Genomic DNA, 56,606 nt, shown 5'->3' with positions numbered 1-56,606 from the left:
AAGACCGTGCCGTCCTGCGGATAGGGGTAGGGCCCGCCCTGGTCGATCAGGTCCAGGGTGTCGTGGGCCTGGCTGGGGAGGGCGGAGTAGCAGATGTCGCCGACGGCCGCCACCGGGGCGACTGCCGCCGGGACGCGGGTGGGGAGCGACTGGGCCGTCGCGGGGACGGCCGAGGCGCCGCCGAGCAGGAGTGCGGACATGAGGGCGCCGAGGGCGCCGATCCGAGTGACGCGTGGGGGGATCGTCATGCCCTCAGGATGACGCGCGTAGAGCCGCGTCCGCAACGCCAAGGGGCTGATGTTTCCCATGAGTTCACACCGGCGGCCGGGCGTGCGGCGAGCGCCCCGGCGGCCCGCGCGACGCCGGCCGCACCCCCACGTGCCCGGGGCGCCGCCGGGGCGCGCACGGGCGGCCCGGCGGCGGACACCCCCCGGGGCAGGCGCGGTGGGGGGGTTCCTCAGCCGGCGTGGGTGGAGAACAGGCCGCCCGTCGGGCCCTGCTTGTCGCCCCCCTGTGCCTTCTTCAGCGCGTTGGCCAGCCCCTCGATGGTCAGCGACTGGAGGATGACCCTGCCATTGCCCTCCAGGGTGGCCAGGGACAGCCCCTCGCCGCCGAAGACGGCGTTCATCAGGCCCTGCCGGTTGAGGCCGCCGACCCGCTCCACGCCGTACTGGATGCCCTCCTCGAAGGCGACGACGCAGCCGGTGTCGACCTCGATGCGGCCACCGAAGTCCGCCGGGTTGAGGTCGATGAAGTTGCCCGCCCCGCAGATGATCACGGTGCCGCGGCCGGTGAACTTCTCCAGGACGAAGCCCTCGCCACCGCTCATCCCGGTCCGTCCGCCGGCAAAGGCGATGCCGAACTCGACGCTCGACTCCGCGGCGACGAAGGCGTCCTTCTCGGCGAACCAGGCGCGGTTGCCGTCCAGTTCGAGGGCGCGCATCTCGCCGGGGAGGACACCGGCGAAGCCGACGGTGCCCTCCCCGGCGGTGGCGGTGAAGTACTGGAAGGCGAGCGACTCCCCCGCCAGCGCGCGCTGGCCCACCTGCATGGCGGTGCCCATCGCCTGGCGCAGGAAGCCGCCCATGCCGCCCTGCCCCTGGCCCTGGTCGCGGCCGGCGCCGCCGGGGCCCGTCAGGCGCGTCTCCATCGTCACGTTGGTGGTCTTGAAAAGGAACTTCCCGGCCTCGCAGTAGACCGTCTGGCCTGGTTCGAGGTTGCACACCGCCATCTGCATGGCGTTGCCGACGATCTCCTGGCGCAGGGTCACCTTGTTCTCCCTCGGACGACTTCCACCGGCGGCACGCGACCGCTCCGGCGGGGGCGGCCTCTCCCGACCGGTCCCGGCCGGCCCGGGGCGCGGGCCCGGCCGGTCCCGGACCCGCGAGGCGCCCCGTCCGTCCAGAACGTGGACCTGGACGGGAAGGTTCCGCCGGCCTCACCCGTTGTGCCGCACCTCTCGCCGGGAACACCGCCCCCGCTCCCCGCCCCTCCCGAGACCGCCCGTCCGCGGGGCCGGCCCGCCCTGCCGCACCGAAACGGCGGGCCGGCGCCGCAACCGGTCCGCGCCGCGCCGGCCGCCTTCCCCTTTCGTCCAAGAACCCGTGCGGAGAATCCCTTGCGGGCGGCCTCTGCTACCGCAAGCCTGTCTGCGCCCCCAGCCCGTCGATCATCGAGGAGGCAGGCATGCACCACCCCCGCCCCACAGCGGCGTACGCCGGTCTGACCGCGCTCGCCCTGGCCCTCACCGGCCTCGCCCCGGCAGGAGCCTTCGCCGCCCGGCCCGGCGCCACCACCCCGACATCGTTGTCGGCCACGTCCGGGGCGTCCACGGCCCCGTCCATCACCCCCACCCCGCAGTCGCAGCAGGCCCGCAGGGACCACATCTCCCTCACCCCCTCGGTCACCCTGGTCGCGGCCGAGGACGCCGACGCACCGGCGCTGGAGACCGTGCGGGCGGCGCTGCGGGCGGCAGGTGTCCAGCGGATCGTGCGGCGCACCACACCCGAGGGGGCGCCGCGCGGGAACCTCACGGTCGCCGTGGGCGGTGCCGCCGCCACGGCCGCCCTGGCCCGCCTCGGCGCCCGGTCCGCGGACGGACTGCCGGCCGAGGGGTACGCCCTGGCGCTCGGCGCCCCGTCGGGCACCGGTCCCGGCGAGGTCGTGCTGGCGGGCGTGGACGCCACCGGCACCTACTACGCGGCCCAGTCGCTGCGCCAGCTCCTGCCGCACCGTCAGGCCCCGGGCGCCCGCGTGGCCGGCACCGTCGTGCGGGACTGGCCCGCCACCGCGCTGCGCGGCGTCATCGAGGGCTTCTACGGCACCCCGTGGTCGGACCAGGCGCGCCTGGACCAGCTCGACTTCTACGGCGAGCACAAGATGAACACCTACGTCTACTCGCCGAAGGACGACCCGTACCTGCGCGACAAGTGGCGCGACCCCTACCCCGACGACCAGCTCGCCGCCATCGGCAAGCTGGTGGACCGCGCCCGCGACCGCCACGTGGACTTCACCTACGCCCTCTCCCCCGGCCTGTCGGTCTGCTACTCCTCCGAGGAGGACGTCAAGGCCCTCACCGCCAAGCTGCAGACGCTGTGGGACATCGGGGTGCGCACCTTCGCCGTCCCGCTCGACGACATCAGCTACACCAAGTGGAACTGCGACGCGGACGAGGCGAAGTTCGGCACCGGGGGCGGCGCGGCCGGCGCCGCGCAGGCGTATCTGCTCAACCGAGTCAACCAGGAGTTCATCGCCACCCACCAGGGCGCCAGGCCCCTGGAGATGGTGCCGACGGAGTACTACGACGTGAAGGCGACGCCGTACAAGGCGGCGCTGAAGGAGAAGCTGGACGACAACGTGGTCGTGGAGTGGACGGGCGTGGGCGTCATCGCGCCCACCATGACCGTCGACCAGGCGAAGGCGGCGCGCGAGGTCTTCGGCCACCCGATCCTGACCTGGGACAACTACCCCGTCAACGACTACGTCACCGACCGTCTGCTGCTGGGCCCGTTCACCGGCCGGCAGCAGGGACTGCCGGAGCAGCTGGCCGGCGTCACCGCCAACCCCATGATCCAGCCGGCGGCCTCCAAGATCGCGCTGTCCACGGTGGCCGACTACACCTGGAACGACGGCGCCTACGACGCCGACCGCTCCTGGACCGCGGCGCTCCACGAGATGGCCGGGGGCGACGCCCGCACCGAGCGGGCGCTGCGCGCCTTCGCCGACGTCGAGTACGGCTCGGATCTCAACCCGCAGCAGGCCCCCGAACTGAACGCCGCCATCGAGGAGTTCTGGAAGTCGGGCCGCTCCGCCCCGCTGGACGCCGCCTTCCGCACCCTGCAGCAGGCCCCGGCCGTCCTGCGGGACCGCCTGCCCGACAAGGGTTTCCTCACCGACAGCGCACCGTGGCTGGAGGCCACCGGGCGCTGGGGGACCGCGGCCCGCACCGCGCTGCGGCTGGTGGCCGCCTCCCGCTCCGGTGACGGCGCGAGCGCCTGGCGGCTGCGGCAGGAACTGGCCGAGCAGGTGAGCGCCGCCAAGGCGCCCGTCTACACCGACATGAACGGCAAGAAGATCCCGGTCGTGGTGGGTGACGGGGTGCTGGACACCTTCGTGGCCGACGCGGCCGCCGTCCACGACAAGGCGCTGGGCGTCGCCGGCCACGCCGAGGGCGTGACGAACCTGGGCACCTACCAGGCCCACTCCCCCGCCCTGATGACCGACGGCGACGAGACCACGTACTTCTGGAGCGACGGCGCGGCGGACAAGGACGACCACGTGGGCGTCGACCTCGGGCGGGTGCGCGAGCTGGGGAGGGTGACCGTGGCCATGGGACGGCCGGGGGACACCGGCGACCACCTGAAGCAGGGCGTGCTGGAGTACTCCGCCGACGGCAGGGACTGGCACACGCTGGAGACCTTCACGGACCAGGCCGAGGTCAGCGCCGACCCGCCGGCCGGGACCACCGCGCGCTACGTGCGGGCGCGCGCCACCGCGGCCCAGGACGAGTGGGTCGCGGTCCGCGAGTTCCAGGTGGCCGACCCGGGAGCCGCGAAGGTCACCGGCGGTCCCGGGGCGAGCGCCGGCGGCTCGCTCGCCGAGGCTGCGGACGGTGACCCCGCCACCCGCTGGACCGCCGCCCGCGCCGCCCAGCCGGGTGAGTACCTCCAGGTCACCCCGGGGGCGGGCGCCCGTCCCCACACGGTGACGGTGCTGCGGCCCAGTGGCGCCAAGGGCGCGTCCGCCACCGTGGAGGTCTCGCAGGGCGGCCGGTGGCATGCGGTCGGGCGTCTGACGGGCGACTACACCCGCATCCGTCCGGCAGGTGGCGCACTGGGCGCGGTCCGCCTGGTCTGGTCCGCCGGCGGACCGGCGCCGCAGATCGCCGAGGTGGTCCTGGACTGACGTCCTGCCCCCTCCGACGGGCGGGCCCCGCACCCCGGCCCGCCCGTCCCTCCTGACGAGCACCGCTGCGCGGGCAACCGGACGGCCCGCGTCACGCATCTCTCCTTTCACCGGCGCCACCCGGCGCCGGGCACCGCAACCCGCCTACGTGAAAGTGGAGAACAGCCGTGGCGCAGCACGAACGCGACCAGAGCGACGAACACCCCCAGGCCCCGTGGTGGTGGGGCCTGGGACCGGTCGGGGCCGCCCTCCTCGTCCTCGCCGGGATCGCCTGGGCGCTGTGGGAGTTCCTCGGGCCCGGCGCCGCGGACGACCCGGCGGCCGGCTACCGGGGGAGCAGAGTCGTCGCCATCGGGCTGGTGCTGCTCGGCACGGCCCTCCTGCAGCGCTTCCGCAGCCGCCGTTCGCCCGCGGACGAGGAGGCGGACGGGCAGCGCGACTGAGGGCTGCGGCCTGCTCCCCGGCGGTTTCGCGGCGGGCCTTGGTGCGGCCGGCCTCCTGGCGAAGGCCCGCTCCGGACATCTCAGGTGCCGGGGCGGGCCCGGGACCGCGGCCCTCAGGCGCCCTGCCGCCCCACCGCCGTGTGGGCGTCGCCGGTGACGGTGACCTGGCGTCCCTTGGCGGTGGTGGTCGAGGACGTGCTGAGGCAGCTGCCGGACGCGGGGTCGGCGACGGTCGGCAGGTCGCCGGTCCAGTCCGTGCCGCCCTCGGTGCCGACCGGCTTGCCGTAGGTGACGGTGACCTGCTGGGAACAGCCGTCGGTGAGGTAGGGCTCGATGAAACCGCCGTCGGAGGCCCGGAACCGGCCCGAGCCGGAGGGGAGGGAGAAGCTGCCGATGTGCGCCACGGTCGCGCCCGTGGAGCCGTTGACGACGTCGCCGGTCATGAGCTGGGTGGCGCCCGAGACGCTCGCGCGCTTCAGGACGAGGTCGTAGGTCGTGCCCTTGGTGTAGGGGAACTGGACCGCGCAGCTCACGCCTGCTCCGCCGTCCGCCCCGGGTGAGCAGTGGTCGTCGGTGGTGGTGGCCTCGGCGTTGAAGGAGCTGAAGATCGCCTGGAGGCGTGACCTGCCGTCGGAGCCGGCCGGTTTGGGCTGGAGGCCGGCGTAGGGCCGGGTGCCGCTCTCCAGCGTCGTGTAGAAGGCGAAGTAGATGCCGGAGGCGTCGGGGGCCGACTCGACCGCCAGGGGCAGCGTCAGCCGGCTGACCGCGCCGGGGGCCCCGGTGGTCCAGTGGGTGGTGGGGGTGGCGGCGAAGGACTCGCCGGTCATGGCCACCCCGAGGAGCACCGCCGCCGCCACGACGGTCGCGGCGCGAGCGGTGGCGCGGCGCCGGGGGGCGGAGGTGGTGCGGCGGGTGCGCGAGCTGCGGAACGGTTCCATTGCGGTCTCCTGACCTGGGTGGGGAAGGACGAGCCGATGAGCCGTGCGTCTGCTGCGGGTGGTGTCGGGCGAGGTGCGGGATGCGGGCGGTGCGGAAGTGCGTGGTGCGGGCGCTTCGGGCGGGAACCCGGCGCGCGGGGGCACGGCCGGGTCGGCTGCGAGCGGGCGCCGTTCGGGAGCACCGCGGGGCGGTCCGGGGGCGGGGTCCCGCGGTGTGCGCGGGCGGGTGCCGGGCGTCCGGGGCCGTGTGCGGCGGCCCCGGACGGTGGTGCACCCGGTGGTTCGGGCTGGTGGGTCAGCGCATCTGGCCCTTCTCGAAGTAGGTCAGGAGCTCCTCCGGCAGGGCGGGGACCGCACGTGGGGTGCCGCCGTCGCGGAGTGACGCGGTGGCGCTGACCCCTGCGGCGACGGCCATGCGGGCGGCGACCGGTGAGGTGTCCGTGGGACCGCCCTCGCGGGCGAAGCGCACGAACTCCGCGACCAGGAGCGGGTCCGCGCCGCCGTGCCCCGCCTCGTCCTCGGCAGCGGGGACGGCGTACTCGGCGTCGGCCTGCGCACGGTGGCCGGAGCGGCGGCTGTTCCAGACCTTGACCACCGCGCCCGGGCCGTCGCCGAAGTTCTCCAGCCGGCCCTCGTCGCCGATGACGGTGTAGTTGCGCCAGTAGTCGGGGGTGAAGTGGCACTGCTGGTAGGCGGCGAGGACGCCGTTGTCCAGGCGCATGTTGACCAGGGAGACGTCTTCGACGTCGATGACGGGGTTCAGCCCGCGCTGGGTGTGCGGCGGCCAGTGGCCGTCCTCGGTGTACCAGTCCTCGTGCTTGGGCTCTCCCGGTGCGCGGCGGTGCGGGAGGTCGCCGTAGACCATGAGGTCGCCGAGTGCCTGCACCGTCTCGGTGTGGCCGCCGGCCAGCCAGTGCACGACGTCGATGTCGTGTGCCGCCTTCTGGAGCAGCAGCCCGGTGGTGTGGCGGCGCTCGGCGTGCCAGTCCTTGAAGTACCAGTCGCCGCCGTAGCCGACGAAGTGCCGCACCCACACGGTGCGGACCTGGCCGATCTCGCCGCGCGCCACCACCTCCCGCATCAGGCGGATGACGGGCATGTGGCGCATGTTGTGCCCCACGTAGAGCCGGGTCCCGGTCTGGTGCGCGGTGCGCAGGATGCGGTCACAGCCCTCGACCGTGATCTCCAGCGGTTTCTCGACCAGGGTGGGAAGCCCCGCGTGGAGGGTCTGGCAGGCCAGTTCGGCGTGGGTGTGGTCGGGGGTGAGGACGAGGACGGCGTCGACCTCGGGGTCGTCCAGGACCCGGCGGTGGTCCTCGGTGGTGCGCAGGCCCGGCATGTCCCGCTCGGCACGGGCGCGGCAGGCCGGGTCGGGGTCGGCGAGGACGGTGACGCGGGAGCCGGCGCCCGGCCGGTGGGCGGTGCGGGCGAGGGAGCCCCGCAGTCCGTAACCGAGAACGCCCAGGCGGAGGTCGGGGGTGGTCATGTGCGGAAGCCCTTCGTACGTCGGAGGCGGGGGCGGTGGGTCTCCCCCGCCGACAGCCTCACGGGTGGACGCGGACGGTGGCCAGCCCCACGCGTCCGGAGCCGGTCGCGGTGACCCGCAGGTAACGGGCGCGGGTGTGCAGACCGGTCAGTTCGGTGGGACTGCGGAGCGTGCCGTCGAGGTGGTGGACGGTGGCGTCGGCCATGTCGGGGCGGGTGGCGAGCGCGAGGTCGACGTCGGCGGTGGCGGCGGAGCCGTCGTTCCACAGCTCGACGGTGCCGACGCGGCGGACGGTGCCGAGGTCGAGCTGCCACCAGGCGCCGGGGCCGGCGCCGGTGGCGGTCCAGGTGTTGTTGTCGCCGTCGACGGCGAGGTCGGCGGTGGCGGTGCCCGCTGTGGTGGCCTGGGTGGCGGTGGCAGTGCGGGCCCAGTCCGTGGCGAGTTGGTCCACCGGGCCGCCGTGGGCGCCGGCCCGGGCGGCGACCGCCACGGCCGCGGCGGGCAGTTCGGTGAGGCGGGTGTGGTCGTGGAGCGAGGAGCCGGCCCCGGCGGGGGCGGGTGCGTCGGAGTCGGTCCAGTTGCCGGTGCCGGTGTTCTGGATGCCGTAGTCGGCCCAGTTGGAGATGTACTTGCCGGGGACGCGGGTGATGACGTTGGCCTCGACGCGGATGTAGGAGGACTGTTCGTCGAGGTAGACGCCGTTGCCGTCGTGCTGGGCGCTGCCGTAGCCGACGCGGTCCACGTAGTTGCCGGAGATCACGGTGCCGGGCTGGGCTCCTTGGGTGTAGATGCCGCCGCCGTCGTGCTGGGCGGCGTCGGCCTGCATGGCGTCGGTGATCCGGTTGGCGGTGATGCGGTTGTCGCGCAGCACCGACTGCCGTGCCTCGGGCTGGTTCCAGCCCCAGCCGACGGAGATGCCGGAGTAGGGCAGGTCGGTGAGGGTGTTGTGGTCGACGCGCAGTCCCGCCTCGTAGCCGGCCCAGATGCCGACGGCGTCGCTGTACTCGACGCCGGTGTGCGTGATCGTGTTGCGCGCGACCGTGTTGCGCTGCCCGGCCAGTTCGGGGGCGGGGTCGGGTTCGGTGTCGCCGACGTAGAGGGCGCCGGAGGAGAGGTCGGTGAAGGTGGAGTCGGTGACGGCGGTGTCCTTGGTGCCGGCCTCCAGGACCGCCCCGGCACCGCCGAGGTGGCTGAAGGCGGCGTGGTCGACGGTGACGCGGCTGCCGCCGCGGACGGTGAGGGCGGCGGCCGGCTTGGTGTAGTGGCGGCCGGCGTGGTCGACGGGGCCGGTGGTGCCGGTGAGGGTGAGTCCGGCCTGAGTACCGGCGTAGCCCTGAGTCGTGGACGGCTGGCGGTAGGCGGCGTAGGCCAGGCCGGTGCCACTGATGCGCAGGTCGTGGGCGCCGTCGAGGGTGAGGAGGTGTTCGGTGGCGGGGGTGAGCGCGGTGGTGTGGCGCATGTCCTGACCGGGGAGCGGCAGGTAGGTGAGGGTGCCGGTGCCGGACTCGAAGGAGAACTCACCTGGTTCGTCCAGGAGTTCGCGTGCGTTCTGGAACCAGGCGACGCCGTCGTAGCGGCTGGAGTCGACGGTCGTGGTGTCCCAGGCGGGGCCTGTGCGGCCGGTACCGGAGGAGGAGTTGGCCCAGCAGGGCTGGACGAAGGTGAGGGTGTCGCCGTGCACGCCGGCGATCCGGCAGTGGTAGTTGCGCCAGCGGACCTTGATGACGGCCTCGGCGTCGGTGGGGTGGGCCCAGTGGTCGATGCCGGTGGCCCGGGCGCCGCTCATGCCGCTCGCCGTGGCGTCGCAGACGGCGGCGGGGCAGGCCTCGCCGCGCGCCGGGACGGCCCGCCGGCCGCCCACGAACAGCTGCCGTGCGGTGGTGCCGTCAGGCACGTGGGTGGTCCAGGTGCCGTCGGCCCGTGGCGTCCAGTGGTCGAGGACCTGGCCGCCGGAGAGCACGGGACGGGCGCCGGGGGCGGCGGTCCAGGTGACGGGGTGCGCGGGGGTTCCGGAGTCGCGCGGGCCGAGTGCGAGCGGCGCGGTCATCCGGTAGGTGCCGCCCCGGAGTTCGACGCGGACGCCGCGGTCGGCGTCGGCGGCGAGGGCGGCGCGGGCCGCGTCCCGGGCCCCCGTCAGCGAGCAGGGACGGGCCGCCTCGCAGTGGTCGCCGCTGCCGTGCGGGGCGGCGTGCAGGACGAGGGGGGCAGGGGCCGCGGTGGCTGCGGGGGCCGGGGTGAGGAGTGCGGCGGCGAGGACGGCCGCGAGGGCGAGGAGGCTGCGGGCGCGGTGGGTCACGGGGTCACCGTCCAGTCGGGGTGGCCGGGCATGGGCGGGTTGACGGGGCCGAAGAGCCAGTCGCGCAGGAAGGGGGCCAGCAAGCGGTCGCCGGTGACGCGGACGGTGTGGGCGAGGAAGTCCTCGCTGGTGACGACGGTGTCCCGGTGGCGTTCGGGCCACAGCCGCATCACCCGGTCGAAGCTCCGTTTGCCGATCTGCCGGCGCAGGGCGTAGAGGACGAGGGCGCCGCCGTCGTAGATGTTGGTGCCGCCCAGCGCCTTGGGCAGGCCTGGAGGTCCGTCGGCGGCGCGCACCGCGTCCAGGGCGGCGTAGGTCGCCTTCATCTTGTCGGCCAGCACCGACCAGCCCCGCTCCTCGCTGTGGACGGCGGCGTAGTAGGTGGCGGGCCCCTCGTTGAGCCAGGCCTGCTGCCAGTCCCGCGGGGTGACGCTGTCGCCCCACCACTGGTGCGTGAGCTCGTGCACCATGGTGTTCTCCCAGGTGGGGTTACCGTGTGCGTCGGGCTTGAACCAGTTGGTGCCCATCAGGGTGAGGGTCTGGTTCTCCAGGGCGTCGCCGTAGCCGTCGTAGATGTGGACGCCGTAGACGGAGAACGGGTAGCGGCCGAACCGGGCCTCGGTCCAGGCAAGGTGGTCGGCGGTGCGGGCGACGACCGGGGCGTAGCGGTCCTCTTGCCCGGCGGGGACGAGGTGGCGCAGCGGCAGGCCGGTGTGGCTGCTGCCGCACAGGTAGGTGCCCTTGACGACGGCGATGCCGCACAGCTCGGTGGCCATGCGCTCGCGCAGCGCGAAGTGCCAGACGGTGGAGCCGTCGGGGCGGTGCGTGCGGTGCGTCAACTCGCCGTTGGCTGCGGCGACGTAGCCCTCGGGTGCGCTGAGGTGGAAGGTCCAGGTGGCCTTGTCGGAGGGTGTGTCGTTGCAGGGGAGGAAGGTGTCGGCGCGGGAGGACTGGGCGGCGCAGGCGAAGCCGCCGTCGCTGCCGAACCGCCAGCCGGTGAGGCCGGTGCGCGCGCCCTTGCCGTTGCCGTGGTACCGCACGGTGACGGTGAACGGCTGCCCGTCGCGCAGCGGGGTGGCGGGGGTGAGCGTCAGTTCCTGGCCGCTGCGTCCGGCGGTCAGTCCCCAGCGGGCCGGGCGCCCGTCGACGGTGGCGGCGTCGACGGTGTGCCCGTCGGAGTCGAGGTTGAACGCGGAGAGGTCCTGGGTGGCGGTGGCCAGCAGGGTGACGGTGCCGGTGTAGTCGTAGGTGACGGGGGTGAAGTCGAAGGTCAGGTCGTAGTGGGTGACCTGGTAGCCGCCGTTGCCGAGGGTGGGGAAGAGCGGGTCGCCGACGCCGGGCGCACCCGGGGTGGGGGTGGGCCGGCGGGCCGCGGCGGGGGTGGCGAGTACCGGGGTGGCGGCCGCGGCGCCGGCGAGGGTGAGGGCCGCCCGGCGGCTGAGGGCGGGCCTCACCGCTTGCCGCCCTGCTGCGCGGCCTCTTCGAACTCGTGGCGGGCGCTCTCGCCGCCCTGCGCAAGGTAGTCGCGGGTGAGTTGCTTCCAGTACGAGAGGGGGCGGCGGCCGGTGACGATGTCCTTCACGCCGTCCTGCTCGAAGGTGTAGAGGCTGCCGTAGCCCTTGGAGTCCCAGGTGGGTGAGGAGTAGCCGAGGGTGGGGTCGGGGGCGACCATGGGGATCATCGCGCGGAACGCCTCGTGTTCGCGCTCCACGCCCTTGCGGCTGGTGGAGGAGTAGACGGCGGGGACGGCGGAGGCGAGCTTGCCCCAGGGGACGCTGACGTCGGCGACGCCCTGCTTGGTCAGGACGGGGTTGCCCTTGGCGTCGCGGTGGAAGTCGGTGCCCTCGACGCCGTAGGTGACCAGCGTGTACTCCTGGCTGCCGAAGGGGGCGGCGGCGAAGTCCAGGAGGCGCAGCACCTGCCGGACGCGGTCGGCGGAGGCCTTGCGCAGGTGGACGTTGGACAGGGCGATGTTGTCCTGCCAGACCAGGGCGTCCTTCCCCACCGGGCGCATGGGGCGGACGTCGAAGCTCCTGTCGATCGCGGCCATCGTGTCGACGTAGCCGGAGGAGCCGAGGGCCAGGTAGGCGGGCATGCCGTCGTAGACGTAGGCGGCCTTGCCGTTCTTGAACATGTCGGTGTACTTGACCCTCTGCACCCCGCTCATCCCGACGGTCCCGGGGTAGTAGCAGCCGGCCTTGTACAGGTCGCGCATCACCTCGACGGCGTGGCGGAACTCGGCGGTCTCCAGGCGGTGGGTGAACTTTCCCGTCCGGGTGTCCATCCGCCAGTCCTTCGGGGAGCCGGCCGACATGGCGATGAGGTTCTGGGCGCCGGTCATGATGGCGTACCGGTCCTGCTTCGGCCGGGTCAGCTCCTTGCAGAGTTCGACGAAGCGGTCCAGGTCGGTGATCTGGTCGAGGTCGTCGACGCCGGCCTCGGCGAACAGGTCGTGGCGGTAGAAGCCGGCGCCGCCGGTGCCGCTGCGGGTGATGGGAACGCCGTGGAGCCGGCCGCCGAAGACGGCGTTCTGCCAGGCGCTCTTGGGGATGGCGGCGAGGTTGGGGTAGTCGCGGACCTTGTCGCCGGCGAGGAAGGGGGTGAGGTCGGCGCAGGTGGCGGCGAGGAAGGCGGCCTTGTTGTCGGCGCCGCCGGTCTCGGGGTACATGAAGACGTCGGGCAGGGAGTCGCCGGCGACCATGGTGGAGAACTTCGTCGGGTAGTCGTCGGCGGGCACGGCGGTGATGTCGACCCGGCCGCCGAGCAGGTCCTCGATCGCCCGCCAGGCGGCGTTCCGGCCGCGGGCCGGTGGCGGTGGGGAGAAGGTCTCCAGGGTCGCGGATATCGGCTGGGCGCCCTTGAGCGGCGTGCCCCTGGTCGCCCGCAGCGGTTTGGCGGGGTAGCTGTAGAAGCCCTGGGGGACGCCCGCGGCGGTACCGGGCAGGTCGGGGGTGAGGCCGAAGTTGCGGCGGACGGTGGCCGGCAGCAGCTTGTCGCTCTTGGCCTCGGCCTTCGCCGCGCTCGCCCCGTCCCCGCAGGCGGCGAGGAGGGGCGCGGCGGCCACCCCCAGGCCGAGGCCGGTGCCCAGGCGGAGCAGTGCGCGTCTGTCGATCGGTGTGGAGCCGGGCATCGTTTCTCTCCTTTGCGGAGGGCGGGAGGAGGTGCGGTCGCCGCGGATCATCCCTTGATCGCGCCGGTCAGCACGCCCTTGGTGAAGTACCGCTGCAGGAAGGGGTAGACCAGCAGGATCGGTACGACGGCGATCACCAGGACGGCCATCTGCACGGCCTGTTCCGGGGCGAGGGACTCGCCCGCCGCGGCGCTGCTGAGGCTCTGGCCCTGGAGCACGTAGGTGCGCAGGACCATCGGCAGCGGCCACTTGTCGGAACCGTCCAGGTAGAGCAGTGCGTTGAAGAAGGCGTTCCAGTAGGTGACGGCGTAGAAGAGGCTCACCACGGCGATGACGGCCTTGGACAGCGGCAGCACCAGCCGGAGCAGGATCCGCAGGTCGCCGGCGCCGTCCACGCGCGCCGCGTCGTAGAGCTCCTCGGGCAGGTTCATGAAGAAGGCCCGCAGCACCACCAGGTTGAAGGCGGAGACGAGGGTGGGCGCCACCAGCGAGGCGTAGGTGTCGTACAGGCCGATGCCCTTGACCAGGAGGAAGTTGGGGATGATGCCGGCGTTGAAGAGCATGGTGAACAGCGCGGTCATGAGGATGAGCCGGGAGCCGGTGACCTCGCGGCGGGAGAGTCCGTAGGCCATGCAGACGGTGACGACCAGGCTGGCGCCGGTGCCCAGGACGGTGACGCCGATGCTCACCAGCAGGGCGCGGGTGACGACGCCGCCGGTGAGGATGGTGCGGTAGGCGTCGAGGGTGGGGTGGTCGGGCCAGAGCACCAGCCCGGTGGAGCGGATGATGTCGGACTGCGAGGCGATGCTGGTGCCGAGGACGCCCAGCAGCGGGTAGGCCACGGCGGCGACGACGAGCACCAGCACGGTGGCCTTGACGGCGCGGCCCAGCCGGGTCGGCTGCTCCATCCAGGGCGGGCGGCCGGCCGTGGGGCGGCGTCGCCGGGCCCCGGTGCTCCCCGGTGCGGGCGCGGTGGCCCCCGGGTCGGCGGGTGCGCTCTCGGGCGCGGTCCGGTCAGCGGTCAGCACCGCGGTACACCCCCTCGTGGCCCAGGCGGTGGGCGAACCGGTTGGCGCCGAGGACGAGGGCGGTGCCGACGACGGCCTTCACCAGTCCGACGGCGGCGGCCGTTCCCCAGTCGTTGTCCCGGATGCCGTGGTAGTAGACGTACGTGTCGAGGACCTCGCCCGCGCCGGGACCGACGGCGTCGCGCTGGAGCAGGATCTGCTCGAAGCCGACGGAGAGGATGTTGCCGAGGTTGAGGATGAGCAGCAGCACGATGACCGGGGAGATGCCGGGCAGGGTCACGTGCCACAGCCGCCGCCAGGGCCCGGCGCCGTCGATGGCCGAGGACTCGTAGAGCTGCCGGTCGATGGCGAGCAGGGCGGCGAGGATGATGATGGTGCCCCAGCCGGCGTCCTTCCAGACCAGTTCCAGCGTCAGCAGCCAGGGGAAGGCGTGCGGGTCGGCCATCATGTCGTAGCGCGGCAGGCCCACCTTGTCCAGGAGGTCGGGCAGCAGTCCGGCGCCGCCCAGCACCTGCTGGAAGATCGAGACGATGATGACCCAGCCGATGAAGTGCGGCAGGTAGACGACGCTCTGCACGAACCGCCGGACCCGGTCGCCGGCGATGCTGTTGAGCAGCAGCGCCAGGGCGATGGGGACGGGGAAGAAGAACACCAGCTGGATGAGGGCGATTTCGAGGGTGTTGCCGGTCGCCGACCAGAAGGCGGGCTGGGCGAAGGCCTCGGCAAAGTTGGCGAACCCCACCCAGGCGCTGTGCAGGTAACCGAGGTAGGGCTGGTAGTCCTGGAAGGCCACCACGTAGCCGAGCAGCGGCAGGTAGTGGAAGACCAGGAAGTAGAGCAGTCCGGGCAGGGTGAGCAGCAGCATCACCCGGTCGCGGCGCAGGCGTTGCCACAGTGACAGGCGGTTGTGGGCGGGGCCGGGACGCGCCGGGGATCGCGGCCCGCGTCGCCGGCGGGGCGGCGACGGCGCCGTAGTGGTCTCAGCCATGGCGGGGTTCCTGTTCGGCAGACGGGCTCCGGAGGATGGGCCTTGTTGCGGCGGCAAGCTAGTAACCGGTTACCGCCACCGTCAATACGCTGGGCGGAACCAGTGTGTCCCGCACCACAGAGCCAAACCGGACATTGCAGCGGTCTTCCCAAGTCACCGATACCTGACGCTGGTTGGCGTTGCGTGACGGGTTGACGGCGTGTGCGGCCGATCCCTACCGTCCTCGCAGTCGGCAGTACCCGCTTACTATCCGGAGGCACGGTGCACATCACCGAAGAGGCGCCGGCTCCGCGGGGAGCGGTCGCCGTCCCGCCGGCCGCGCGACGGCCCCGCACGGTCGTCGCCATGAGCCCCGCCCTGCTCGACGAGGTCTTCCCGCCCGCGGTGCGGCACCGTCTGGAGCAGGTCGGTGATCTGCAACCCGGTGTCCCGCTGGCGGAGTTCACCTCGCCACCGGCCGTGGCGGCGCTGGCGGAGGCCGAAGTGCTGCTGACCGGTTGGGGCTGCCCGCCGCTGGACCCGGCGGTGCTCGACCGCGCCCCGAAGCTGCGCGCCGTGCTGCACGCGGCGGGCACCGTCAAGACCTTCCTGGGCGTGGAGGTGTTCGGCCGGGGCGTGGCGGTCTCCTCCGCTGCGGACGCCAACGCCGTACCCGTCGCGGAGTTCACCCTGGCGGCCGTCGTCCTGGGCGCCAAGCGCGCGTTCACCCTGGGCAGCCTCTACCGGGACCGCCGCACCCACCGCACGGCGGCCGACCTGGACCGGCTGCCCTGGCTCGGCACGCACGGCCTGACCGTCGGCGTCGTCGGCGCCTCCCGCACCGGCCGCCGCGTCGTCGAGCTGCTGTCCGCGCTCGACGCGGAGGTCCACCTGCACGACCCGTACCTCCCGGACGCGGAGGTGCGGGCGCTGGGGGCGGTCCCCACCGACCTGGACACCCTCGTGGCCACCTGCGACGTGGTGACCCTGCACGCGCCGCAGACACCGCGGACCCGCCACCTCCTGGACGCCTACCGGCTGGGGCTGATGCGGCCCGGTACCCTCCTGGTCAACACGGCCCGGGGCTCGCTGGTCGACACCGAGGCGCTCACCGGGCACCTGGTGAGCGGCCGGCTGGACGCGGTGCTCGACGTCACCGACCCCGAACCGCTGCCCGCCGACCACCCGTTGTGGGACCTGCCGAACGTCTGGCTGACCCCGCACCTGGCCGGCGCGCAGGGCAACGAGGTCGGCCGGCTCGGCGCCTGCGCGGTGGACGAGCTGGACCGGTACGCCCGGGGCCTGCCGCTCCGCCACGAGGTGCGCGCCGGCGACTGGGAGCGGATCGCATGACACCCTCGGGCCGGACGGCCGCGCCGTGCACGCCGGTCCCGACCCGGGACCGGGGCGGCTGCAGCGACCACGAGGGGGCGTCGATGGGACGGCGGCAGACCACCACCGCTCGGGAACGGGACGGGGACACCACCGCTGCGCAGGGCAGACGACGGGCCACGGTCTCGGACGTGGCGCGGGCCGCGGGTGTCTCCACGGCCACCGTGTCGCGGGTGATGAACCGCAACTACCCGGTGGCCGCGGCCACCAGGGAGCGGGTCGAGGCGGCCGTGCGGGAGCTGGGGTACGTGGTCAACGCGCACGCCAGAGCGTTGGCGGGCGTGTCGGCCAGGACCGTCGGCATCGTCGTCGGTGACGTCGTCGACCCGTTCTACGCCTACATCGCCCGGGGGGTGGAGCGGGAGGCGGCAGCCGGGGACCGGCTCTGCCTGGTCTGTTCCGCCCAGGGCGACCCGCAACGGGAACTGGCCTTCGTCGAGTTGCTGCACGAGCGGCGCGCCGACGCGGTGATCGTGGTGGGCGGCAGCGTGCAGGACCGGGCCTACACCGCCCAACTCGCCGACCGGGCACGGGAGCTGGCGGCGGACGGCTCCCGCCTCGTGCTGTGCGGCCGGCCCGCTCTGGGGCCCGGCGTGCCGACGGCGTCGGTGGAGTACGACAACGAGGGCGGTGCCTTCGCCCTGACCGACCACCTCCTCACCCAGGGCCACGAGCGCATCGTCTACCTCGGCGGCTCGCCCCGGCTGTCCACCACCCGCGACCGGCTGGCGGGGCACCGCAGGGCGCTGCGGTTGCGGGGCGTGGAGCCGGACCCGGAGCTGGAGCACCCGGGCGCCTTCGGCCGTGCCTTCGGCCACCGGCGCATGGGGGAGATCCTGCGCAGCGGCCTGGAGTTCACCGCGGTCTTCGCGGCCAACGACATCGTCGCCGCCGGCGCGGCCCAGGCGCTGGAGGAGGCGGGGGTGCGGGTGCCGCAGGACGTCTCCCTGGTCGGTTACGACGACGTCCCGGTGGCCCAGGAGCTCCGCCCGCGCCTGACCACCGTGCACGTCCCGCTGGAGGAGCTGGGGCGGGCCGCGGTGCGGGTCGCCGTCGGCGACAGCGGGGACGACCAGTGGCGGGAGGCGGCCTCGGGGGTGGTGCGGCTGGGGACGCACATCGTGGTCCGCGACTCCGTCGCCCCCCGCTCCCCCGGCGCCTTACGGCGATGAGGCGCCCTACCGCACCGCCCGTCCCGCATCGCCCGTCCCGCACCGCCCGTCCGATCGGAGGCCCCGTGCCCCATCCCGTCAGCCGCCGCACCCTGCTCGCCGCGACCGGCGCCGCCGCGGCGTCCGCCCCGCTCCTCGCACCTCGGGCCCTCGCGGCCACCACTGCCTCCGCCCCCGCCGCGGACGACCCCTACGGCCCGCCCCTGGCCCGGGCGCGTGCGCTGCTGACCGGCGGCACGGCCGACACCGCCGACCCGGCGTTCGCACCCGCCCTCGCCGCCCTGGACTCCGTCGCCGAACCGCTGTGGGCGCGACTGGACACCTCCGCGGACCGCACCTCGCTCTGGCCCGACCTGTCCCCCGTCACCGACTCCGGCAACCTGGGGCAGAGCCACACCCGGCTGCGGTCGCTCGCCCTGGCCTGGGCCACTCCGGGCACCTCTTTCGCCGGGCGTGCGGAGGTCGCCGACGCGGTCGTCGCCGGGCTCCGCCTCCTCCACGACGCGGCCTACCACAAGGGGGCGGCGGAGAGCGGGAACTGGTGGTTCTGGGAGATCGGCGCCCCGCGCGCCCTGGTGGACTGCCTGGTCCTGCTGGGTGACCGGGTGCCCGCCGCGGACCTGGCCGCGCACCTGGAGAGCGTCGCCGCGTTCGTGCCCGACCCGGACCGCCGCACGGGCAGTCCTTCGCTGCCGGAGACGGGCGCCAACCGGTCCGACAAGGCCGTGATCGTCGCGCTCAGCGGGCTGCTGGGCCGTGACGACGCACGGGTGGCGCTCGCCCGCGACGGTCTCTCCGACCGGCGCGGGAACGGCCGCAACAGCCTCTTCCGCCTGGTGACCTCGGGCGACGGCTTCTACGCCGACGGCTCCTTCGTCCAGCACGGCTGCGTGGCGTACACCGGCACCTACGGTTCGGTGCTGCTGGGCGGCCTCGCCTACCTGCTGGCGCTGCTGGCGCAGTCGCCGTGGGCGGTCACGGACCCGGCGGTGGACGTGGTGTACGACGCGGTGGAGCGCTCCTTCCTCCCGGTGCTGCACGAGGGCGTCGTGACGGACGCGGTGCGCGGCCGGGCGATCTCCCGTCAGGCGGCGCCCGACCACGTGGACGGTGCCGCCGCCCTCTCGGCGGTGCTGCTGCTGGCCGAGACCGCGCCCGCCTCCTACCGGGAGAGCTGGCTGCCGGTGGTCAAGGGCTGGTTGGAGCGCAACCGCACCGTGCCGTTCACCGCCGACGCCGCCGTGCCGGACGTGGCGCGGGCCGTGGCGCTGCTGGCGGACGACGGGGTGCGGGCCATGGCCGCCCCCACCGGGCACGACGTCCTGGCCGACATGGACCGTGTGGTGCACCGCCGCCCGGGCTGGACGTGCGCGCTGGCCCTCTCCTCCCGCCGGATCAGCGCCTACGAGGCGGGCAACGGCGAGAACCTGCACGGCTGGTACACCGGCGACGGCATGACCTACTTCCACACCGCCGACGACCTCGGGCAGTACGGGGACGGTTTCTGGCCGACGGTCGACCCGTACCGGCTGCCCGGCACGACCGTCGACACCCGGCACCGGGCCGACCTGGGCTCGTCCGCGGGGACCAGCACCCACCTGCCGTCGAACGCGGTGGCCGGGGGCGCGGTGCTGGAGGACAGGTTCGGCGCCTCGGCCATGGAACTCGCCGCCGAGGGTTCCTCGTTGCGGGCCCGCAAGGCGTGGTTCCACCTGGACGACGCGGTGCTGGCGTTGGGCGCCGACGTCACCGCGGGCGACGGCCGCACCGTCGAGACAGTCCTGGACAACCGGCGACCGCGCGGGGCCGGTGCGCGCCTGCTGGTCGACGGCCACCCGTGGTCCTCACCGGACGGTTCGCTGCGGCACCTGCGCTGGGCCCACCTGTCGGGCTTCGGCGGTTACGTCCTGCCCGGTGGCGCCCGGCTGCGCGTCCTGCGGGAGCAACGCACCGGCGCCTGGGCCGACATCGACACCGGCGCCGACACCGCCGGCAGCGCCGGCCCGTTGACGCGGGAGTACCTGACCCTCTGGTTCGACCACGGCCGCTCCCCCTCCGGGGCGCGCTACGCCTACGCGGTGCTGCCGGGCGCGAGTGCGGTGCGCACCGCGGCATGGTCGCTCACCTCCGCGGCCCGCGTCGTCGCCAACTCAGCCCAGGTACAGGCCGTCCGGGCTCCGGAGTACGGGCTGTTCGCGGCGCACTTCTGGGCGGCGGGCGAGGTGGCGGGCGTGCGCTGCGACGGGCCCGGCACCGTCCTGGTGCGGCGCGCCGCGGGCCGCGTGAGCGTGGCGGTGGCGGACCCGGGCCGCACGGCGACGACGCTCACCGTGACCCTGCCCCTGGCGGCGCGCCGGGTGCGGCGCGCCGACGACTCGGTGACCGTCACCTGCGGGCCGCACACCACGCTGACCGTGGCGGTCGGCGGCTCCCACGGCCACACCCACCAGGCCGTCCTGACGTACTGACCGCCCAGCACAAGGAGCCGCCGTGCCCGCCCCCCACCTGCCGCTGCCCCCCACCGACCGGGTCCGCTCCCCGCGCACCGGGTGGACCCGTGCGCACTGGGAGGCGGTGGCCGACCACCTCCTGGCGTCCGTTGCGCCCTACGCGACGCCGGGCGCCGCCCAGTACCGGCTGCCGGGGCGCGCCTCCTGGTCGGGTGTGGTCTGCGACGGCCTGGAGGGGTACGCGCGGACGTTCCTGCTGGCCGCGTTCCGTGTCGCCGGGGCCCGGGGCGCGGTCGATCCGCTTCTCCTGGAGAGGTACGCGCGGGGCCTGGACGCCGGCACCGACCCGGCCTCGGGCGAGTCCTGGCCGGCGCTGACGGACTGCTCGCAGCAGATGGTGGAGGCCGCCTCGGTCGCGGTGGGCCTGCACGAGACCCGCCCGTGGATCTGGGACCGGTTGGACGCGCGGGTGCAGGAGCGGGTGGTGGACTGGTTCTCCGGTTTCGTCTCGGCCCGCACCTGGGACAACAACTGGCGTCTGTTCCAGGTGGTCGCGGAGCAGTTCCTCGCCTCGGTCGGCGCGCCGCACAGCCGGGCGGACATCGAGGGCGGCCTGGAGCGGATCGAGGACTGGTACGTCGGCGACGGCTGGTACACCGACGGCGACGGGCGCAACTTCGACTACTACGGCGGCTGGGCCCTGCACCTGTACCCGCTGCTGTGGGCGCGGATCGCGGGCCCGGAGGACGGCGGCAGGGCGCAGGTCTACCGGGAGCGGTTGTCGCTGTTCCTGCGCGACTACCCGCGTTTCTTCGGCGGTGACGGCGCGCCGGTGCACCAGGGGCGGTCGCTGGCCTACCGGTTCGCCGCCCTCGCCCCGGTGTGGCTGGGTGCGCTCGCCGACTGCTCGCCGCTCGCGCCGGGCCTGACCCGCCGGCTGGCCTCGGGGGCGGTGCGGCACTTCATGGAGCGCGGGGTGCCCGACGAGCGGGGCCTGCTGCCGCTCGGCTGGTACGACACCTTCCTGCCCACGACCCAGCCCTACTCCGGGCCGGCCTCCCCGTACTGGGCGAGCAAGGGCTTCCTCGGACTGCTGCTGCCCGCCGACCACCCGGTGTGGACCGAGCGTGAACTCCCGCTCCCCGTCGAGGAGTCGGACAGTTGCACCGCGCTCCCGGCTCCCGGCTGGCTGCTGCACGCCACCCGCCACGACGGCATCGTGCGGCTGGTCAACCACGGCAGCGACCACAACCCGGCCTCCGGCCCGGCCGAGGACGACCCGCACTACGCGAAGTTCGGCTACTCCACGGCCACCGCGCCGGAGGCCGGCGACCTGGCGTGGCGGGCCGGCCTGGACGGCCACTTCGCGGTGGTCGGCGCCGACGGCCGCCCCAGCCGCCGCCGGCGCATCGTCCCGCTGTCCTGCCGGGGCGGCACGGCCTCCTCCCGCTACGAGGCGCAGGTCGGAGCCGGAACCGACGGGTCCGGTCCGGGCGGTGGGGCGGGGGGCGGCGCGGGGGCGGTCTCGGTGAGCACCACCAGTGTGGTGCACGGGCCGTGGGAGGTCCGGGTGCACCGCGTGACCGGGCCGCACACGGCGGTGCGCGAGGGCGGGTACGCGGTGGCCGACGCCGCTCCGCCGCAGGTGGCCACGGGGCCGGACTGGGCGGTGGCACGCACCACCGCGGGCCTGGCCAGCGCTGTGGTGGGGCTGTACGGCTGGGGGCCGGCGGACGCCGACGAGGGCGGTGCCGGGGTGGCGCGGCAGGTCGGGGCCAACGCCTTCGGCTCCCATTCGGCGACCCCGTACCTGAGCGCCACCGGCGCGGGGCGGGAGTTCTCCGTCCACGTGACGCTGGTGGCGCTGACCCGCGACGCCCTCGACCCCGGCGCCCTGCGCACCGCGGTGGACTGCGAGGTGGTGGGCGAGGGGGCCGGGGCGCGGGTGGTGGTGCGCTTCCCGGACGGGGAGAGCGCGGAGTGCTGAGCGGACGGCCCGCCCCGGCCCGGGGGAACCGCTTGGTGGCGGACCGTCCGCTCAGGACCCGCAGCCCGAGTCGGCGATGACGTAGGTGTCGGCGCCGGTCTGCTTGAGGGTGTGGGTGGTGAAGACGTTGTACAGGCCCATGTTCTGGTTGGAGCCGTCGGCGTAGGTGTAGCCGCCGCTGGTGTGGGCCCTTCCGGCGGCGACGTGGGCGTAGTTGGTGGCGGTGAAGCACTGCGCGCTCTGCCCGCCGGTGGTGGTGGCGCTGACGGCGGCCGAGGGGCTGCCGGTCCGGCCGTCGGAGCCGGTGGCGGCGACGGTGTAGGCGTAGGTGGTGCCGGCGGTCAGGCCGGTGTCGGTGAAGGAGGTGGCGGTGGCGGTGCCGGCCTTCGTCCCGTTGCGGTGGACGGTGTAGGAGGACGCGCCGGAGACGGGGTTCCAGGACAGCGAGGCGCCGGTGTCGGTGGTGGCGGTGACCTTCAGCCCGGTGGGGGCGGGCAGGGTGCCGGGGTCGGGCTGACCGCCGCCGTCGCCGTCCAGGCCCCAGAACTTCGCGGTGTAGTAGGAGGAGCAGACGGTGTCGAGGAAGTAGGCGCCCGCGGTGCCGCACTGTTCGTCGCCTGAGCCGGGGTCGACGGGGAGGCCGTGCCCCATGCCGGAGATCTGGAAGAGGGCGACGGCGGGCTTCCCGCTGCTGTCGTCGTAGAGGCTCTCGGTGGTGTTGCCGGGGAGCGTGGCGGTGCTGGACGCGGTCTGGCCGGTGCCCCACACGTCCGTCCACTGGTCGCGCAGTTCGGTGCCGTTGACCGGGTAGACCGTGTAGTCGGCACTGCCCTGCCAGATGGCGACCCGCGGCCACGGACCCGAGTAGCCGGGGTAGGAGGCGCGGACCTTGTCACCCCACTGCCCGGGGCTGAGGTTCTGGTTGTTCATCTGGCAGCCGGAGGCGGCGGTGAGGGTGGTGGCGCACTGCGCGGGCAGCCCGGAGTCGACGGAGCCGCCGGCGAAGACGTCGGGGTAGTCGGCGAGGAGGTCCGCCGCCATGCCGCCGCCCGCGGACAGGCCGGTGACGTAGACCCGCTTCGGGTCGCTGCCGAAGGCCGACTGGGCGTAGGAGACCATCTGCCGGACCGAGGCGGCCTCGCCCTTGTCGCGGGTGTCCTTGGTGGAGTCGAACCAACTGAAGCAGGACTGGATGTTGTTGGCGGAGGTGGTCTGCGGGAAGACCACGGCGAAGTGCCACTTGTCGGCGAACTTGGGCCAACCGGAGTTGCTGTAGTAGGCGTTGGCCGACTGGGTGCAGCCGTGCAGTGCCACGACGAGCGGGGCGTTGGCCGGCAGGCCGGCCGGGACGTAGGCGTACATCTGGAGGTTGCCGGGGTTCGCGCCGAAATTGGTGACCTGCTGGAGGCTGCCGGCCGCGGCTGCGGGCGCCGGGGCGGCCACCCCGAGCACACCGAGCAGTCCGGTGAGGGCGGTGACGAGGGCCGCGGCCAGCAGGTGGCGCAGCGGCCGGCGGGCGGGGGGCCGGCGGCGGGGTGGGGGCGGTGTCATGGCGGCTCCTGGGGGTTGCCGGATGTGCGGGCCTGACGGGGGGTGGTGGCCGCGGACCCGGCGCCGGTCCGGGGCGGCGGGCGCGGGCAGGACGGCGGCGGGGGCGTCCTGCGAAGTCCTCGCGCCGCGGGTGTTCCGCGGGGCGCGACCGGGCGGGCCGGGTGCGAGGGCTTCCGAGGCGGACGGTATTCCCGGCCGCCTCGCCCGCGTATGGGAGCGGCCACCATCCGCGAGCCCCTTCGGTGGTGTTCCCACCCGTTGCCCAAGGGCCCCCTCACCACTTCGGCGCAGTCGGCCGGGGCCCGGCGCCGCGTCCGGGCCGGTGTGCGGGCGGCCGGCGTCCCGCGTTCCCGGGCCGCTCTCACCATGGCCCCGCGCACCACAGGTGACCGGCGGTTTGTGTGGGGGGCTCATGTGCATCGGGGTGCGGGCCGTGCCTACGGTACGGCCATGGACAGCTCCCGTGACCTGCGCCCCGAAGCCCCCTCCCGCACCCCGGCGAACGCCCGGGCCGACGCTCCGCCCGGCTCCCTGGCGGGCCGCACGGCGCTGGTGACGGGCGCGGCCGGCGGGATCGGACGGGCCTGCGCCCTGGCGTTGGCGGCTGCCGGCGCACACGTGCATGTGGTGGACATCGCGGCCGGGAAGGCCGCCGAGGTGGCGGCGCAGGTCGGCGGCCAGGCGCACGTGGCCGACCTCTCCGACCCCGAGGCGGTGGAGGCGCTCCCGGCGGACGTGGACATCGTCGTCAACAACGCCGGGCTCCAGCACGTGGCGCCGGTGCACGAGTTCCCGCCGGAGCGCTTCGCCCTCATCCAGCGGGTGATGGTGGAGGCGCCGTTCCGCATCCTGCGCCGCACCCTGCCGGCGATGTACGAGCGGGGCTGGGGGCGGGTCGTCAACATCTCCTCCGTCCACGGGCTGCGGGCCAGCCTGTACAAGTCCGCCTACGTGAGCGCCAAGCACGGCCTGGAAGGGCTGAGCAAGGTCGTTGCGCTGGAGGGGGCGCCGCACGGGGTCACGAGCAACTGCGTCAACCCCGCGTACGTCCGCACCGCACTGGTGGAGCAGCAGATCGCCACCCAGGCCAGGTCCCACGGCATCCCGGAGGAGGAGGTGGTGCAGCAGGTGATGCTGGAGCGCACCGCCGTCAAGCGGCTGATCGAGCCCGAGGAGGTGGCGGAGGCCGTGCTGTGGCTGTGCGGCCCGCACAGCGGCTACATGACGGGGGCGAGTCTGACGCTGGACGGCGGGTGGACGGCGCACTGAGCCGCTCCGGGCGCGGGGCGCACGGCCGGTGGGGCGCGGGTGCGGGCGGCTCCGGCCCGGGGGCGGCCGTGCGGCGCGCTCCTCGACCGGCGCGCCCGCCCCGCTGAGGCGCGCGTGAGGAGCGCGTGACCGGTGAGGGGCGCGGGGCGTGCGGGGCGCGCAGAAGTAGTGCACACAGGACCGTGTCACCTGAAAAACGGCTTTAGTGGCGTAAGTCGTCCTGGAACGGGTCACAGTGTCAGTGCCCGGGATGTTCCCGGGCGGATTCGATGACGTGGGCACCTGGTGCCACGTCAGGAAAGGGAGCTCCCATGGCTCGTTTTCTGACCCGTCTCTCCGTCGTCGCGGTGGCAGGCGCGGCGGCCCTCGCCGTCGCCCTGCCCGCGACGGCCGCCTCCGCCGCCCCCGCAGCCGCCCCGCAGACGGTGACCGCCGCCGACCCGGGCGACTGGGGACGCCACCACGACGACTGGGGCCACGGCCGCGACCACGGCCGCTGGCACCACGGCCGCCACCACCACGGTGGCTGGCACCACGGCCACCACCACGGTGGCGGGTGGCACCACGGCGGCGGCCACCGCCGCTGACCGGTGTGCGCGGCCGTGAGCGCCGGCCGCGCACACCCTGCGCGGTAATCGGGAACAGGACGACGTGCCGCCTCGACGCTGTCGGGGCGGCACGCCCGTGTCCGGGCGGGTCACACCGCCTGCCGTGCGGTCCCCCCGGGCGCGGGACCGGCCGATACGATCGACGCCGCACCGAGGAGAGGCGGGGACGTGAGCGTGGCGGCGAGGCCGAGGATCAAGGACGTGGCCCGGTACGCGGGCGTCTCGGAGAAGACGGTCTCCAACGTCATCAACGACTACCAGCACGTCTCGGACCGCACCCGGCAGGCCGTGCGCGAGGCCATCGACGCCCTCGGGTACCGCGTCAACCTCGCCGGCCGGCAACTGCGCACCGGACGCACCGGCACGGTCGCGCTGGCCGTGCCCGAGTTGGACGTGGCCTACTTCTCCGAGCTGGCCAAGCACGTGGTCGAGGCGGCCGAGGAGCGCTCCTGGACGGTCCTGGTGCACCAGACGGGGGCCCGGCCGGAGCGCGAGAGCGCCGCCCTGCGGGGCTTCGAGTCGGACTTCGTGGACGGCGTACTGCTCAGCCCCCTCTCGCTGCGCCCCAAAGACCTGGCGGCGGCGGACGTCCGGGTGCCGCTGGTCCTCCTGGGCGAGCAGGAGATCCCGGGGCTGGGCGACCATGTCGGCATCGACAACGTGGCGGCGGCGCGCGAGGCCACCGCGCACCTGCTGGCGGCCGGGCGCCGACGGATCGCGGTGGTGGGCGGCGACACCTCGCCGGAGGCGGCGGCCACCGAGCGGCTCCGCACCGAGGGCTACCAGCAGGCCCTGGCGGCGGCCGGCCTCCCGTTCGACCCCGGACTGCTGGTGCCGGTCGAGGAGTTCCACTGGCGGGACGGGGCCACCGCCACCGCCGCGCTGGTCCGCCGCCGCGAGCGCCCGGACGCGCTGCTGTGCCTCAACGACCACCTGGCGATCGGTGCGCTGCGGGCCCTGCACGAGGCGGGGCTGTCCACGCCCCGGGAGGTGTCGGTGGTCGGCTTCGACGACATCCAGGCCGCCGACTTCACCATCCCGTCCCTCACCACGGTCGCGCCCGACAAGCCGGCCCTCGCCCGCACCGCCGTCGACCTGCTGGCGCACCGCATCGAAGCGGGTGCCGAGCAGGCCGGTCCGCCGGCGCTGCGGCGGGTGGGCCACCGGCTCGTGGTGCGGGAGAGCAGCGTGCCGCCGCCAGGGGGCGACGGCCGGGAGGGCTGACCCCCGCCCCGCGCTCCCGCTCCCCCGACTCACCTGCCACGCAGTCCCCTTCCGCCTATTTACATCGATGTACAAGACGTGGTGGCATGACCCGGCAGCACCTCGCAAGCCCTTACCACCGCAGAGCAATCGGGAGCGCCGTGTCCGACGAGACCCCTTCCATCCCGCGCCCGGAGTACCCCCGGCCCCAGTTCGTCCGCGACCGCTGGCTGTGCCTCAACGGAACGTGGGGGTTCGAGATCGACCAGGCCGACACCGGCCTGGAGCGCGGGCTGCGCGAGACCGAGCCCGCCGGCGAGATCACCGTGCCGTTCTGCCCCGAGTCGCAGTTGTCGGGCGTCGCGCACACCGACTTCCTGGAGGCCGTCTGGTACCGGCGGCGGGTGACCGTCCCCGCCCAGTGGCAGGGATCGCGCGTCCTCCTGCACTTCCAGGCCGTCGACCACGACGCGACCGTCTGGGTCAACGGCGTGGAGGTCGCCCGGCACCGCGGCGGGTTCACGCCGTTCACCGCGGACCTGGCCGGCGTCGCCGAGGCCGGCGAGGAGGCGGTCGTGGTGGTGCGGGCACGGGACAGCCGGCACGGTCCGCAGGCGCGCGGCAAGCAGGCGACCTGGTACGGCAACTCGGGGTGCCACTACACCCGCACCACCGGCATCTGGCAGACGGTGTGGCTGGAGCCGGTGCCGCGCGCGGTCCACCTGCGCCGGCCCCGGATCACCCCCGACCTGGCCGCCGGGGCCTTCCACGTCGAGGTGCCGCTGTCCGCGTGCCTGCCCGGCCACCGGGTGCGGGCGCACCTCTCGGACGGATCGGGAGAGGTCGTCACCGCCGAGGCGCGCGCCGACCTGTCGGCCGCACCGCGCCTGGTGCTTGCCGTGCCCGAGGAACGGCGGCGCACCTGGTCGCCTGCCGACCCGCACCTGTACGACCTGCGGCTCGAACTCCTGGACGCGGGCGGCGAGGTGGTGGACTCGGCGGACTCCTACGCCGGACTGCGCTCGGTCACCGTCCGCGGCCGGGCGGTGCTGCTCAACGGCGAACCGGTCTTCCAGCGCCTGGTGCTGGACCAGGGGTACTACCCGGACGGCCTGATGACGGCACCCGACGACGCGGCGCTGGTCCGCGACATCGAGCTGGCGCAGGCCGCGGGGTTCAACGGGGCGCGACTGCACCAGAAGGTCTTCGAGGAGCGCTTCCTCCACCACTGCGACCGGCTCGGCCACCTCGTCTGGGGCGAGTTCGGGGACTGGGGGTGCGAGACGGGGGCGCGCGGGAACAACCAGCAGCCCGACGCCTCGTACACCACGCAGTGGCTGGAGGCGGTGGAGCGCGACTACTCCCACCCGGCGATCGTCGGCTGGTGCCCGCTCAACGAGACCTACCAGCCCCTGCACGACCGCATCACGGTCCTCGACGACGTCACACGCGGCATGTTCCTGGCGACGAAGGCGGCGGACGGCACCCGTCCGGTGCTGGACGCCTCGGGTTACGCCCACCGGGTGCCGGAGACCGACGTCTACGACGCGCACTGCTACGAGCAGGACCCGGCCGCCTTCGCCACCCTGATGGCGGGGCTCGACAAGGGCACCCCGTACGTCAACACCGGCCCGCAGGGCGAGCCGTGGTCGCAGCCGTACCGCGGACAGCCCTACTTCTGCTCGGAGTTCGGGGGCATCTGGTGGGACCCTGCGGCCGCCGCCGCCCGCGACGAGGAGCGCGAGGTCTCCTGGGGGTACGGTGAACGCCCGCGCACCGCCGAGGAGTTCCACGCGCGCTTCGCCGGGCTCACCGGGGCGCTGCTGGACGACCCGTTGATGTTCGGCTACTGCTACACCCAGCTCACCGACGTCTTCCAGGAGACCAACGGGGTGTACGCCTTCGACCGTTCACCCAAGCTCGACACCGCCCGGCTGGCGGCCGCCCAGCTCCGTCCCGCCGCGTACGAGAGCGCCGGCGGCCCGGCGGTGCTTCCGCTCACGCCGCAGCCGCCGAAGGCCCCGGAGCCCGGGAGCGCCTGAGGTCCGCACGCTCCGCCGGGCCGCCCCGCCCCACGGGCCCGTGGACCGCCCACCGGTCGGGGACGTGGCTCCTTAGAGGTTCTTTCACCCCGCCTCCCCGGGCGGAACAGGTGGCGCCCAGATCTTTACATCGATGTAGAGGCGGCGGTACAAACAGCCTGCAGCACGCCCCACGGCCGGGCCGACACCCTGGCCGCGGGTGTCTCCCGCCCGTTCCCGGAGGGTCCATGCCCGCGCACTTCCCACTCGCCCCGACCGGCAACTCCTCGCCCTCCCGCAGGAGTCTGCTGCGCGGCGCCCTGCTGGGGCTCGGCGGTGCGGTCGCCGGCGGGGCGCTCACCGCCTGTGCCACCGCCGACGCCGCCGAGGGCGCCGGCACGCTCCAGATGTGGGACCTCTTCCAGGGTTCCGACGGGGCGCTGATGTACGAGGTGCTCGACGCGGCCCGCCGGCGGATGCCGGGCCTGTCGGTGAAGCGGACGGTGCTGGAGTGGGGCACGCCCTACTACACCAAGCTGTCGATGGCCTCGGTGGGCGGCCGGGGCCCCGACATGGCGATCAGTCACATGTCGCGGTTGGCGGCGCTGGCCCGCAGCGGCCTGCTCGACCCGTGGGATCTGGACCTCATGGCCCGGTACGGCGTCCACCGGGACGACTACGCCTCCTCGGTGTGGCCGATCACCCAGTACGGCGGACACACCTACGCCATGCCGCTGGACACCCACCCCTTCATCGTCTTCTTCCACCCCGACATCGCCCGCAGGGCCGGCCTGCTGGACGACGACGGGGCCCTGGACCCCGGGGCGTTCTCCTCCCCGGAGCGCTTCCTCAGCTCCTCCCGGGCGCTGGCCCGGGCCTCGGGCCACGAGGGTGTCGCCTTCGGGCACGCCAACGACCCCTCGCAGTGCTGGCGGCTCTTCTACGCCCTGTACCGGCAGACCGGCGAGGCCATGACGCTGACGCCGGGCAGCAGGGCGGGAGTCGACCTGGACCGGATGACGGAGGTCGTCGCCTTCATGAGCCGGCTCCTGGACGGCCGGACCAACCCGCGGCACCTGGACTACAACGCCGGCATCGCCTCGTTCGTCAACCGCCGCACCGGGCTGATCCTCTCCGGTGAGTGGGAGCTGGCCACCTTCCGCACCGCCGACCCGAAGGTGGACGCGGCGCCCTTCCCCACCGTCTTCGACCACCCCGCCGTGTACGCCGACTCGCACTCCTTCGTCCTCCCCCACCACCCCGATCCCGGCCCCGAGCGCCGCCGCCGCGTCCACGAGACCGTCGCGGCGGTCCTGCGGTCGGGCCAGGTGTGGGCGAAGGCCGGTCACATCCCGGCCTACCGGCCGGTGACCCGCACCGCGGCGTACCGGGCGCTGCGCCCGCAGCGCGACTACGTCGCCGCCCAGGCCCACACGGTCTTCGACCCCGTCGCCTGGTTCACGGGGGCGGCCTCCGACTTCCAGAACCAGATGTCGCAGACGCTGCAGACGGCGCTGATCGAGGACGTGCCGCCCGCCCAGGTGGCGCGCACCATGGTGCGCAAGCTGGACGGCTTCCTCACGCAACCCGACCCGTCGGCGCCGTGACCGCCCGCCCGCCGACCCCGCCACTCAAGGGAAGACGTCCGCGATGACCTCCCCCTCCTCTCCGGGGACGACCCCCGTCCCGCGACCGCCGAGCCGGCCGGCACCCCGCCGCCGGCCGCCCTCCTCCGGTTTCCTGTTCGCCCTGCCCTTCCTCGTGCTCTTCGCGGCGTTCCTGCTCTGGCCGCTGGCGCAGGGGGCGTGGACCAGCCTGACCGACACCTCCCTCACCGGCCGCGGCGGGAACTGGGTGGGGCTGGACAACTACGCGCAGGCCCTGACCGACGCGACGATGTGGCAGACGCTGGGCAACACCGTGCTCTTCACGGTGGTCTCCACCGTCCCGCTGGTCGTGGTGGCGCTCGCGATGGCGCTGCTGGTCCACACCGGTCTGCCCGGACAGTGGGTGTGGCGGCTCGCGTTCTTCGCGCCCTACCTGCTGCCGGTCGGCGTCGTCTCGCTGCTCTTCATCTGGCTCTACCAACCCGACCTCGGGCTGTACAACCACCTGCTGGCCGCGGTGGGCGTCGAGGGGCCCGGCTGGCTGACCGACCGCTCGGTGGCGCTCTGGTCGATCGTGCTGACCACGGTGTGGTGGACCGCCGGCTTCAACTTCCTGCTGTACCTGGCGGCGCTCCAGTCCATACCCGACCACCTCTACGAGGCGGCGGCGCTGGACGGTGCGGGCGCCTGGCGGCGACTGTGGTCGGTGACGCTGCCGCAACTGCGGCGCATCACCGGGGTGGTCACCGTGTTGCAGGTCCTCGCCTCGCTGAAGGTCTTCGACCAGGTCTACCTCCTCACCAAGGGCGGGCCCGACGGCTCCACCCGGTCGGTGCTGGAGTACGTCTACGACACCGGCTTCACCGGCTACCGGCTGGGTTACGCCTCGGCGGTCAGCTACGTCTTCTTCGCCCTGGTCATCGGCGCCACGCTGGTGCAGATGGCCGCGTTCCGCCGTAAGGAGAGCTGACCGTGGCCGTCTCCCCCCTCACCGCCCCCGACCGCCGCCGACCGGTCCCCGGGCCCGGCAGCCGCGTCCGGCGCACCCGGCCGGACACCGTGCCGAGCCGCCACCGCCCCACGCTGGGCAGCGGACCCACCGCCCGGGTGGCGGCCGGCTGCGTCCTGGTGCTGCTCGCGGCCACCTGGCTGCTGCCGCTGCTGTGGGGCCTGCTGACCTCGGTGAAGTCCGAGCGGGACGCCAGCGACGGCGAGCACTGGCTGTGGCCGCAGGGCGGTCTCACCCTCGCCGGGTTCCGCACCGTCTGGGAGCGCGGCGAAATCCCGCTGTGGATGTGCAACAGCCTGCTCATCGCCACGGCCGTCACCGTCATCACCGTCCTGACCTCGGCGATGGCGGGGTACGCCTTCTCCCGCACCCTCTTCCGCGGCCGGCGGGGGCTGTACGCGCTGACGGTCGCCGGGATCATCGTGCCCCCGCAGATGCTGATCGTGCCGTGGTTCCAGCAGATGCTGGCCCTGCACCTGCTGGACACCTACGCCGCCGTGATCCTGCCGCAGACGGTCGCGCCGGTCATGGTGTACATCCTCAAACGGCATTTCGACGGGATGCCCCGGGAGTTGGAGGAGGCGGCGCGGCTGGACGGTGCGGGGCTCTGGCGCATCTTCTGGTCGGTGCTGCTGCCGCTGTCCCGGCCGATGCTCGCGGCGGTCGGGATCTTCGTCTTCATCACCGCCTGGAACAACTTCCTGTGGCCGTTCGTCGCCACCAGCGACCCCTCGCTGATGACGCTGCCGGTGGGCATCACCACCGTCAAGGACGCCTACGGGGTGCAGTACGCCCAGACGATGGCCTCCGCAGTCCTCAGCGCACTGCCGCTGCTCGTGGTCTTCCTGCTCTTCCAGCGGCACATCGTGAAGTCGGTGGCGACGGCGGGCCTCGGCGGTCAGTGAGCGCACCGCCGGGCGCCCGCCGCCGACGCCCGCGGCGTCCTCAGGAGCCCTGCTGCCCCTCGTCGTCGGCCTTGGTGGTGTCCCGCGGCCTGACGTAGGGCTCCCGGCCGCGGGGGAAGCCGCCGAGCGCCGCGCGTTCGCGGTGCAGCTCGGCGTCGAACTCCAGGCCCAGCAGGATGGCGGTGTTCGTCAGCCAGAGCCACACCAGGAAGATGATGACGGCTGCCAGGCTGCCGTAGGTCTTGTTGTACGAGCTGAAGTTGGCGACGTACAGGGCGAACAGTGCCGAGGCCACGCCCCAGATGAGCAGCGCCAGCAGGCTCCCGGTGCTGACCCAGGCGAACCCCTTGGTCCGCGCGTTGGGCGCCGCCCAGTACAGCAGACCGATCATGAGGACCACGAGGATCACCAGGACCGGCCACTTGGCGTAGGACCAGGCGGTGAGCGCTCCTCCGCCCAGCCCCACCACGTCGCCGGCCCGCTTCGCGACGGAGCCGCTGAAGACGAGGATGATGCCGCAGGCGCAGGCCATGAGCAGCAGTGCGAGGGTCACGCCGACCCGGATGGGCAGCACCTTCCAGGCCGGGCGCCCCTCGGGGACGTCGTAGACGGCGTTGGCCGCGCGGATGAAGGCCGCCACGTAGCCGGACGCCGACCAGAGCGCGCCGAGCACACCGACCACGGCGAGCACCGAACCGAGGCCGGCGCTGGACTGCACCTGCCCGATCCCCTTCACCAGGACGTCCCGCGCCGCCCCCGGGGCGAGCTGGCGCACACTGTCGATCACGCGCTGGGAGGTGGAGTGCCCGGTCACGCCCAGCAGCGAGACGAAGACCAGCAGGGCGGGGAAGAGCGCGAGGATGCCGTAGTACGTCAGCGCCGCGGCCCGGTCGCCGAGCTCGTCCTTCTTGTACTCGCGCAGCGTGCCGCGCAGCACCCTGCGCCAGGAGTCGCGGGTCAGCCGGGTGGGCGCGTCCGGGGCACGTTCCTCGACCCGGCTGTCCGGTCCCCGCAGGCCCGGCTGCTCACCGGGCTGCCCGGGTGCGGGCTCGTCGCCCGACCGGTGCTGGTCGTCGTCTCCGGAGGGTGTCCACTTGTGTGCCATGAGGGAGGTGTAACCGCCGGGGGCGGAAGAAATCACTCTCCGTGGAAAGCGTCCGGCGCGCAGCCGCCGGGCCGCCGGGGCCGCGGACGCCGGCGGCAGGCCGGGCGGCACGGGCCGGGGGCGGCGGCAGGCGGCCCGCGGCGGCAGCCCGGCCCTTCCCTGCCCTGCCCGCCCGTCCGGGCACCGGGCACCGGGCACCGCCTCAGCCCATCCACTGGTCCTCGTACTTCTGGTAGGTGCCGTCGTGGGTGGCCAGGTGGACGAACTGGTCGACGTAATGGCGGAAGGGCTCGTCACCGCGCGGCAGGGCGTAGGCCTTCTCGGCGAAGGTGAACGGCTGGTCGGGGTGGACGGAGCAGAGCTGCGGGTGGACGGCGGCCTGGTACCTGGTCTCGGAGGCGTCGGTCATCATCACGTCCGCGCGGCCCTGGACGATCTCCTCGAAGATCGTGGTGTTGTCCGGGTGGACGATCAGGGTGGCCTTCTTCAGGTGGGCGCGCGCGAACTGCTCGTTGGTACCGCCCGGGTTGACGACCACCCGCACGCCGGGCCGGTCGATCTGGTCCAGCGTCCGGTACTTGTCCTTGTCCGTGCAGCGGACGATCGGGGTCTTGCCGTCCTCGGCGAGGGGCTCGCTGAAGTACACCGACCGCGCCCGGGCCAGGGTCACCGACACCCCTCCCACCGCGATGTCGCACCGCCCGGCGCCGAGGTCCGCCACCATGTCCGCCCAGGTGGTCGGGGTGAAGACGGCCTTCGCGTCCAGGCTCGCAGCCAGGTCGCGTGCCATGTCGACGTCGACGCCGCTGTAGTGGCCGGCCGCGTCCCGGTAGGTGAAGGGCCGGTAGTCCCCCGTGGTGCAGACCCGGAGGGTGCCTCGGTGGGGCACCGCGTCCAGCAGTGAGCCGTGGTGCGCAGCGGCGGCCCGGTCGGCGGTGGCAGCGGGCTGCGGAACCCCGCTGGAGGGCGCCGCCGTGGTGAGGGCGAGCACGCAGGCGAGGGCGGAGAGGGCGGCGAAACGCTTCATGCTGGCGGCTCCGGTCGGGGGGAGGAGAGGACGGCGCACTGCGCGTGTTCCTGCTCAGTGGCGCGCGCCGATCCTGGCAGAGCCGCGAGGCCCCCGGAAGCGGCTGACCGGAGTACGGACGGCCCGGCTCAGCTCCTCCCGCCCCGCTGCCGGAGTGTCACCGGGGGCCCACCGCGCCGGCGGCGCTCTCCTCGACCTCGCGCAGGAAGCGGCCGAGCACCTCGGCCCCGCGCCGCGGGTCCTGGAGCATCCACCAGTGGCCGAGCCCGTCGAGAACCGCTTCGCGCGCTCCCGCCCGGCCGGCGGCGCGACGGCGCTGGGCCGGCGTCCCGACGTAGGGGTCCTCGGTGGCCACGATGCTCAGGCCCGGCCGGACCGCGGCGGACGGCAGCGCTTCCCCGCGCTCGGCCATGGCGGGCTGCGCGGCGGAGCGGTAGAGGGCCAGGATGCACCGGCCCATCTCGGGGGTCTGGGCGGCGGCCATGGCCTCGGCGACCTCGCGCGGCGCCCCCTGGCGCACCAGCCACTGCGCCCGCCGCTCGGGCGGCGCGTCCGTCATGGCGGCGACCGCTTCGGGGCCGCCCGGCGACTGCCAGGTCAGGGCCCGGTCGTGCCAGACGTACTCGGGGTCGTAGACGCCCAGGATGTCGGTGGTCCAGCTGCGCACCAGGTCGGGGCGGGACATGGCCAGGTTCACCACGTGGCCGCCGCCCCAGTCATGGCCGACCAGGTGGACCGGCCCGCCCAGGGCGCTCACCTCCTCGGCCAGCCAGTCGCGGTAGGCGTCCACCGTCGCAGCGAACCCCTCCGGGACCGGCGCGCCGAACCCGGGCGGGGAGAGGCGCACCACGTCCTCGCGGTCGAGGGCGGCGACGAGCGGGTCCCAGAGTGCGCTGCTCTCCGGGTTGCCGTGTACGAGGACCACCGTCACGGGGTCAGGGCCTTTCTGTCGGGGGCCGGAAGTGCCCGGACGCGCCGGCACCCGCCGGGCGGCGCCGACGGGTACCGGTGTGCGGGGTCGTGCGGTCGGCCACCACCTCGTCCCTCAGAGGTGGCCGTGCGCGGTGTCGGAGGCGCCGCCGAAGAGACGGGCGACCAGGCGGAAGGGGAGGGTGACGACCGTGGCGATCGCGCCGCCGATCGCTCGGAAGACGTCCGCAATGGCTCGGAACATGGCTTTGCACCTTTCTCCTGGTGTCACCGGCCGCTGCTGCGGGCCGGTGGCGATGTGGGTGATGTCGCGGTCACTGTGCCGGTGCCCGACCGCGGACGGCGCAAACGGGGGTCTGACGAGGGCGGCCCTCACAGGCCGGGTCCCGTCCGGTCACGGTCTCCCGCGCGCGCCCGCGTCCGCGTCCGCCGTTGCGGCGGGTACGTCGGCGGGGGTTCCGCGCGGCCCGGCTCGCCGGGTGCGGCCTCCCCTGCCGCCCGGACCGGGGAAGGGTCCGTGGTGGCCTCGTCCCGGCGGACCCCTTGGCGTCAGGAAATAATTCATATTTAATAGGGGGACGTCGTCAGCCGCATCCGCCGGAGCCTTTCGTGAACACTGTGTCCTCGGTCGCACCGATCCTTGCCGCGCGCCGCTTCGAAGGCCGTTGCGCGCTCGTCACCGGCGGGGCCTCCGGCATCGGGGCGGCCACGGCACGCCGGCTGGCCGCCGAAGGGGCGGGCGTGGTCATCGCCGACATCGACGCGGCAGCCGGCGAGGAGACCGCCGCAGCCGTGCGGGCCGAGGGGAACCGAGCGCACTACCACCACTGCGACGTCTCCGACGAGGGCTCCTGGGCTGCGGCCGTGGCCGAGGCACGGCGCCGCTTCGGGCCCGTCTCCCAGTTGGTCAGCAACGCCTACACGGTGCGCGTGGCGCCAGCCGACGCCACCGGGCGCGAGGAGTGGGAACGCCAGATCGGCGTCACGCTCACCGGCTCCTTCCTCGGCGTCCGCGCCTGCCTGGCGGACCTGCGCGAGACCGGCGGCAGCGCGGTCCTGGTCTCCTCGGTGCACGCCCTCGTGGGCCTGCCGGGGCGCCCCGCCTACGCCGCGGCCAAGGCCGGCCTCACCGGCCTGACGCGCCAACTCGCCGTGGAGTACGGCTCGGACATCCGCGTCAACGCCGTCCTCCCCGGCCCCGTCCTCACCCGGGCCTGGGACGAGGTCGACGAGGAGGACCGCCGCGCCAGCGCCCAGCAGACCGCCGCCGGACGGCTCGGCCGCCCCGAGGAGGTGGCCGGCGCCATCGCCTTCCTGCTCTCGGACGACGCCAGCTTCGTCACCGGCGCCTCCCTCGTGGTCGACGGTGGCTGGAGCGTCTACAAGACCTCCTCCTGACCACTGCCCGTCCGCCGTTCCGCCCGCCGCACCGCCCTGAGGAGACCAGCCCCCATGAAGATCACCCGCGTCGAGACGTTCGCCGTGCCGCCCCGGTGGCTGCTGTGCCGCGTCGAGACCGACGAGGGCCACGTCGGCTGGGGTGAACCGGTCGTCGAGGGCCGGACGGCCACCGTGCGGGCTGCCGTGACGGAACTGGCCGACCAGTTCCTGCTCGGCGCCGACCCGCTCAGCGTCGAGGACCTGTGGCAGCGGATGACCAAGGGCTCCTTCTACCGCGGCGGCCCCGTCCTGTCCTCCGCCGTCGCCGGACTCGACCAGGCGCTGTGGGACATCGCCGGCAAGCACTACGGCGTGCCCGTGCACCGGCTGCTCGGCGGCCCGGTGCGCGACCGGGTCCGCGCCTACAGCTGGGTCGGCGGCGACGAGCCCTCCGCACTGCGGGACCAGGTCCAGCAGCAGGTCGAGGCCGGCTTCACCGCGGTGAAGATGAACGCCTGCGGACGCATGAACCGCATGGCCACCGTCGGCGACATCGACGGCATCGTCGCCCGCGCCGGCGTGGCCCGCGAAGTGCTCGGCGCCGAGGGGGACTTCGCCGTCGACTTCCACGGCCGCTTCAGCGCCGGGAACTCCCGCCGGGTCCTGCCCCACCTGGCGCCCCTGAACCCGCTGTTCGCCGAGGAACCGCTGCTGCCCGAGTACCCCCACCTGCTCGCCGACCTCGTCGCCGCCTCCCCGGTCCCGATCGCCACCGGGGAACGGCTCTACTCCCGCACCGACGTCCTGCCCGCCCTCCGGGCCGGGGTCGCCGTGCTGCAACCCGACCTCTCGCACGCCGGCGGCATATCCGAAGTGCGCCGGATCGCCGCCCTGGCCGAGACCTTCGACGTACCCGTGGCCCCGCACTGCCCGCTGGGGCCGGTCTCCCTCGCCGCCAGCCTCCAGATCGCCTTCTGCACCCCCAACTTCCTCATCCAGGAGCAGAGCGTCGGCATCCACTACAACACCGGCGCCGAGGTGCTCGACTACGTCACCGACCCCGAGCCCTTCCGCTTCCACGACGGCCACCTGCTGCGCACCACGCGCCCGGGGCTCGGCGTCGACGTGGACGAGCGGGCCGTACGCGCCGCCGACGGCTTCGAGACCTGGCACAACCCCGTGTGGCGGCACCGGGACGGCTCGTTCGCCGAGTGGTGACCGCTCTCCTCCGCCCGCCCCCCGCCTCCCCCCGACCCCTCTGGAGCATCGCGGCATGACCCCGTCCACCCCGGCATTCCTCTCCCGCCTGCGGCAGGAGCGCCTGGTCGCCATCGTGCGCGGCACCGACCCCGAGGCGGCCCTGCGGACCGTCCTGACGCTGGCCGAGGAGGGTGTGCACCTCCTGGAGGTCTCGCTGACCACCGCGGGAGCCCTCGACGTCATCCGCCGCGCCGCGGACCTGCTCGGACCGGAGGTCCTGCTCGGCGCCGGCACCGTCCTCGACGCGGACGACACGCGGGCCGCCGCTCAGGCCGGCGCCCGCTGGATCGTCACCCCCGTGGTGTCCGAGGCCGTACCGGCCGCGGTCGAGGCGGGGCTGCCCGTGCTGGCCGGGGCGCTCACCCCCACCGAGGCCCACGCCGCGGTGCGCGCCGGGGCGGACGCCGTGAAGCTCTTCCCGGCCTCGGCCGGCGGCCCGGACCTGCTGCGCGCCCTGCGCGACCCGCTGCCGCACATCCCGTTCGTGCCTGTCGGCGGGGTCGACGAGGACGCCGCGCGGGCCTACCTTGCGGCCGGCGCCGTCGCCGTCGGCGTGGGCTCACCGCTGGTCGGCGACGCAGCCCGGGGCGGCGACACCGGCGGACTGCGGGAGCGCGCCCGGGCCTTCCTGGCCGTGTGTCGCGCGGCCGCACCGGGCCGGGACGGGGGCGCTCAGGCGTGACCACTCCGGCTGCCGACGTCCTCACCTTCGGCGAGACCATGCTCGCGGTGCAGGTCCCCGGCCCGCTCACCGCGGGAGGCCGGGCGACCACCACCGTCGCCGGCGCCGAGTCGAACGTGGCCGTGGGCCTCGCCCGGCTCGGTCACCGAGCCGCCTGGGCCGGCCGCCTGGGCGCCGACGAGCCCGGCCGGACGATCCTGCGCGCCCTGCGCGGCGAGGGGGTCGACACCGGCCACGCCACGACCGACGAGGCGGCACCGACTGGCGCCATGCTGCGCGAGCGCCGCGTCGCCGACCTGGCCCGGGTGCACTACTGGCGCACCGGCTCCGCCGCCGCGCAGCTGACGCCCGCGCACCTGGCGCCGGCGCTGGCGGCGGGCGCCTGCGTACTGCACCTGACGGGCATCACCTGCGCGCTCGGCCCCGGCCCCCTCGCCGCCGTGCAGGCCGCCGCCGCACACGCACGGGCGCAGGGCTGGACGGTGTGCCTGGACGTCAACCACCGGGCCAGGCTGTGGGATGCGCAGGCCGCCGCGCGGGCACTGCGTCCGCTGCTGCCGCTGGTGGACGTGGTGGTGGCCTCCGACGACGAGTTGCCGGTGGTGGCGGGCGGGGACGAGGCGGACGAGGAGAGCCGCGTGGCCGCACTGCTGGCGGCGGGCGTCACCGAAGTCGTGGTCAAGCGGGGCGCGTCGGGCGCCGAGGTCCGCACCCGCTCCGGCGGGAGACTGAGCGCGCCGGCCCGCGAGGTGCCCGTGCGGGACACCGTGGGCGCCGGGGACGCCTTCTGCGCCGGTTACCTCTCCGGCCTGCTGGACGGCCTCGACGCCGGCGAGCGGCTGCACCGCGCGACCGTGGCCGGGGCCTTCGCCGTGGCGAGCACCGGTGACTGGGAGGGGCTGCCGCACCGCGACGAGCTCGCGCTGCTCGACGCCGCCCCCGGCAGCGCCGTGCGCTGACCCGCCGCCCCACCGCACCCGTCCCGCACACCTCCGGCCCCGGCGGTCGGGAAAGGAACCCCTGAGCCCATGCACACCGACCCCGCCCTCCGCGTCGACGCCGGCACAGTCCGGGCACTCTCCTGCGAACGTCTGGAACTGGGCGAGGGGATACGACTGCTGGCGGACGGCCAGGTGGTCCTGGTCGACATCCTGGCCGGCCGGCTGCTGCGCCTGGACCCGGGGGCGTCGCCGGAGCAGGAACTGACCGAACTGGCCCGGCTGGAGGAGCCGTTGGGTGCGGTGGCGCCCGTCGGCCCGGCCGGCTCGGGTCGGTGGCTGGCCGCCGCCGGCACGGGCTTCGCGCTGCTGGACACCGGCCCCGGGGCGGACCCGCGGCCCCGCTGGGTGGCCCGGCCGCTACCGGCCACCGGACCCGGACGGCGCATGAACGACGCCGTGTGCGACCCCGCCGGCCGCATGTGGGCCGGTTCCATGGCGTACGACGGGACGGCGGGGGCGGGCAGCCTGTACCGCATCGGCCCCGACGGCACGGTCACCGAGGTCCTGGGCGACCTGACGGTCCCCAACGGCCCCGCCTTCTCCCCGGACGGCAGGACGCTGTACCTCGCCGACAGCGCCCGCGGGCACATCGACGCCTTCACCGTCGACCCGCGCCACGGCACCCTGCACGACCGCCGCCCGTTCGCCCGGGTGGACCCGGCCCAGGGCAGCCCGGACGGCATGGTGACGGACAGCGCCGGCAGGCTGTGGTGCGCCCTGTGGGGCGGCGCCCAGGTCAGGTGCCACGCCCCCGACGGCACCCTGCTCGCGAGCGTGCCGCTGCCGGCCCGGCAACCCACCAGCATCTGCCTCACCGGCCGCCGGATGCTGGTCACCACGGCCTTCTTCGGCCTCACCGACCCGGGCCCGCTGGACGGCGCGGTACTGGAACTCGCCTGCCGGGTGTCCGCGCCGCCCACCCCGGCGGCGGCCTGGGTCGGCTGAGAAGGCGGGCCCCGCGGGCAGTTGAGGCAGCGGGGCCCGCGGTCGGCTGAGTCGGCGGGGCCCGCGGCGGGTCAGTCCGGGACCGTCGCCCTGCCCATGCAGGGGACGTCCGCCTCCGGGCCGAGCAGCACCGCCAGGGTCGTCCCGGCAGGCACCGCCGCGAGTGGCGGCAGGCTCGCCAGGTCCACCGCCTCACCCGCACGCACCGGGACGCCCGTGCGGTGCGCTCGCCCGGTACCGCCCGCCCCGGTGCGCACCACGACCTCCTCGCCCGTCGCGGTGCAGGGCACGAAGCTGCCGCCCAGCCGCACCCCGCCGTCCGGGGTGCGCTCCGCGGTCAGCGGCCGGTTCCACCAGCCGAACGCGCCGGCGTCCGCCACCGCGCCGCCGTGCGGCCCGAGCAGCACAGTGGTGTCCAGCTCCATGGTCCGGCCGGGGTCGAGGGTGACCAGTGGGCCGAGCACCTCGCACTCCACGATGCGGTGGGTGGGCCGCAGGTCCCCCAGGTGCGCCAGCGGCTCGTCCAGCGGGTGCTCCAGCCAGATCTCGGCGCGCGAGCCCCCGTCCGGGTAGGCGGCGCCGGGCGTCACGGGGAAGCGGTGCACCCACGTCCCCGCCGGTCCCACGTGCGCGACCCAGCCGGCGGCGGTGGGGAAGCCGACCTTGCCGACCACGTCCTGCGCCGGTACGTGCGCGGGTGCCCCCGCGGCCGTGCGCACCTGCGGGACGCCGGTGCCGGCGACGAGTTCCCGTACGGCGGGTCCGGGCTCGCCGGCCAGGCCCACCCAGACGCCGTCGCCCTCCTGCGCGGGCGGGTGGCCGGGGAGTTGGGCCACGTTCCACAGCGCCCACCGCACCGGGTGGTCCGCGGTGTTGGTGGCGGACAGCCGCAGGCCGTAGGAGGTGGCGCCGGCGCGCAGGGTGACCTCCCGGCGCAGTTGCAGGCCGGTCCGCGGGTCGGGGGCGCTGGTGAGCGTGGCGCGGACGTGTTCGCCGGCCGGGTCCGTCTCGGTCTGCACCCGGTAGGGCCCGGAGTCGAGCACGGGGTCGGGCGGCCCTGCCCACTGCTCGGGCCCGGACCAGCCCTGCGGCGCCGGCCAGGTCTTGTCGCCGCCCCAGTTGCGCCAGTCGGCCATCCGTCCGTCGTGGGGGCCCACGGTCGAGGCGTCGCGGGCCCCGCACTCCTCGTCCAGCAGTTCGGGCGAGCGGTGCAGGAACTCCCGCCCGTCGCACCGGACGGACAGCAGGCGTCCGCCCAACTGCGGGGCGAGCACCAGGCACAGTCGCCCGTTGGTGAGATCGACGACGGTGTGGCCGCCGGCGTCACGGGTGGCCACCCGTACCCGGTCACTGGTCATGGGGTCTCCTGTAGCGGTGGGGCGGGTGCACGGCGAAGGGGCGGGGGCGGGGGCGCGGCAGCCCCGCCCCCGCCCCGCGGCGGGTGGGGGTGACGGTCAGTCGAAGACGAGGCAGACCTTGCCGGCGGCGCGGCCGGAGGCCGTCTGGTAGGCGCGGCCCGCTTCCTCCTGCGGGAAGCGGTCGGTCACCAGGCGCTCCGGGTGGAGGCCCTGGCGGGCCAGGAGTTCCGCGAGGCGGGTCATGCCGTGGACCGAGGTGACCCAGGAACCGGAGATCGTCACCTGCTTGTGGAGCACGTCGTCGGAGACGTCGAGGGTCATCTGCCCGCCCTCGCCGACCAGTGCGAGGCGCCCGCGCACCCGCAGCGCCTTCAGCGCCAGTGCGCGGGCCGCCGGGTGGCCCGAGCAGTCGACGGCCGCCTCGACGCCGGTGCCGCCGGTGAGGCGGGTGATCTCCTCCAGGGGGGCGTCAGCGGAGTCCAGCACCTCGTCGAAGAGTCCGAGGCTGCGGGCCCATTCGCGGCGCTCGGGCACGACCTCGGCACCGTGGACGGTCTGCACTCCCAGAGCCCTGGCCACCAGGGCCGCCGCCGCACCGACCGGGCCGAGGCCGGTGACCAGCAGCCGATCCGCGCCGCTGACGGCGATCCGGGTCAGCGCCTCGTAGACGGTGCCGATCCCGCAGGCGATGAAGGCGCCGTCGACGAAGGTCAGCGGCTCGGGCAGCGGCACGCAGGTGTTCTCGTCGGCGAGGAGGTACGGCGCGTGGCCGCCGTCGCGCTGCCAGCCGTAGGCGGCGCGCTGCTCGGAGGTGCAGCCGATGAAGTAGCCGCGGGAGCACTCCTCGCACTGGCCGCAGCCGGAGATGTGGTAGACCGCCACCCGGTCGCCCGGGCGCAGGCGGTGGCAGCCGGGGCCGGTCTCGACGACCCCGCCGGCCGGTTCGTGTCCGGCGACGACGCCGCGGTACGCGGCGCCGCCCTCGCCGATGTGGCCGTTGTAGATGTAGTGGATGTCGCTGCCGCAGACGCCGGAGGCGCGGGTGCGCAGCAGGACCTGGCCGGGACCGGGGCGCGGCACCGGCGTCTGGCGCAGGTCGACGGTGCCGTCGCCGGGGAGGAAGACGCCGGTCATGGTGGCGGGCGGCTGCGGGGCGGGGGTGTTCATGTGCGTTCTCCAGCTGGGGGTCGGGCGGCGCGGACTGTTATGGCACCGGGACGGCGGGCGGTTCGGCGCCCTCTACGACGTGCTTGCCGCCCGGGTCCTCGGCGGTCCGCAGACAGGTCCAGGTGAGCAGGGCGCCGAGGGCGTACATGGCCGCGTAGACGAGGACGACTCCGGTGTGGCCGATCAGGGGGTCCAGCAGCGCGTAGGTGAGCGGTCCGACGAAGGTGGACAGGCCCGCGGCGAGGCTGTAGACGCCCATGGCGTTGCCCTTGTCCTCCTCCGGGACGAGTGCGGGCAGCAGGGCGGACAGCGGGATGTAGCCGGCCAGCATGATGCCGTAGAGGACGGTGGCGGCCAGCGCCACGACGTAGTTCCCGGGGGCCAGTTGCGGCGTCCAGTACAGGACGAGGACGCCCAGGGCGCAGCCGACGCCGCCGGCCCAGGCGATGGTGTGGCGCCAGCCGATGCGGTCGCTGAGCCGCCCGAAGACCGGGTCGGCGAGGATTCCGATGACGCCCATGAAGGTCACCAGCGCCAGGTACCGGGACTCGCTGATGCCGATGCGGTCGGTGAAGAAGGAGGGGAGGAAGACGAAGAACCCGAAGTACGGGGTGGTGTTGATCATCCGGACGAGGGCGGCGACGCCGGTGCGCGGGTGGCGGCGCAGCACGCTGACGCCCCGCAGCATCTCGGTGCGGACGCTGTACCCGGGTGCGGAGGTGTCCACCATGGGACGGGTCCCGCGTGACTCGCGTACCGCGAACGAGCCGATCAGGCCGCCGATCGCGACCAGGCCGCAGGAGAGCCAGAACGTCGGGTAGGCGCCCGTCAGGGGGATGCTGACGGCGGCCACCGCCGAGCCGATGGTGGGCAGCCCCGCGCTGTAGGCGAACCAGAACCAGCCGGCGGCCGAGCCGCGGATCTCCGCGGGGCTGGTGAGCTGCACCCACAGCAGGAAGGCGTAGGCGAACAGCGGGTAGGCGACGCCCCGCAGGCCGTAGCAGAGGTAGACCAGGACGGCGCTGTGACTGGGCAGCGCCACCGCGAGGAAGAGCACCTCGAAGACGACCCAGACGACCGCGCCGAGCCGCATCACGCGACGCGGTCCCCAGACGTTCGACAGCACGCCGGAGAACCAGGAGCCGAGGGCGACGAAGGCCCCGTAGACGCTGATGACCAGGCCGGCCGCGTGGGCGCTGAAGCCCCAGTCGGTGAGGTAGGGCTCCAGGTAGTTGGACTCGACGCCGTCACCGATCATGAAGACCAGTACGGCCAGGTAGCCCCAGGCCAGTGGGCGGGGGATGCCGGCCCGCTCCGTCCAGGGGAGCCGCCTGCGCGGCGCGGGCCGTGGGGGGCTTACGGAGGTCGTTCTCATCGTCGAGGTCCTTCTTCCCGTTCCGGGCGCGTCACGGCTGCCGTCTGCTGCACTGCCGGGGCGATCGGGCTGCCACCGTCGAACGGGGATATTAAATATGAATTATCGACGCCCCTCAATAGTGTCCTGCCTCACACCTCGCCGGCGGGGGCGTGAGCCCGCTCCGGGCAGCCGAGCCGGCCGCCGGTGGCGGGATCTTGAGTCCTCTTTTTTTCCGAATTAACATCTCCACTCGTGCCAGGCCCGAGGACGGCCCCGCCGACGCGAGGAGAGAACCACGGATGGTGTCGTACAAGGGGCGGGGGGTGCACGGCCAGGTGGTCGAGACGCTCGGCCACCGCGTGGTGTCGGGCCAGGTCTGTGAGGACGCCACGCTCGACCCCCGGGCCCTGGGCGAGGAACTCGAGGTCAGCCTCACGGTCATCCGGGAGTCGCTGAAGGTGCTCGCCGGCAAGGGGCTGGTCGCCGCCCGGCAGAAGCGCGGCACCTTCGTGCGCCCCCGCTCGGAGTGGAACGTGCTGGACGCGGACGTCATCCGCTGGCGCGTGGCCGGGGGCGAGGCCGACGCCCTCCTGCGCGACCTGGCTGAACTGCGCCTGATCGTCGAGCCGGCGGCGGTGCGGCGGGCGGCGGAGCGTCGTACCGACGCCGACCTGGTGGCGCTGGAGGGCGCCCTCGCCGACATGGGCGCGGCCGGGGAGGACGCCGCAGCCGCGGCCTCGGCGGACACCGCCTTCCACAGCGCGCTGCTCACCGCCTCGGGCAACGAGATGCTCGCCCGGCTCCACGAGCTGATCGAGCCGGCCCTGCACGCCCGCGACAGCATCGTCCACGCACGGCACCACGCCGCCGGTGACCCCGTGCCCAGCCACCGCGCGGTCCTGGACGGCATCCGGGAGCACGACGCGGACCGGGCCGCCGCGGCCATGGTCGACCTGCTGGCCAAGGCCGCCGCGGACCTCGACCTGGCCGTACGCGACAAGACCACCGGGGAGACCGCCACCCACGCCACGCCTTGAGGAGCATCGCGAACGTCCCGCTGCCTGAACTCCGTGGTTCGGACGGGGCAGCCGACACGCTGAGACATGCCTGCCGTCCTCAGCGAGTCGGGCTCAGTTGCCCCGGGTCACCCGAGCATGGTCAGCGAACACGCGCCGGTAAGTGTCGTGTCCGGGGTTCCGACCGGTATGGCGTAGACACCACAGGTGAACGGTGTCTTCGTCCTTCGAGGTGATGAACTCGCCACAGTCATCAGCGATGCAGTGGGCCTCGCGCTTCCAGCCAAGGTCTGGTGCGTGCTTGATGGTGTGAGGGACGAACCGCAGAACGGCACGGGTCATGCGGACGCCTCAGCGGGGGTTGCCCGGTCTTTGTCGTCGTCCTCGGTTGTGTCTGGCGCAGGCAGGCGGAGCCCGCGACTCTCAGCGATTCGCAGCGCGTCAGTCAGGCACTCCGACAGGCGTAGCGCCGTGTACCTGACCTCAGCGTTGGGGGTCATGAGGTCTTCCAACACCTTGCGGGCTCGCTTGAGAACCTTCTCGCCCATGGCAAGCTGCACGGCCTCGAAGTCATCAGCGAGCCGAGACAGGAAACCGCCCTCGTCGCTGGTACTCAAGACGCACCGCTTGCCATCCTCAGTCTGCCATGGCAGCAACCGGGACGTATGGCCCGTCGACACGTCCGCAACGTACTGCCTTCGCCGGTCGCCTTCCGTTCTCTGCATTACTACGGTCCCCTTCGCCGTTGGTCGGTAGGGGCGACCATAAGAGCGAAGGGAGCGTCACACCACGTGTGTGGGAGGGTAGTTCAGCGAAACACCCCGCCGAACTACCACGCTCCGCAGTAGTTACCCGGCAAGCCCAAGATGAGCCGCCATACTGCGCATCTCTTCCGTCAGCGTCCGCTTACGGGTCTTGAGGATGTCACCCATCACGCGTCGCGCCATGGGCTGATGCGTCAGCCACACAGCGGCCGTCTCACGAAGGTTGACCAATTCGTCCATGGCGTCCTGGTGAGAACTCAGCAAGACGTGAGCGCGGGCAACGTCCAGGCGGTGACGGCCCCAGTTGTTCGCACTCAACCGCCCACAGTTCTTCTGGGCTTTGGGACTCAATGGGCCTTCATCGGCTCGACGGAGAACACCGCGTGCATCACCTACAAGGGCAAGGTCCTCAACGGCTTTCGCCTCAGCGGTCACGGGGCCGAATGCGCTCCAGTGTGAAGGGAAGTCCGTATGCTCCCGCTCAAGAGCACCCCCAGCGGTCGCCGCCATTCGACGGGCGTGCTTTGCCACATCCGGCCGGTTGTTCCGCCGCGCAGCAGCGGCGACCCTGAGCCACAACTCACCCCAGACGGCGAGCTGTGCGGGAGTCGCAGAAGACATGCGCGGTTCGATCTCCGCTGCCGTCTGCGCCGCGATCTGTTCACTCTCGTCGAATCGGTCCTGCCGCAACAGAAGCCAGCCCAGTCCTACGATTCCCGTAGCTGTCAGGTGAGCTTGGCCGGCCTCGCGGGCAAGCCTGATCGCCTCAGCGAGCGCGAAGTAAGCCATGTCGTACTGCCGTACCTGAGTGAGGTATTTGCCCGTGAGCATCAGCGCGTGAGCGCGGGCAACCATGGCCTGTTGCCGCTCTTCGCCCTCAAGGAGGGCTACGGCAGCTTCAGAGGACCGCAGCAAGCCGGGCAGCTTCCGCGCTACGGAGGTGTACCGGTCCGCCTGGTAGAGCGCGTGGCCATCATGTACGCCCTGCCGGATGGCGGAGATCTCCCCGGCTTCACCAGGCTCCGACAGGGACGCGGAGAGTCCGATGGGGGGCATGAGGGCACGTCGCAGATCTGCCAGATGACGCCGGTTCGCCTCATCCTCCGTACCGAGCACGGGTTTCGGCGCCTCGCTGGCGAACAGGGCGGACGTGGTGACCCCCAGCGCACGGGCAAGCGCCGCAAGGGTGTCCATGCTGACGTGCCCGCCTTGCTCCGCTTTCCGGACAGTGCTGAGCGACAGGTCAGCGGCTTCCGCCAATCCTTCTTGACTCAGTCCGGACGTGCGCCGGTACTTCTTGACGTTGTCGGCCAGCCCTGTGGACATCGCCATCACCTCACGTCAAGGGTATGCCCCCGCGCTAGCGGAGCAACGCGGGTTGGTCAAGAGCCGTACGGGATCGACAGGAGGTATCCGACGGGCACTTGAGGCCCGCCCGGCTGCGAGATCAACGCTGCGACCCCGCCCGACACCCGGGGCCGGGCGGGGCGGGGTCGCGGGCGACAGCAGGCCGCCGGCCGGGGGGCGCCGTCCCCGGCCGGGGTCCTGGATCACTCAGGGGTCGGACTCCCGGTCAGGGGGCCGGGATCCCGGTCAGGGGCCGGTGTCCCCGGGGTGGGAGCAGAGTCCGCCGCGGTAGTTGCTGTCGTACCAGGCGCCCGTGGCGTCGTAGTCCAGGACGGTCCGCCCCGGGCCGACGCAGCGGTGGTACCTGCCCCGGGCCCAGCGCGTCACCTGGATCCACACGTTGGTGTTGGTGGCGCAGTGTTCGTACCAGGCGTGTTCGCCTGCGCTGCCCTTGTTCCAGCCGCAGGCGGTGGGACGTTCCGGCGCCGCCGCGGTGGCGGTCGCCCCCCGCGCCTCGCTGGCGCCTGCGGTGGCCGGGCCGGAGCAGGTGAGCGCTCCGGCGAGGGCGACGGCAGCCAGGGCCAGGGTCCCGGCTCGGCGCCGGGTGCGGTGGGTGGCTGGGTTCTGCGGTGTCATGCAGTGGTTCCTTTCAGCGTCCGAGCAGGCGGACGACCGGGCGTTTCCCGGGACGCGTACGAGCCCAGGTGTAACGTCCGGATTCCTCCCGTGTTGCTGTCAATCCTGCTGGTTCGACCGCCTCTTGGGGATACCTCGCACGGGTGATTCCTCCGTCCCGGCCGTGACCGCTGCGCCTGCCGGGGACGCCCGCGCCCCTCGCCCTCCCCCTGCGCCTACGGCGTCACGCCCCCGACCTGCCCGGGCCCGGGCCCCGGCCCCGAGGGTGCCGACACCGCCTCCGCCAGACGGTCGCGGAACCAGCGGTGCCCCGGGTCGGCGGCGTTGCGGGGGTGCCAGGCCATCCCGAGGTCGAGGGGGCGAGGTCCAGCGGGAGGGAGAAGGTGCGCAGCCCCAGGGCGGAGACCGTGGCCGGCAGCCAGTCGGCCAGGGTGAGTGCGACGAGGTCGGCCTCCCGGGCGAGCATCATCTGACCTGAAAAGCCCCACCGTCGCCACGGGGGACATCGCCGCGACCGCGGCGCGGCTGCTCCTGGACGACTCGTGGGACGGGTCCGGCCACGTCGCCTGCCTCGGGCCGGAGGACCTCTCGCCGAAGGAGATGGCACGCACCCTCTCCGAAGCCCTCGGGACCGAGGTCGGCTACCGGCAGATCCCGGGGGCGGCGCTCAAGGAGCGTCTCACCGGCTTGGGGGCGACCGACGCGATGGCCCAGGCGATGGTCGACATGTTCGCCGCGAAGAACCAGGGCCTGGACAACGCCGAACCGCGCACGGAGCAGCCGACGACCCCGACGACGTTCCGGCAGTGGTGCGAGGAGGTCCTCAAACCGGCGATCACGGCCTGAGGCCGCGGCCTGACGGCTCCCCCGGGCCGCACCCGGGCCGCGCCCGGGCCACCGCACGCCTGCGCGCCGGCGGCGTCCGCCGACCCGCAGGCGCGTGCGGGCGGGGGGATGCCGGGACGGGACGGGGGGCGTCCGTCCGCCGTGGGGTCATTGCCGGGCCGCCGCGATGCGTGCCAGGGCCTGCGTCAACACCTCCGGGCCGGTCGCGAAGTTCAGCCTCGCCCAGCCCGGGGCCCCGTACTCCTCGCCGTCGCTCAGCAGGACGCCGGCGTGGTGCCGCAGGTGTTCGGCCGCCGTGCCGTCGCTGCGCAGAGCACGCAGGTCGAGCCAGGCCAGGTAGGTGGCGGGAGGCGGGCTGAAGCCGACGTCGGGGAGCAGGTCGGCGAGTCGGGCGGTGAGCAGGTCCCGGTTGGCACGCAGGTGGGTACGGAGGGCGCCGAGCCAGGCGTCCCCGTCGCGGAAGGCGGCCGTTGCGGCGAGGAGGCCGAGCAGCGAGGTCCGGTGCGTGAGCAGCTCCGGCAGGCGTCGCAGGGCGGGGGCGGTCGCCGGTGACGCGGGGAGCAGCAGGGCGCACTTCAGGCCGGGCACGTTGAACGCCTTGGAGGCGGAGGAGAGCACCACGGCGCGGGCGTCGCGGTGGGCGACGGTGGCGTACGGGACGAACCCGTCGGCGGTGTCCTGGAGCACCAGTGGCGCCCAGATCTCGTCGGCGAGGACCGCCACGCCGTGCTCGTGGGCCAGGCGGGCCACCGCCGCCAGCTCGGCGCGGTCGGCCAGGTGACCGGTCGGGTTGTGGGGGTGGCACAGCAGCATGGCGGTGGCACCCGAGGCGAAGGCCTGCCGCAGGCCGTCCAGGTCGCGGTGCCAGCCGTGCTCGTCGCGCAGCAGCGGCACCGGCCACAGGGTCCGGCCGGTCTCGCGCAGGACCTTGAAGTAGGGCCCGTAGGCAGGGGTTTCGACGACGACCGGGTCGCCGGGGCGGGTGAGGACGCGGAGCATCTCGACGATGCCGACCATGACCTCGGGGACGGTGAGGGTGTCGGCGGGGTCGGGGCGCCAGCCCCAGTGGCGGTCGGCGAAGTCGGTGAAGGCCCGGGGAAGGTGCAGGCCGTCGTGGGGCGCGTAGCCGAGGTCGCCGTCGGCCAGGGCCAGCCTGAGCGCTTCGGCGACCGGGGGTGCCGGCGGGAAGTCGGTCTCGGCCACGGACAGGGCGAGGGCGTCGTCGGGGAGTCCGCCCCACTTGGTGTGGTGCAGGCGGCGCAGCCGGGCCAGGTCGGCGTGGAATGCGTCCGGTGGGATCCGGTCGGCCGGGGCGGGTCGGGTCGGGTCGGGGGCGTGGTGGTCGGGAGGAGTGTCCACGGTGGTTCCAGGGGGACGGGAGGGACGTGGTCGACGGCGCGGCTGCGCGGGTGCGAAGGCGGTGGGCCCCGGACGGCGGGCCGGGGCGCTGGGCTCCGGTGACCGCGGCCGGGCCGTTCGGTCAGCCGGCCGGTGGGCCGTCCAGGCCGGCGGGCGTGCCGGCCCGGGCGGTGGTGGCCAGGCGGCGGACCCGGCCGCGGACGCAGAACCAGCCGGCGCTCAGGGCGATCGCGAGGACCGGGATGCCGAGGGTGGTCCAGCGGTCGGTGGCGTCGGGGCTGCAGGCGAGCAGGACGAGCACCGCGAGGAGGAAGGCAAGGGTCAGGTAGCTGGTGAAGGGGGCGCCCATGAGCGGGAACGACGAGGGCGCGGCCGCTCCTCGGTCGACCTTCCGGCGGAAGAGGATCTGGCAGATCATGATGATCGCCCAGGTGGCGATGATGCCCAGGGAGGAGAAGTTCAGCACGATGTCGAACGCCCGGGTGGGCCAGAGGTAGTTGAGCAGCACACCGAGGAGGTTGACTCCGACGGCGAGCGCGATGCCGCCGACGGGTGTGCGGTGCCGGCTCATCCGGGTGGTCAGCCGTGGCGCGGACCCGGCGACCCCCATGGCGCGCAGGACGCGGGCAGAGGTGTAGAGGCCGGAGTTGAGGGAGGAGAGGGCGGCGGTGAGCACCACGAAGTCCATCACGCCGCCGGCCCAGGGCACCCCGAGCCGGGACATGACGGTCACGAAGGGGCTCTCCCCGTCGTGGAAGAGGCCGGAGGGCAGCATCAGGGCGAGGACGGCGACGGAACCGACGTAGAAGACACCGATCCGCCAGAGCATGGAGTTGATCGCCTTCGGTACCACCGCGCGGGCGTCGGCGGTCTCCCCCGCGGCGATGCCGACGGTCTCCAGCCCCGCGTAGGCGAAGACGACGCCCTGCATGCCCATCACCGCCAGCAGCACGCCGTGCGGGAAGAAGCCGCCGTGCCCGGTGATGACCTCCAGTCCTGTGGTGTGGCCGCCCACCGGATGCCGGGAGGCGAGGACGACGACCCCGATGACAAGGAAGGCGGTGAGGGTGGCGACCTTCACCATGGAGAACCAGAACTCCATCTCCCCGAAGACGCGCACGGCGATGAGGTTCACCCCCAGCACCAGCGTGAGCGCGACCAGCGCGAGGAGCCACTGCGGGACGACGTCGAACATGCCCCAGTAGTGCACGTACTGGGCTGCGGCGGTGGAGTCGCCGATGCCGCCGAGTGCGGCGTTCATGAAGTACATCCACCCGCCGACGAACGCCGCCTTCTCCCCGATGAACTCGCGGGCGTAGGAGACGAACGAGCCGGAGGTGGGGCGGTGCAGGACCAGCTCGCCCATGGCCCGCACCACGAAGAAGGCGAAGACCCCGCAGACCGCGTAGACGAGGACCAGCGCGGGGCCCATCGTGTGGAGCCGGCCGGCCGAGCCGAGGAGCAGTCCGGAGCCGATGGCACCCCCGAGGGCGATCATCCGGACCTGTCGCTTGTGGAGCGTCCTGGCGTAGCCGGAGCCCGCCGAGTCGGCGAACTCCCCTGCCGGCGCCTTCGGGACGGCCTCGTCACCGGTCTCGTCGGTATGCAGCATCACGCACTCCCTCAGCGCCCGCCTGTCGTGGATCTCTACAGGCATCGACGCGGGTGGCGGCGTGGCGCCGCCCGGACACTGCCAAGCGCGGAACACGCTAAGCCTCGCCGGGGCGGTTTTCGAGTCTTTGTGGCGCAGCCCACAGCGGGCACCCCGGGCCGGTGACCGGCCCTTTCGGCAGGGCCGGCGGACCTCGCCTTTGGGGCAGCCGGCTCAGGGCCGGTCGAGTGCTTTCACCAGCAGGCCCTGGAGGGTGTGCTGCTGCTCCGGGGTGAGGTTGCCCAGCGGTGAGTCCCGGGCCAGGAGTTCCAGGAGCCGTGCGCGCAGTGCGCTGCCCTCCGGGGTGAGGACGAGTTGCCTGGCGCGGCGGTCGGTGGGGTGCGCCCGGCGCTCGACCAGCCCCTGCTTCTCGAGCTTGTCGACGACGAAGGTGGCGTTGGAGGGCTCGCAGCTCATACGTCCCGCGAGTTCCCGCATCGGCATCGGCCCGGTCATCTCGCGCAGCGCGGTCGCCTGGGGCGCGGTGAGGCCCAACTCAAGGGCGGCCTGCCGCACGTGGTCGGCGATCTGCTGCGCCAGTCCGTTCACCAGACCGCACACCCGTCGCTCGGCGGTGGTCTGCGGATCCGGTGACGTCGTCATGGCCACCACTCTAGCAAGTTCCATCAAGTCGATATATTGAAAGCTTGAACATTCTCAGCTTGATGCTTACTGTGGCGTCGTCGTCGCCCCCGCGGCGCGGTGAGACCCGAACAGGACACCCCGAGAAGGAGAACGAGCATGACTGTCACCGGAGTTGACCAGGGCGGGCGGCTGCGCAGGCCGGCGGGCATCCGCACGCTGCAACTGGGCGAGATGAAGGTGTCCTACGTGCCGGACGGGGCGGTGCAGCTGCCGCCGCGCGGCTGGCTCCCGGCCACCACCGAGGAGGACTGGGCCACTCGCTCCGACTACCTGGACGCGACCGGCCACCTGGTGGCGAGCATCGGCGCCCTGCTGGTGGAACGCGGTGACCGGGCCCTGCTGATCGACGCGGGGTTCGGCCCGCAGTCCCAGCCGCCCGCCGCGGACGTCCCGGCCGGGGCGATACACGGCGGCGGGCTCCTGGTCAGTCTGGCCGCACTCGGCCGCAGGCCGGAGGAGATCGAGGCGATCGCCTTCACCCACCTGCACCCCGACCACGTGGGCTGGGCCTGGCACCCGCTGCCGGGCAGTGACCGGACCGCGTTCCCCCACGCCGAGTACCTGGTGACCGGGGAGGAGTGGGCCCAGCGCGAGGCACTGGCCGCGCGCGGCCTGTCCGAGGTGGTCACCGCCATGGCACCGCAGGTCCGTACGGTCTCGGACGGTCAGGAGATCTTCCCGGGCGTGCACGTCCGGACCGCCGGCGGCCACACCCCGGGCCACGCCGAGTACGTCCTCTCCTCGGGCGGACAGCGGCTGATCGCCTTCGGCGACGCCCTGCACACACCGGTCCAGGTCGACCACCCCGAATGGTCCGCAGCCGTCGACCACGACCCCGACCGGGCCGCCGAGCAGCGCCGCCGACTCCTCGCGGAGCTCGCGGAACCCGACACCGTCGGCTTCGGCGTCCACTTCGCCGACGTGGTCTTCGGACGGGTCCGGCAGGACGGCGACGGCCCCGCCTGGCGCCCGCTGGAGGACTGAGCCGCCGCGGCGCGCGGCGCGCGACCGGTGATGAAGGTTGTGTGACAGGGCCGGCAGGAGCGGGCGGATGCGCCCCCACCGCCCCTGCCACCCCCTGGGCAGTTTCGCAGTCGGTCGTTGGTCCGGGTGTGCCGTTGACTGATGCGCAGTGGGCGCGGATCGAGCCGTTGCTCCCGGACCGGACGCCGAAGCGGGGTGGCCGCTGCAGTGGGTGCACCTGCCGGAGAAGTACGGCAACTGGCGAGGGGGCTACAACCGGCTGCGGATGTGGGCCGTCGACGGAACGTGGGAGCGGGTGTTCACTGCCCTGGTGGCCCTGCCGACGCGGACGAGGACCTCAACTGGGCCGTCTCGGTCGACCCTACGATCGTGCGGGCCCACCAGCACGCGGCCGGAGCCCGCAAAAAGGGGCCCGGCCCCGGCCGGCGAACCCGGCGACCACGCCATCGGCCGCTCCCGCGGCGGACTGACCACAAAGATCCACCTCGCTGCTGGTGCCCGCTGCCGGCCCCTCGCGTTCGTCCTCACCGGGGGCAACCGAGGCGGCAGGCCACCAGCCTTCGACCACGAGACCTACAAGCAGCGCAACACCGTCGAGCGGTGCATCAACCGCCTCAAGCAGTGGCGAGGCATCGCCACCCGCTACGAGAAGACCGCCACCATCTACCTGGCCGGACTCCACATCGCAGGCATCTTCCTCTGGTCCGCCCGTTGATCCAAGGGTCTCAATCGGGCCTCGCTCACGCGAGGCCCAATGACGGGATCAGACCGTGAGCCCGAGCTTGCCCTGGAGGTGCCCGCCGTCGAGCAGCCGGTGTGCCTCGGCGACCCGCTCGAACGGGAACGTCTTCTGCACGTGGACGCGGAGCCTGCCCTGTTCGACGAGTTCGACGAGACCTCGCAGGGCGACCGGATCGGGGTCGACCGCGATGCCGCTGAAGCGCATGCCGGCCGCCTCGTACTTGGCGATGAGCTCCGAATCCTCCTCGGCGACCGCCGTCACCAGGTGACCGCCCGGGCGGAGCACGTCGAGCGACCGCTCGGCGGTGTCGCCGCCGATCGTGTCGAGCACGACGTCGATGTCGCGGACCGCCTCGGTGAAGTCGACCGCCGTGTAGTCGATCACCTCGTCGGCGCCGAACCCCTCGACGAACTTCCGCTTGCTCCCGCTGGCGGTCGCGATCACGTGCGCGCCGAGCGCTTTCGCGATCTGGATCGCGACGTGGCCGACCCCGCCACCACCGCCGTGGACCAGGACGCGGTCGCCCTCGCGCACGCCGCCGAGGTCGACCAGGCCCTGCCACGCCGTCAGCCCGACGACCGGCAGCGCCGACGCCTCGACGTGCGAGAGGGACGCCGGCTTACGTGCCAGGTGCAACGCCGGCGCCGACACGACCTCGGCGTACGCGCTCGCCGCCCGCGGGAACAGCGGCATCCCGAACACCTCGTCGCCGGGCCTGAACCGCCACGTCCCCGGCGCCTCCTCAACCACGCCGCTGATGTCCCAGCCCAGGACGAACGGCGGCCGGCCGATCAGCGGGAACTCGCCGGCGCGTAGACGCGCCTCCAGCGGGTTCAGCCCGATCGCCTTGACGCGGACGAGAACCTCGGTCGGGAGGGGCTGGGGCTCGGGCGCGTCCACGATGGTGAGCACCTCGGGACCGCCGAGCGTCTCCTGGGTGATGACTCGCATGACTCTCCTGGTTTTGGAAGGGGGAGAGAACCCAGGCTAGGTTTCCGACAGGAACCAGCAGGTACCTTTGGGGCCATGAGCTGTCTCGGTCCCGGTGATCTCTTTCTCGCCGACTGCCCGGCGCGTCTGGCGGTCGAGCTCATCGCCGACAAGTGGACGGTGGTCGTACTAGCCGGCCTCAGCAAGGGCCCAGTGCGCCATGGCGAGCTGATCGAGCTGATCGGCGGTATCTCCCGCAAGATGCTCACCCAGACGCTCCGACGGCTCGAGGCGCACGGACTCATCCGCCGCCACGCCTACGCCGAGGTCCCGCCCCGCGTCGAGTACGAGCTCACCGCACTCGGGACGACGCTGATCGAACCGATCCACATGCTGGCCGAGTGGGCGAGGGAGAACGGCGACGCAGTGCTCAAGGCGCTCGACGAGGATCCCAAGCGGGTCGCCCACAACGACTGACACCCCCCGCTAGAGCAGCGACCTGCTGACGGGTCGTAAGCGGGGGCCGGTCGTGGGCGCAGCCGAACACGCAAGCTCTGCCGCCTTGCTTGACATCTCCTCAACCATGCGTCGGGCAAGGCCAACGCCGTCCATGAGCCGGGCTGTCTGTGTCTGGGACATGGTCGCCTCCAGGCGTCGCCGGCCACTCGCCCAGGCTCACGGCATCGACCGATTCGTTGGACCGCTCCGCGGTGGTGCTCCACCGCAGCGCCAGTCTCGGCCCACGCACCACTCTCCAGTGGCACTCTTCCGCTGATCAGGTGCGGGAAGTGGAAAACATCCACTCAGGGCAGTTGGTCGTAAACGGCTTGCACGTAGGCGGCGCTGCGGTCGGAGCCGAGGAGGCCCGGTCCCATCTTGTTCATGACGTAGGAGATGGTCATGCGCCGGTCGAGATCCGCGATGATCACCGAACCGCCCCAACCACCCCAGAACGCGACCCTGCCGTCGGGAATCCAGGGCAGAGTGGCCCTCTTCGGCAATGCGAAGCCGATACCCCAGCGCACCGGCAGTCCGTTGACGAGGTCGACGCCGTCGGACTGCACGTCGAAGACGAAGTCGATCGTCTTCTCACCGAGCAGCCGGACGCCGTCGACCTGGCCGCCGCGGGCGAGCGCGGACAGGATGCGCGCGGCGGAACGGGCGTTGCCATGGCCGTTCGCCGCGCCGATGTCCGCGGCCCGCCACGCCGGGGTGTTCGCGGTTTCCGGCGCCACCGCAGGGCCGGTCAGCGTCTTGTGGGCGGGAGAGACTGTCCCGGCAGGCGGTCTTCTCGTAGCGGGTGGCGATGCCTCGCCACTGCTTCAGGCGGTTGATGCACCGCTCGACGGTGTTGCGCTGCTGTATGCCTCGCGGTCGAAGGCCGGCGGTCTGCCGCCCCCCTGTCCGCGCTGCCGTCGGTTGATCTGCTGGTCGGCTCGTTCCGGGATCACCGCGCGGATGCCGCGTCTGCGCAGGTGGTGGCGGATCGCGCGGGAGGAGTACGCCTTGTCGGCTAGTACTGCAACGGTGCTTACCGTGACGGTTGTTGGGTTCACTCGTTGGACCGTTCATGGGTGGGGATATATCCGAGGTCGATGCTCGTCGCTG

General features: G+C 73.6%; 47 protein-coding genes and 2 pseudogenes (1 of these 49 running past the window's edge). 23 read left to right on the top strand and 26 right to left on the bottom strand.

Annotation, left to right across the window (positions count from 1 at the left end; genetic code table 11):
- Positions 1-248, bottom strand: the 5' portion of a protein-coding gene (locus ACFV3R_RS29705) for a ribonuclease domain-containing protein (protein ID WP_385589563.1). 181 nt of this gene lie to the left of the window's left edge; only the first 248 of its 429 coding nucleotides appear in the window; the start codon lies at positions 246-248; its stop codon lies off the left edge, out of view.
- Between the two features lie 209 nt (positions 249-457).
- Complete coding sequence (locus tag ACFV3R_RS29700) at positions 458-1,270, bottom strand: AIM24 family protein (RefSeq protein WP_385589561.1); 813 nt, start codon at positions 1,268-1,270, stop codon at positions 458-460.
- A 416-nt stretch (positions 1,271-1,686) separates the two neighbouring features.
- Between ACFV3R_RS29700 and ACFV3R_RS29695 the strand changes: the two genes are divergently transcribed.
- Positions 1,687-4,404: a beta-N-acetylglucosaminidase domain-containing protein gene (locus ACFV3R_RS29695; protein ID WP_385589558.1), complete on the top strand. Its 2,718-nt coding sequence runs from the start codon at positions 1,687-1,689 to the stop codon at positions 4,402-4,404.
- 167 nt (positions 4,405-4,571) lie between these two features.
- A complete protein-coding gene (locus ACFV3R_RS29690; protein ID WP_385589556.1) occupies positions 4,572-4,847 on the top strand; it encodes a hypothetical protein in 276 nt (91 codons plus the stop codon).
- A 113-nt stretch (positions 4,848-4,960) separates the two neighbouring features.
- Here ACFV3R_RS29690 and ACFV3R_RS29685 read toward each other — a convergent pair whose 3' ends face one another.
- From ACFV3R_RS29685 to ACFV3R_RS29655, 7 genes are all read right to left on the bottom strand, one after another.
- Positions 4,961-5,785: a DUF3472 domain-containing protein gene (locus ACFV3R_RS29685; protein WP_385589554.1), complete on the bottom strand. Its 825-nt coding sequence runs from the start codon at positions 5,783-5,785 to the stop codon at positions 4,961-4,963.
- A 295-nt stretch (positions 5,786-6,080) separates the two neighbouring features.
- Positions 6,081-7,271, bottom strand: a complete 1,191-nt coding sequence (locus ACFV3R_RS29680; protein WP_385589552.1) for a Gfo/Idh/MocA family protein — start codon at positions 7,269-7,271, stop codon at positions 6,081-6,083.
- A gap of 58 nt (positions 7,272-7,329) precedes the next feature.
- A complete protein-coding gene (locus ACFV3R_RS29675) occupies positions 7,330-9,567 on the bottom strand; it encodes a right-handed parallel beta-helix repeat-containing protein (protein ID WP_385589550.1) in 2,238 nt (745 codons plus the stop codon).
- Entirely contained in the window at positions 9,564-11,021 is a 1,458-nt protein-coding gene (locus tag ACFV3R_RS29670) for a M1 family metallopeptidase (protein WP_385589548.1), read from the bottom strand. Before ACFV3R_RS29670 ends, ACFV3R_RS29675 begins: the two co-directional genes overlap by 4 nt.
- Complete coding sequence (locus ACFV3R_RS29665; protein WP_385589546.1) at positions 11,018-12,697, bottom strand: extracellular solute-binding protein; 1,680 nt, start codon at positions 12,695-12,697, stop codon at positions 11,018-11,020. The genes ACFV3R_RS29670 and ACFV3R_RS29665 overlap by 4 nt, the downstream gene beginning before the upstream one ends.
- Positions 12,698-12,744: 47 nt before the next feature.
- Entirely contained in the window at positions 12,745-13,605 is an 861-nt protein-coding gene (locus ACFV3R_RS29660; protein ID WP_385589575.1) for a carbohydrate ABC transporter permease, read from the bottom strand.
- 106 nt (positions 13,606-13,711) lie between these two features.
- Positions 13,712-14,713 carry an ABC transporter permease gene (locus ACFV3R_RS29655; RefSeq protein ID WP_385589544.1) on the bottom strand — a complete coding sequence of 334 codons (1,002 nt, stop codon included), beginning with the start codon at positions 14,711-14,713 and terminating at the stop codon, positions 13,712-13,714.
- Positions 14,714-15,058: 345 nt separating this feature from the next.
- Here ACFV3R_RS29655 and ACFV3R_RS29650 point away from each other — a divergent pair, with 345 nt between their 5' ends.
- The 4 genes from ACFV3R_RS29650 to ACFV3R_RS29635 all read left to right on the top strand — a co-directional run bounded on the left by ACFV3R_RS29650 (position 15,059) and on the right by ACFV3R_RS29635 (position 21,693).
- On the top strand, positions 15,059-16,045 hold the full coding sequence (locus ACFV3R_RS29650; RefSeq protein ID WP_385589542.1) for a hydroxyacid dehydrogenase: 987 nt from the start codon (positions 15,059-15,061) through the stop codon (positions 16,043-16,045).
- Between the two features lie 83 nt (positions 16,046-16,128).
- Positions 16,129-17,256, top strand: coding sequence for a LacI family DNA-binding transcriptional regulator (locus ACFV3R_RS29645; protein WP_385589540.1), 1,128 nt, complete (start codon positions 16,129-16,131; stop codon positions 17,254-17,256).
- On the top strand, positions 17,253-19,724 hold the full coding sequence (locus ACFV3R_RS29640) for a polysaccharide lyase 8 family protein (protein ID WP_385589538.1): 2,472 nt from the start codon (positions 17,253-17,255) through the stop codon (positions 19,722-19,724). The genes ACFV3R_RS29645 and ACFV3R_RS29640 overlap by 4 nt, the downstream gene beginning before the upstream one ends.
- A gap of 22 nt (positions 19,725-19,746) precedes the next feature.
- Positions 19,747-21,693 (top strand): DUF2264 domain-containing protein, encoded by a 1,947-nt coding sequence (locus ACFV3R_RS29635; protein WP_385589536.1) that lies wholly within the window; start codon positions 19,747-19,749, stop codon positions 21,691-21,693.
- Between the two features lie 51 nt (positions 21,694-21,744).
- On the opposite strand, the gene ACFV3R_RS29630 is transcribed toward ACFV3R_RS29635, so the two are convergent.
- On the bottom strand, positions 21,745-23,244 hold the full coding sequence (locus tag ACFV3R_RS29630) for a PHB depolymerase family esterase (RefSeq protein WP_385589534.1): 1,500 nt from the start codon (positions 23,242-23,244) through the stop codon (positions 21,745-21,747).
- A gap of 450 nt (positions 23,245-23,694) precedes the next feature.
- Between ACFV3R_RS29630 and ACFV3R_RS29625 the strand changes: the two genes are divergently transcribed.
- From ACFV3R_RS29625 to ACFV3R_RS29595, 7 genes are all read left to right on the top strand, one after another.
- The gene (locus ACFV3R_RS29625; RefSeq protein ID WP_385589532.1) at positions 23,695-24,513 is read left to right on the top strand and encodes a 3-hydroxybutyrate dehydrogenase; all 819 of its coding nucleotides are present in this window, start codon (positions 23,695-23,697) and stop codon (positions 24,511-24,513) included.
- A gap of 311 nt (positions 24,514-24,824) precedes the next feature.
- On the top strand, positions 24,825-25,100 hold the full coding sequence (locus tag ACFV3R_RS29620) for a hypothetical protein (protein WP_385589530.1): 276 nt from the start codon (positions 24,825-24,827) through the stop codon (positions 25,098-25,100).
- Positions 25,101-25,295: 195 nt separating this feature from the next.
- The gene (locus tag ACFV3R_RS29615; protein WP_385589573.1) at positions 25,296-26,345 is read left to right on the top strand and encodes a LacI family DNA-binding transcriptional regulator; all 1,050 of its coding nucleotides are present in this window, start codon (positions 25,296-25,298) and stop codon (positions 26,343-26,345) included.
- Between the two features lie 140 nt (positions 26,346-26,485).
- On the top strand, positions 26,486-28,366 hold the full coding sequence (locus ACFV3R_RS29610) for a glycoside hydrolase family 2 protein (protein ID WP_385589528.1): 1,881 nt from the start codon (positions 26,486-26,488) through the stop codon (positions 28,364-28,366).
- A 227-nt stretch (positions 28,367-28,593) separates the two neighbouring features.
- Positions 28,594-29,952 carry an ABC transporter substrate-binding protein gene (locus ACFV3R_RS29605; RefSeq protein WP_385589526.1) on the top strand — a complete coding sequence of 453 codons (1,359 nt, stop codon included), beginning with the start codon at positions 28,594-28,596 and terminating at the stop codon, positions 29,950-29,952.
- 43 nt (positions 29,953-29,995) lie between these two features.
- Complete coding sequence (locus tag ACFV3R_RS29600) at positions 29,996-30,922, top strand: carbohydrate ABC transporter permease (protein WP_385589524.1); 927 nt, start codon at positions 29,996-29,998, stop codon at positions 30,920-30,922.
- Entirely contained in the window at positions 30,919-31,866 is a 948-nt protein-coding gene (locus ACFV3R_RS29595; RefSeq protein WP_385589571.1) for a carbohydrate ABC transporter permease, read from the top strand. Before ACFV3R_RS29600 ends, ACFV3R_RS29595 begins: the two co-directional genes overlap by 4 nt.
- A gap of 40 nt (positions 31,867-31,906) precedes the next feature.
- Here the strand turns inward: ACFV3R_RS29595 and ACFV3R_RS29590 are convergent, their stop codons facing one another.
- The 4 genes from ACFV3R_RS29590 to ACFV3R_RS29575 form a co-directional block, all read right to left on the bottom strand.
- Complete coding sequence (locus ACFV3R_RS29590) at positions 31,907-32,971, bottom strand: YihY/virulence factor BrkB family protein (RefSeq protein WP_385589522.1); 1,065 nt, start codon at positions 32,969-32,971, stop codon at positions 31,907-31,909.
- Positions 32,972-33,173: 202 nt separating this feature from the next.
- A complete protein-coding gene (locus ACFV3R_RS29585) occupies positions 33,174-33,998 on the bottom strand; it encodes a transporter substrate-binding domain-containing protein (protein WP_385589520.1) in 825 nt (274 codons plus the stop codon).
- A gap of 157 nt (positions 33,999-34,155) precedes the next feature.
- Complete coding sequence (locus ACFV3R_RS29580) at positions 34,156-34,923, bottom strand: alpha/beta fold hydrolase (RefSeq protein ID WP_385589518.1); 768 nt, start codon at positions 34,921-34,923, stop codon at positions 34,156-34,158.
- Between the two features lie 120 nt (positions 34,924-35,043).
- Positions 35,044-35,172 (bottom strand): LPFR motif small protein, encoded by a 129-nt coding sequence (locus ACFV3R_RS29575; protein ID WP_385589516.1) that lies wholly within the window; start codon positions 35,170-35,172, stop codon positions 35,044-35,046.
- 374 nt (positions 35,173-35,546) lie between these two features.
- Here ACFV3R_RS29575 and ACFV3R_RS29570 point away from each other — a divergent pair, with 374 nt between their 5' ends.
- From ACFV3R_RS29570 to ACFV3R_RS29550, 5 genes are all read left to right on the top strand, one after another.
- Positions 35,547-36,326, top strand: coding sequence for an SDR family NAD(P)-dependent oxidoreductase (locus ACFV3R_RS29570; protein ID WP_385589569.1), 780 nt, complete (start codon positions 35,547-35,549; stop codon positions 36,324-36,326).
- A 36-nt stretch (positions 36,327-36,362) separates the two neighbouring features.
- A complete protein-coding gene (gene dgoD / locus ACFV3R_RS29565; RefSeq protein ID WP_385589567.1) occupies positions 36,363-37,526 on the top strand; it encodes a galactonate dehydratase in 1,164 nt (387 codons plus the stop codon).
- A 55-nt stretch (positions 37,527-37,581) separates the two neighbouring features.
- Entirely contained in the window at positions 37,582-38,250 is a 669-nt protein-coding gene (locus ACFV3R_RS29560) for a bifunctional 4-hydroxy-2-oxoglutarate aldolase/2-dehydro-3-deoxy-phosphogluconate aldolase (protein ID WP_385589514.1), read from the top strand.
- Positions 38,247-39,209, top strand: a complete 963-nt coding sequence (locus ACFV3R_RS29555; protein WP_385589512.1) for a sugar kinase — start codon at positions 38,247-38,249, stop codon at positions 39,207-39,209. The genes ACFV3R_RS29560 and ACFV3R_RS29555 overlap by 4 nt, the downstream gene beginning before the upstream one ends.
- A 69-nt stretch (positions 39,210-39,278) precedes the next feature.
- Positions 39,279-40,196, top strand: coding sequence for an SMP-30/gluconolactonase/LRE family protein (locus ACFV3R_RS29550; protein WP_385589510.1), 918 nt, complete (start codon positions 39,279-39,281; stop codon positions 40,194-40,196).
- A gap of 71 nt (positions 40,197-40,267) precedes the next feature.
- Here the strand turns inward: ACFV3R_RS29550 and ACFV3R_RS29545 are convergent, their stop codons facing one another.
- From ACFV3R_RS29545 to ACFV3R_RS29535, 3 genes are all read right to left on the bottom strand, one after another.
- Entirely contained in the window at positions 40,268-41,554 is a 1,287-nt protein-coding gene (locus tag ACFV3R_RS29545) for a DUF4380 domain-containing protein (protein WP_385589508.1), read from the bottom strand.
- Positions 41,555-41,650: 96 nt separating this feature from the next.
- Positions 41,651-42,721, bottom strand: a complete 1,071-nt coding sequence (locus tag ACFV3R_RS29540) for a zinc-binding dehydrogenase (RefSeq protein ID WP_385589506.1) — start codon at positions 42,719-42,721, stop codon at positions 41,651-41,653.
- Positions 42,722-42,758: 37 nt separating this feature from the next.
- Positions 42,759-44,096 carry an MFS transporter gene (locus ACFV3R_RS29535; protein WP_385589504.1) on the bottom strand — a complete coding sequence of 446 codons (1,338 nt, stop codon included), beginning with the start codon at positions 44,094-44,096 and terminating at the stop codon, positions 42,759-42,761.
- Between the two features lie 281 nt (positions 44,097-44,377).
- On the opposite strand from ACFV3R_RS29535, the gene ACFV3R_RS29530 reads away from it, so the two are divergent.
- A complete protein-coding gene (locus ACFV3R_RS29530) occupies positions 44,378-45,115 on the top strand; it encodes a FadR/GntR family transcriptional regulator (RefSeq protein ID WP_385589502.1) in 738 nt (245 codons plus the stop codon).
- A 317-nt stretch (positions 45,116-45,432) separates the two neighbouring features.
- Here the strand turns inward: ACFV3R_RS29530 and ACFV3R_RS29525 are convergent, their stop codons facing one another.
- The 3 genes from ACFV3R_RS29525 to ACFV3R_RS29515 all read right to left on the bottom strand — a co-directional run bounded on the left by ACFV3R_RS29525 (position 45,433) and on the right by ACFV3R_RS29515 (position 47,841).
- Positions 45,433-45,711, bottom strand: a complete 279-nt coding sequence (locus tag ACFV3R_RS29525; RefSeq protein WP_385589500.1) for a hypothetical protein — start codon at positions 45,709-45,711, stop codon at positions 45,433-45,435.
- 231 nt (positions 45,712-45,942) lie between these two features.
- A complete protein-coding gene (locus ACFV3R_RS29520) occupies positions 45,943-47,184 on the bottom strand; it encodes a helix-turn-helix domain-containing protein (protein WP_385589498.1) in 1,242 nt (413 codons plus the stop codon).
- Positions 47,185-47,451: 267 nt separating this feature from the next.
- Entirely contained in the window at positions 47,452-47,841 is a 390-nt protein-coding gene (locus ACFV3R_RS29515; RefSeq protein WP_385589496.1) for a DUF6355 family natural product biosynthesis protein, read from the bottom strand.
- A gap of 600 nt (positions 47,842-48,441) precedes the next feature.
- Between ACFV3R_RS29515 and ACFV3R_RS29510 the strand changes: the two genes are divergently transcribed.
- Positions 48,442-48,687, top strand: a complete 246-nt coding sequence (locus ACFV3R_RS29510) for a hypothetical protein (protein ID WP_385589494.1) — start codon at positions 48,442-48,444, stop codon at positions 48,685-48,687.
- Positions 48,688-48,834: 147 nt separating this feature from the next.
- Here the strand turns inward: ACFV3R_RS29510 and ACFV3R_RS29505 are convergent, their stop codons facing one another.
- The 3 genes from ACFV3R_RS29505 to ACFV3R_RS29495 form a co-directional block, all read right to left on the bottom strand.
- A complete protein-coding gene (locus tag ACFV3R_RS29505; protein ID WP_385589492.1) occupies positions 48,835-50,046 on the bottom strand; it encodes a MalY/PatB family protein in 1,212 nt (403 codons plus the stop codon).
- A 121-nt stretch (positions 50,047-50,167) separates the two neighbouring features.
- Positions 50,168-51,658: an amino acid permease gene (locus ACFV3R_RS29500; protein WP_385589490.1), complete on the bottom strand. Its 1,491-nt coding sequence runs from the start codon at positions 51,656-51,658 to the stop codon at positions 50,168-50,170.
- 213 nt (positions 51,659-51,871) lie between these two features.
- Positions 51,872-52,300, bottom strand: coding sequence for a MarR family winged helix-turn-helix transcriptional regulator (locus ACFV3R_RS29495; RefSeq protein ID WP_385589488.1), 429 nt, complete (start codon positions 52,298-52,300; stop codon positions 51,872-51,874).
- Positions 52,301-52,438: 138 nt separating this feature from the next.
- Between ACFV3R_RS29495 and ACFV3R_RS29490 the strand changes: the two genes are divergently transcribed.
- Positions 52,439-53,326, top strand: coding sequence for an MBL fold metallo-hydrolase (locus ACFV3R_RS29490; RefSeq protein ID WP_385589486.1), 888 nt, complete (start codon positions 52,439-52,441; stop codon positions 53,324-53,326).
- 128 nt (positions 53,327-53,454) lie between these two features.
- Positions 53,455-54,041, top strand: a pseudogene (locus ACFV3R_RS29485) (hypothetical protein).
- 48 nt (positions 54,042-54,089) lie between these two features.
- On the opposite strand, the gene ACFV3R_RS29480 reads toward ACFV3R_RS29485, so the two are convergent.
- A complete protein-coding gene (locus ACFV3R_RS29480) occupies positions 54,090-55,019 on the bottom strand; it encodes an NADP-dependent oxidoreductase (protein ID WP_385589484.1) in 930 nt (309 codons plus the stop codon).
- Positions 55,020-55,094: 75 nt separating this feature from the next.
- On the opposite strand from ACFV3R_RS29480, the gene ACFV3R_RS29475 reads away from it, so the two are divergent.
- The gene (locus ACFV3R_RS29475; protein ID WP_385589482.1) at positions 55,095-55,475 is read left to right on the top strand and encodes a winged helix-turn-helix transcriptional regulator; all 381 of its coding nucleotides are present in this window, start codon (positions 55,095-55,097) and stop codon (positions 55,473-55,475) included.
- A gap of 326 nt (positions 55,476-55,801) precedes the next feature.
- Here ACFV3R_RS29475 and ACFV3R_RS29470 read toward each other — a convergent pair whose 3' ends face one another.
- Both ACFV3R_RS29470 and ACFV3R_RS29465 read right to left on the bottom strand, forming a co-directional pair.
- Positions 55,802-56,248, bottom strand: coding sequence for a serine hydrolase (locus ACFV3R_RS29470; RefSeq protein WP_385589565.1), 447 nt, complete (start codon positions 56,246-56,248; stop codon positions 55,802-55,804).
- A 31-nt stretch (positions 56,249-56,279) separates the two neighbouring features.
- Positions 56,280-56,521, bottom strand: a pseudogene (locus tag ACFV3R_RS29465) (transposase); the annotation flags it as partial.
- Positions 56,522-56,606: the final 85 nt, after the last annotated feature.

Source organism: Streptomyces sp. NPDC059740 (assembly GCF_042733155.1).
GTDB lineage: Bacteria > Actinomycetota > Actinomycetes > Streptomycetales > Streptomycetaceae > Streptomyces.
Note: the sequence above shows the minus strand (reverse complement) of the source record. Positions and strands in the feature narration are given on the sequence as shown.

Excerpts from the sequence above, each read along its gene's own strand:
- ACFV3R_RS29695 (WP_385589558.1), top strand. The coding sequence starts at position 1,687 with ATGCACCACCCCCGCCCCACAGCGGCGTACGCCGGTCTGACCGCGCTC.
- ACFV3R_RS29685 (WP_385589554.1), bottom strand. The coding sequence starts at position 5,785 with ATGGAACCGTTCCGCAGCTCGCGCACCCGCCGCACCACCTCCGCCCCC.
- ACFV3R_RS29680 (WP_385589552.1), bottom strand. The coding sequence starts at position 7,271 with ATGACCACCCCCGACCTCCGCCTGGGCGTTCTCGGTTACGGACTGCGG.
- ACFV3R_RS29665 (WP_385589546.1), bottom strand. The coding sequence starts at position 12,697 with ATGCCCGGCTCCACACCGATCGACAGACGCGCACTGCTCCGCCTGGGC.
- ACFV3R_RS29660 (WP_385589575.1), bottom strand. The coding sequence starts at position 13,605 with ATGGAGCAGCCGACCCGGCTGGGCCGCGCCGTCAAGGCCACCGTGCTG.
- ACFV3R_RS29655 (WP_385589544.1), bottom strand. The coding sequence starts at position 14,713 with ATGGCTGAGACCACTACGGCGCCGTCGCCGCCCCGCCGGCGACGCGGG.
- ACFV3R_RS29650 (WP_385589542.1), top strand. The coding sequence starts at position 15,059 with ATGAGCCCCGCCCTGCTCGACGAGGTCTTCCCGCCCGCGGTGCGGCAC.
- ACFV3R_RS29645 (WP_385589540.1), top strand. The coding sequence starts at position 16,129 with ATGGGACGGCGGCAGACCACCACCGCTCGGGAACGGGACGGGGACACC.
- ACFV3R_RS29640 (WP_385589538.1), top strand. The coding sequence starts at position 17,253 with ATGAGGCGCCCTACCGCACCGCCCGTCCCGCATCGCCCGTCCCGCACC.
- ACFV3R_RS29630 (WP_385589534.1), bottom strand. The coding sequence starts at position 23,244 with ATGACACCGCCCCCACCCCGCCGCCGGCCCCCCGCCCGCCGGCCGCTG.
- ACFV3R_RS29625 (WP_385589532.1), top strand. The coding sequence starts at position 23,695 with ATGGACAGCTCCCGTGACCTGCGCCCCGAAGCCCCCTCCCGCACCCCG.
- ACFV3R_RS29620 (WP_385589530.1), top strand. The coding sequence starts at position 24,825 with ATGGCTCGTTTTCTGACCCGTCTCTCCGTCGTCGCGGTGGCAGGCGCG.
- ACFV3R_RS29605 (WP_385589526.1), top strand. The coding sequence starts at position 28,594 with ATGCCCGCGCACTTCCCACTCGCCCCGACCGGCAACTCCTCGCCCTCC.
- ACFV3R_RS29600 (WP_385589524.1), top strand. The coding sequence starts at position 29,996 with ATGACCTCCCCCTCCTCTCCGGGGACGACCCCCGTCCCGCGACCGCCG.
- ACFV3R_RS29590 (WP_385589522.1), bottom strand. The coding sequence starts at position 32,971 with ATGGCACACAAGTGGACACCCTCCGGAGACGACGACCAGCACCGGTCG.
- ACFV3R_RS29585 (WP_385589520.1), bottom strand. The coding sequence starts at position 33,998 with ATGAAGCGTTTCGCCGCCCTCTCCGCCCTCGCCTGCGTGCTCGCCCTC.
- ACFV3R_RS29575 (WP_385589516.1), bottom strand. The coding sequence starts at position 35,172 with ATGTTCCGAGCCATTGCGGACGTCTTCCGAGCGATCGGCGGCGCGATC.
- ACFV3R_RS29560 (WP_385589514.1), top strand. The coding sequence starts at position 37,582 with ATGACCCCGTCCACCCCGGCATTCCTCTCCCGCCTGCGGCAGGAGCGC.
- ACFV3R_RS29550 (WP_385589510.1), top strand. The coding sequence starts at position 39,279 with ATGCACACCGACCCCGCCCTCCGCGTCGACGCCGGCACAGTCCGGGCA.
- ACFV3R_RS29545 (WP_385589508.1), bottom strand. The coding sequence starts at position 41,554 with ATGACCAGTGACCGGGTACGGGTGGCCACCCGTGACGCCGGCGGCCAC.
- ACFV3R_RS29540 (WP_385589506.1), bottom strand. The coding sequence starts at position 42,721 with ATGAACACCCCCGCCCCGCAGCCGCCCGCCACCATGACCGGCGTCTTC.
- ACFV3R_RS29535 (WP_385589504.1), bottom strand. The coding sequence starts at position 44,096 with ATGAGAACGACCTCCGTAAGCCCCCCACGGCCCGCGCCGCGCAGGCGG.
- ACFV3R_RS29530 (WP_385589502.1), top strand. The coding sequence starts at position 44,378 with ATGGTGTCGTACAAGGGGCGGGGGGTGCACGGCCAGGTGGTCGAGACG.
- ACFV3R_RS29520 (WP_385589498.1), bottom strand. The coding sequence starts at position 47,184 with ATGTCCACAGGGCTGGCCGACAACGTCAAGAAGTACCGGCGCACGTCC.
- ACFV3R_RS29515 (WP_385589496.1), bottom strand. The coding sequence starts at position 47,841 with ATGACACCGCAGAACCCAGCCACCCACCGCACCCGGCGCCGAGCCGGG.
- ACFV3R_RS29510 (WP_385589494.1), top strand. The coding sequence starts at position 48,442 with ATGGCACGCACCCTCTCCGAAGCCCTCGGGACCGAGGTCGGCTACCGG.
- ACFV3R_RS29500 (WP_385589490.1), bottom strand. The coding sequence starts at position 51,658 with ATGCTGCATACCGACGAGACCGGTGACGAGGCCGTCCCGAAGGCGCCG.
- ACFV3R_RS29495 (WP_385589488.1), bottom strand. The coding sequence starts at position 52,300 with ATGACGACGTCACCGGATCCGCAGACCACCGCCGAGCGACGGGTGTGC.
- ACFV3R_RS29490 (WP_385589486.1), top strand. The coding sequence starts at position 52,439 with ATGACTGTCACCGGAGTTGACCAGGGCGGGCGGCTGCGCAGGCCGGCG.
- ACFV3R_RS29480 (WP_385589484.1), bottom strand. The coding sequence starts at position 55,019 with ATGCGAGTCATCACCCAGGAGACGCTCGGCGGTCCCGAGGTGCTCACC.
- ACFV3R_RS29475 (WP_385589482.1), top strand. The coding sequence starts at position 55,095 with ATGAGCTGTCTCGGTCCCGGTGATCTCTTTCTCGCCGACTGCCCGGCG.